40 protein-coding genes, 1 tRNA gene and 1 pseudogene (1 of these 42 only partly in view) are annotated in these 41056 nt (G+C 64.4%); 16 read left to right on the top strand and 26 right to left on the bottom strand.

From position 1 onward, the window contains the following. Both dinB and JQ597_RS10965 read right to left on the bottom strand, forming a co-directional pair. Positions 1-257, bottom strand: the beginning of a protein-coding gene (gene dinB, locus JQ597_RS10960) for a DNA polymerase IV (protein ID WP_212264181.1). Its footprint begins 991 nt before the window's first position; 257 of the gene's 1248 nt are visible here — the first part of the coding sequence; it begins with the start codon at positions 255-257; its stop codon lies off the left edge, out of view. Between the two features lie 109 nt (positions 258-366). Then, positions 367-1566, bottom strand: coding sequence for an adenylate/guanylate cyclase domain-containing protein (locus JQ597_RS10965; RefSeq protein WP_212264182.1), 1200 nt, complete (start codon positions 1564-1566; stop codon positions 367-369). Positions 1567-2306: 740 nt separating this feature from the next. On the opposite strand from JQ597_RS10965, the gene JQ597_RS10975 reads away from it, so the two are divergent. From JQ597_RS10975 to JQ597_RS10990, 4 genes are all read left to right on the top strand, one after another. Then, positions 2307-3479, top strand: a complete 1173-nt coding sequence (locus tag JQ597_RS10975; protein ID WP_409363252.1) for a patatin-like phospholipase family protein — start codon at positions 2307-2309, stop codon at positions 3477-3479. Positions 3480-3528: 49 nt separating this feature from the next. Then, positions 3529-4146: a PepSY domain-containing protein gene (locus JQ597_RS10980; protein ID WP_212264184.1), complete on the top strand. Its 618-nt coding sequence runs from the start codon at positions 3529-3531 to the stop codon at positions 4144-4146. Positions 4147-4389: 243 nt separating this feature from the next. After that, complete coding sequence (locus JQ597_RS10985; protein ID WP_212264185.1) at positions 4390-4629, top strand: hypothetical protein; 240 nt, start codon at positions 4390-4392, stop codon at positions 4627-4629. 34 nt (positions 4630-4663) lie between these two features. Continuing rightward, positions 4664-5023, top strand: coding sequence for a DoxX family protein (locus tag JQ597_RS10990; RefSeq protein WP_212264186.1), 360 nt, complete (start codon positions 4664-4666; stop codon positions 5021-5023). Positions 5024-5148: 125 nt separating this feature from the next. Here the strand turns inward: JQ597_RS10990 and JQ597_RS10995 are convergent, their stop codons facing one another. The 22 genes and pseudogenes from JQ597_RS10995 to JQ597_RS11100 all read right to left on the bottom strand — a co-directional run bounded on the left by JQ597_RS10995 (position 5149) and on the right by JQ597_RS11100 (position 29907). After that, positions 5149-6756: an isochorismatase family protein gene (locus JQ597_RS10995; protein WP_212264187.1), complete on the bottom strand. Its 1608-nt coding sequence runs from the start codon at positions 6754-6756 to the stop codon at positions 5149-5151. A gap of 22 nt (positions 6757-6778) precedes the next feature. Then, positions 6779-7627 carry an MBL fold metallo-hydrolase gene (locus tag JQ597_RS11000; RefSeq protein ID WP_211995578.1) on the bottom strand — a complete coding sequence of 283 codons (849 nt, stop codon included), beginning with the start codon at positions 7625-7627 and terminating at the stop codon, positions 6779-6781. A 40-nt stretch (positions 7628-7667) separates the two neighbouring features. Next, a complete protein-coding gene (locus tag JQ597_RS11005) occupies positions 7668-8567 on the bottom strand; it encodes an amidohydrolase family protein (RefSeq protein WP_212264188.1) in 900 nt (299 codons plus the stop codon). Further along, complete coding sequence (locus tag JQ597_RS11010; RefSeq protein ID WP_212264189.1) at positions 8564-9682, bottom strand: vWA domain-containing protein; 1119 nt, start codon at positions 9680-9682, stop codon at positions 8564-8566. Before JQ597_RS11010 ends, JQ597_RS11005 begins: the two co-directional genes overlap by 4 nt. Beyond that, on the bottom strand, positions 9679-10560 hold the full coding sequence (locus JQ597_RS11015; RefSeq protein ID WP_212264190.1) for an AAA family ATPase: 882 nt from the start codon (positions 10558-10560) through the stop codon (positions 9679-9681). Before JQ597_RS11015 ends, JQ597_RS11010 begins: the two co-directional genes overlap by 4 nt. An 11-nt stretch (positions 10561-10571) precedes the next feature. Further along, positions 10572-11597: a xanthine dehydrogenase family protein molybdopterin-binding subunit gene (locus tag JQ597_RS11020; RefSeq protein WP_249147690.1), complete on the bottom strand. Its 1026-nt coding sequence runs from the start codon at positions 11595-11597 to the stop codon at positions 10572-10574. 1 nt (position 11598) lies between these two features. After that, positions 11599-13278, bottom strand: a complete 1680-nt coding sequence (locus JQ597_RS11025) for a xanthine dehydrogenase family protein molybdopterin-binding subunit (protein ID WP_249147692.1) — start codon at positions 13276-13278, stop codon at positions 11599-11601. A gap of 10 nt (positions 13279-13288) precedes the next feature. Continuing rightward, complete coding sequence (locus JQ597_RS11030) at positions 13289-13771, bottom strand: (2Fe-2S)-binding protein (RefSeq protein WP_192740553.1); 483 nt, start codon at positions 13769-13771, stop codon at positions 13289-13291. A gap of 11 nt (positions 13772-13782) precedes the next feature. Beyond that, positions 13783-14607, bottom strand: coding sequence for an FAD binding domain-containing protein (locus JQ597_RS11035; RefSeq protein WP_212264191.1), 825 nt, complete (start codon positions 14605-14607; stop codon positions 13783-13785). Between the two features lie 8 nt (positions 14608-14615). Then, positions 14616-15059 carry an SRPBCC family protein gene (locus tag JQ597_RS11040; protein ID WP_212264192.1) on the bottom strand — a complete coding sequence of 148 codons (444 nt, stop codon included), beginning with the start codon at positions 15057-15059 and terminating at the stop codon, positions 14616-14618. 3 nt (positions 15060-15062) lie between these two features. Continuing rightward, positions 15063-15500: an SRPBCC family protein gene (locus JQ597_RS11045; protein ID WP_212264193.1), complete on the bottom strand. Its 438-nt coding sequence runs from the start codon at positions 15498-15500 to the stop codon at positions 15063-15065. A gap of 4 nt (positions 15501-15504) precedes the next feature. Continuing rightward, positions 15505-18372, bottom strand: a complete 2868-nt coding sequence (locus tag JQ597_RS11050; RefSeq protein WP_212264194.1) for a flotillin family protein — start codon at positions 18370-18372, stop codon at positions 15505-15507. 39 nt (positions 18373-18411) lie between these two features. Beyond that, positions 18412-19245, bottom strand: a complete 834-nt coding sequence (locus JQ597_RS11055) for a phosphoenolpyruvate hydrolase family protein (protein ID WP_212264195.1) — start codon at positions 19243-19245, stop codon at positions 18412-18414. Positions 19246-19256: 11 nt separating this feature from the next. Then, positions 19257-21518, bottom strand: coding sequence for an ABC transporter permease (locus tag JQ597_RS11060; protein WP_212264196.1), 2262 nt, complete (start codon positions 21516-21518; stop codon positions 19257-19259). Continuing rightward, on the bottom strand, positions 21505-22287 hold the full coding sequence (locus JQ597_RS11065) for an ABC transporter ATP-binding protein (RefSeq protein WP_212264229.1): 783 nt from the start codon (positions 22285-22287) through the stop codon (positions 21505-21507). The genes JQ597_RS11060 and JQ597_RS11065 overlap by 14 nt, the downstream gene beginning before the upstream one ends. Before the next feature lie 23 nt (positions 22288-22310). Continuing rightward, a complete protein-coding gene (locus JQ597_RS11070; protein ID WP_212264197.1) occupies positions 22311-23372 on the bottom strand; it encodes a branched-chain amino acid ABC transporter permease in 1062 nt (353 codons plus the stop codon). A 3-nt stretch (positions 23373-23375) separates the two neighbouring features. Then, on the bottom strand, positions 23376-24392 hold the full coding sequence (locus JQ597_RS11075; RefSeq protein ID WP_212264198.1) for a branched-chain amino acid ABC transporter permease: 1017 nt from the start codon (positions 24390-24392) through the stop codon (positions 23376-23378). A gap of 140 nt (positions 24393-24532) precedes the next feature. Continuing rightward, positions 24533-25366 (bottom strand): helix-turn-helix domain-containing protein, encoded by an 834-nt coding sequence (locus JQ597_RS11080; RefSeq protein WP_212264199.1) that lies wholly within the window; start codon positions 25364-25366, stop codon positions 24533-24535. 136 nt (positions 25367-25502) lie between these two features. Then, entirely contained in the window at positions 25503-26558 is a 1056-nt protein-coding gene (locus JQ597_RS11085) for a dehydroquinate synthase/iron-containing alcohol dehydrogenase family protein (RefSeq protein WP_212264200.1), read from the bottom strand. A 115-nt stretch (positions 26559-26673) separates the two neighbouring features. Next, positions 26674-27939, bottom strand: a complete 1266-nt coding sequence (locus JQ597_RS11090; RefSeq protein ID WP_212264230.1) for an ABC transporter substrate-binding protein — start codon at positions 27937-27939, stop codon at positions 26674-26676. Positions 27940-28611: 672 nt separating this feature from the next. Beyond that, positions 28612-29163: pseudogene (locus JQ597_RS11095) on the bottom strand (FAD-binding protein); the annotation flags it as partial. A gap of 667 nt (positions 29164-29830) precedes the next feature. Next, positions 29831-29907, bottom strand: a tRNA-Pro gene (locus tag JQ597_RS11100). A gap of 68 nt (positions 29908-29975) precedes the next feature. Here JQ597_RS11100 and JQ597_RS11105 point away from each other — a divergent pair. Genes JQ597_RS11105 through JQ597_RS11120 form a run of 4 tightly spaced genes read left to right on the top strand, consistent with a single transcriptional unit; the run spans position 29976 to position 33475 of the window. Further along, positions 29976-30968 carry an L-threonylcarbamoyladenylate synthase gene (locus tag JQ597_RS11105; RefSeq protein WP_212264201.1) on the top strand — a complete coding sequence of 331 codons (993 nt, stop codon included), beginning with the start codon at positions 29976-29978 and terminating at the stop codon, positions 30966-30968. Between the two features lie 24 nt (positions 30969-30992). After that, positions 30993-32420, top strand: a complete 1428-nt coding sequence (locus tag JQ597_RS11110) for an FAD-binding oxidoreductase (RefSeq protein WP_212264202.1) — start codon at positions 30993-30995, stop codon at positions 32418-32420. Between the two features lie 8 nt (positions 32421-32428). Then, positions 32429-32878 carry a GNAT family acetyltransferase gene (locus JQ597_RS11115; RefSeq protein ID WP_212264203.1) on the top strand — a complete coding sequence of 150 codons (450 nt, stop codon included), beginning with the start codon at positions 32429-32431 and terminating at the stop codon, positions 32876-32878. A 15-nt stretch (positions 32879-32893) separates the two neighbouring features. After that, a complete protein-coding gene (locus JQ597_RS11120; protein WP_212264204.1) occupies positions 32894-33475 on the top strand; it encodes an NUDIX hydrolase in 582 nt (193 codons plus the stop codon). 51 nt (positions 33476-33526) lie between these two features. Here the strand turns inward: JQ597_RS11120 and JQ597_RS11125 are convergent, their stop codons facing one another. After that, complete coding sequence (locus tag JQ597_RS11125; RefSeq protein ID WP_212264205.1) at positions 33527-34285, bottom strand: SOS response-associated peptidase; 759 nt, start codon at positions 34283-34285, stop codon at positions 33527-33529. Positions 34286-34347: 62 nt separating this feature from the next. Between JQ597_RS11125 and JQ597_RS11130 the strand changes: the two genes are divergently transcribed. The 5 genes from JQ597_RS11130 (at position 34348) to JQ597_RS11150 (ending at position 36958) form a co-directional block, all read left to right on the top strand. Beyond that, entirely contained in the window at positions 34348-34860 is a 513-nt protein-coding gene (locus tag JQ597_RS11130; protein ID WP_212264206.1) for a hypothetical protein, read from the top strand. Positions 34861-34950: 90 nt separating this feature from the next. Continuing rightward, the gene (locus tag JQ597_RS11135; RefSeq protein WP_212264207.1) at positions 34951-35370 is read left to right on the top strand and encodes an NUDIX hydrolase; all 420 of its coding nucleotides are present in this window, start codon (positions 34951-34953) and stop codon (positions 35368-35370) included. A gap of 146 nt (positions 35371-35516) precedes the next feature. Next, positions 35517-35894, top strand: a complete 378-nt coding sequence (locus JQ597_RS11140; RefSeq protein WP_212264208.1) for a TIGR02301 family protein — start codon at positions 35517-35519, stop codon at positions 35892-35894. Beyond that, on the top strand, positions 35884-36600 hold the full coding sequence (locus tag JQ597_RS11145) for an HAD family hydrolase (protein WP_212264209.1): 717 nt from the start codon (positions 35884-35886) through the stop codon (positions 36598-36600). The genes JQ597_RS11140 and JQ597_RS11145 overlap by 11 nt, the downstream gene beginning before the upstream one ends. 91 nt (positions 36601-36691) lie before the next feature. After that, a complete protein-coding gene (locus JQ597_RS11150; RefSeq protein WP_192735255.1) occupies positions 36692-36958 on the top strand; it encodes a hypothetical protein in 267 nt (88 codons plus the stop codon). 127 nt (positions 36959-37085) lie between these two features. Here the strand turns inward: JQ597_RS11150 and JQ597_RS11155 are convergent, their stop codons facing one another. Next, on the bottom strand, positions 37086-38420 hold the full coding sequence (locus JQ597_RS11155) for a dihydroorotase (RefSeq protein WP_212264210.1): 1335 nt from the start codon (positions 38418-38420) through the stop codon (positions 37086-37088). A 173-nt stretch (positions 38421-38593) separates the two neighbouring features. Here JQ597_RS11155 and ygfZ point away from each other — a divergent pair, with 173 nt between their 5' ends. Genes ygfZ through JQ597_RS11170 form a run of 3 tightly spaced genes read left to right on the top strand, consistent with a single transcriptional unit; the run spans position 38594 to position 40732 of the window. Further along, positions 38594-39475 carry a CAF17-like 4Fe-4S cluster assembly/insertion protein YgfZ gene (ygfZ, locus tag JQ597_RS11160; RefSeq protein ID WP_212264211.1) on the top strand — a complete coding sequence of 294 codons (882 nt, stop codon included), beginning with the start codon at positions 38594-38596 and terminating at the stop codon, positions 39473-39475. 10 nt (positions 39476-39485) lie between these two features. Then, positions 39486-40112 carry a DNA-3-methyladenine glycosylase I gene (locus tag JQ597_RS11165; protein WP_212264212.1) on the top strand — a complete coding sequence of 209 codons (627 nt, stop codon included), beginning with the start codon at positions 39486-39488 and terminating at the stop codon, positions 40110-40112. After that, the gene (locus JQ597_RS11170; RefSeq protein WP_212264213.1) at positions 40109-40732 is read left to right on the top strand and encodes a YfbR-like 5'-deoxynucleotidase; all 624 of its coding nucleotides are present in this window, start codon (positions 40109-40111) and stop codon (positions 40730-40732) included. Before JQ597_RS11165 ends, JQ597_RS11170 begins: the two co-directional genes overlap by 4 nt. Positions 40733-41056 lie beyond the last annotated feature (324 nt).

A 41056-nucleotide genomic window follows, 5' to 3' on the forward strand; every position in this document is an offset into this window, starting at 1 on the left:
TTGATGGTGGCATCGCCCAGCCGTTGGTATTCCCTGAAATGCCCGCTGACAAAAATGAGGTGCGGACAGAGTTCGCACGCTTGCCGTCCCGGCATGCCGCCGCGGACCCCGAAGGCCTTGGCTTCGTAAGACGCGGCAAGCACAACCCCACCACCGACGGCAATCGGTTTGCCGCGCAGCGATGGATCAAGCAGCTGCTCTACCGAGGCATAGAACGCATCCAGGTCCGCATGGAGGATGGTGGCTGTCGTTGCCATCCGACCGTTCGCCCATGACGTTTCGACGAGGTTCTCGCAGAGAGAACATAATGAGAACAAGAACGCCTTGTCTCAAGCGATCGGAGACGCGCGGGACCAGGATCGGCATTCAGCCGTGATACGCAAACAGCTCGATCGGGTCATTGAAGCCGCGCACCGGATGTTCACCGACGCGTTCGAGATCGAAATCGCCTTCAACAGAGTCGGCGAACGCGCGAGACAGCAGCACCGTTTTCCCTAACTGTTTGGTGAGGGCTTCAAGACGCGACGCCATGTTGACGGCCGGACCGATGACCGTGAAGTCGAGCCGGCTGCGCGACCCGATATTGCCGTACATGACGTCGCCGACGTGGACACCGATGCCGTAGTTCAGCGGCGCACGGCCGGTTTCGCTGTTCTTTTCGTTCAGCGCCGTCATGGCCTGACGGGCCTCAGTCACGGCATGCAGCAGGTTTGCGCAGGCCGAGGGCTGGCTGAGCGGAAAAATGGCGAGCAGACCGTCGCCGATGAATTTCAGTATTTCGCCGCCATGCCGCGCGATCGGCTCCGACATCGCGTCGAAATAGCCGTTCAGGAGATCAATGACGTCATCGCGCGGCCAGTTGTCGGAGATCCGGGTGAAATCACGCAAGTCGCAGATCATGATGGCGGCGCGAACGGTCGTCCCGGTTCCGCGCCTGGTGGCGCCGGCCAGAATGAGTTCGCCGGCGTGCGAGCCGACATAGGTTTCCAGCAGCGTTCGCGCGAGCCGGTTCTTGACCCGGATTTCGCTGACCAGCGCCAGCACCGGCAACAGTTTCAACAGGGCGGCGATATGCGCGGCGTCGAAACCACCTGGCCGGTCGGTTGCAAAGGTCACGATGTGCCGCTTGCCGAGCGTATGGTACAGCGGCCACGCCACATAATCGGTCAGGCCTTTCGCCCGCATCTCGTCATAGACGGCGTGCTTGCGGCCGAGCGCAGGATCGCGCTCGAGATTCTCGCGCACCTCGGTGACACCGTCATGGATTTCGTTGGCGGGACTGCCGATATATTCGGATCGCTCCTGGACATCGTAGTCAACGCGCGCAATCTCGGCCTCGCGCATCCCGTCTTCCCACATGATCCGGGCGCCAAGCCATTGCGGATGGTGGATCAGGATATGAAGCGTCGCCCGTTTGACGGGAATGCCGGCATGCTGGAGCCGGACACAAAGCTCCCCGAAAATATTGTCGATGAAGCGCTGATCGCGCGTGCCGTTTGTCAGCCAGTGCACGACGTCGCCGTCAGAATGCGCTGTAACGGGATAGATATTCGGCGGCGCGTCCATATTGGCTCCCGAGTTGTAACCTGGATCGACGGTACGGGATATGTCGTGTCCCCATCCGACAGCGTCAATGCAGTCCGCCGCAATCCGGATGCACGTTTTCGGGAGATCGATAGTTGCCGCGTGTTCAGCGCGGGAGGACGCGGCGGCAACACTCCGAGCATAGCCTTCCAGTTCGGGTAGGACGCCTTGGGACTGTGCCGGATCATCTCGTGGAAGACGCGCTCCTTGGTCTCGAAATAGAAATGGATCGTCCCCCTGGTCGCGGATGCGCGGGCGGCGACGTCCTCGCCTCGTAGCCGTTCCTGACGAATTCCTCGAAGGCCACATCGAGGATCGCGGCAGGTCGTTGCGCTGTCCGGCGGGCCGTTCCTTCGTCTTCATCTCAACGCCCATCCACATAGAGTATTTAAATACCTTCAATACACTGTTGACTTTCGAGCCAGCCAACTTTAGTAAGTGATTACTCACTTGATTGGTTCGGATGTGTCTTATGGCGTCAAAGTGGCCCTGTTGCCGGCGGTGCGTCCGGATGCGTGCGAGGGAATCCGGTCCAGGCCGGAGCAGCGAGAGCCGCGGCTGTTCAGCAATCGCGGGCGCCTGACGGAGCGAATGGTCGCCGCATCCCGCCGTGCCGAATGGCGAAGCGACACCCGATACGCGGCGGGTTGCCCCTGAGCGCTCACTTCCAATCCGGAAATGTCATGAACTGCATCGGTCTTCGGACATTCGTAGCCTTGGCCATGGTTTCAGCGCTCAGCCTTCTCACCGCCGGATGTTCGTCGCTGCCGAGGACGCCGCATAGCGTTGCGGATGCATCCTCCGCGCGCGTGCTCGATCTGACGGATTTGCGCCGCTACGCCGACGAGCCCGCCGCCACGTTCCGGCAATATCCCGCACAGGCCATGCTGCGCGGACCCCGCACCTACCTTGCGTTATCCGGTGGCGGGGCCGACGGCGCCTATGGCGCCGGTGTGCTTATCGGCTGGACCGAGACCGGCAGGCGTCCTTCGTTCTCGATCGTGTCGGGTGTCAGCACCGGCGCGCTCATCGCGCCATTCGCGTTTCTCGGTCCCAGCCATGACGCGACCTTGCGCGAGCTCTACACCAGCGGCATCGCCGAGAGCCTGCTCGACGCCCCGAACCCGTTCAATGCCATCTTCGGGGCGGGCCTGTTCGGCAACGCCCGGCTGCGCGAACTGGTGGCCAAATATATCGATGCCGACTTCGTCGCGGCGGTCGCAGCCGAACACGCCAAGGGGCGGCGGCTGCTCGTCGTCACGACCAATCTCGATTCGCAGCGCACCGCGATCTGGGACATGGGACGCATCGCCGCGCTCCACACGCCCGCAGCATTGAATCTGTTCCGGGACGTCGTCGCCGCATCGGCGAGCCTGCCCGTGGTGTTTCCGCCGATGCTGGTGAGCGCCGAAGCGAACGGCAAGCGTTTCGAGGAGATGCACGTCGATGGCGGCGTGACCGCGCCTGTGCTGACGTTGCCGGAGGCCTACCTGCTGCACGATGCCAAGCCGGGCAAGCTGGACAATCTGCAGCTCTACATCCTGATCAACAACAAGGTGGACCGCGAATTCAAGCTGGTTCGGAATGCCACCGTCGAAATCGCGGCGCGGTCGTCATCGACGATGACGAAAATCCAGACCCGCTCGATTCTGTACAGCACCTATATCTTCGCCCGCCGCAACAAGTTCGGATTCAACCTGACTTACATCGAGGGCGATCAGCCGGCTTCGCCGACCTCCGGCTTCGACACCGCCTATATGCGCTCGCTGTTCCAGTACGGTTACGACAGGGCGCGCGGCAACCGTCTCTGGTCGGTATCCCCTCCGCCGGACGAACTGGAACCTGCGCCGATGTCCGGCGTCTCATCCACGCGGCATCTCGCCAGCGGCGATTGATGTCAGCCCCGACTTTCAATCCGGCACGTGCAAACAACGAAGGCAGCCGATGTCAAACAAGCAACGATTTGCGGTCATCCTTTTCTCCCTCCTCGCGCTTGCTCCGCCGTTTGCGATACCCCCGTTGTCGGCCACGCAGGCCGCTCAGGAGGAAGGCGCAGAGGGCGAGCGCATTCACCAGGAGGCGGTGAGCCGCGAGCTCGAGGCATTCCGTGCAGCACAGCTATCACTGCGCCAGGCGATGGGAATCGCTGAAAAGCGGCACGCCGGTTCGAGAACCGCGGATATCAGCTTCGATGGCGCGTCGGGCTCCCCGGTCTATCGCGTGAAGACCGTCCAGGATAACCGTCTCTGGGAACATGCGATCGATGCGAAAACCGGCGACACGATCGGCGCAGAAACGGTGTCACACCTAAAGGACCTCAATCCGGACGACCGGAACAACGTCATGGCGCTGCGGACCGTCCGGCAAGAGCTGTCGGACGCCGTCATCATCGCGGAACAAGTAGCGTCGGGACGAGCCATTGGCGGAAGCCTGATGGACGACAATGGCAAACTCAATTTCGTCATCGTCGTGGTGAGCGGCGGCAGCGATCTGAAGCAGGTCGTTCTCGAACCTCCGCAAGCAAGAGGCCGGGCATCGAACCCCCGCCACGGATCGCGATGATTCCAGCTCAAAGGTCGCGCAAGCCATTGATTTAATGGTCGGAGTGGCAGGATTCGAACCTGGTGTCTGCCTCGGGAGGGGTTGGACGAACAAACCGCCCACGCTTCGCGCCAGCCCAGATCATCGAAGTTTGCATTCGCTCAAATGGAGTATTCATAGTGGAAGCGCCCTCTCCCTTCCTCCCTCGCACCGTCGCTATTGCGACCTTCGTATTCTTCGCACCGGTCGAAAGCTATCTGCGGTATGGCGGGCCAGGAAGGTCTCGCGAGCGCGCATCACACGACGAATGTGTACCTTCAGCAAGGCCCGAAGGACGAGATATCAGCCGAGTCGAAAGTCCTTGGCCTGTTATCGAACGGCGCGGTGGTGCGCGTGACCTACACTGAGCGGCTTCGCCGGACGGCTGGCGCGTGGCAAGCCGCGTGCATTCGCTTCAACCAGCGTCGCGCCGAAAAGCGCGGCACGTCCATCGTCAATCTGTAACTGACTTGAATTGTGCGCAAGAAAGACACCTTCCATGCGTGGACATCTGTGGGGAAACGTTGTCGTCTGGCTGCTTGCAGCGTTCTTCTTGGTCGGGGCTTTCGGCAATACTTTCGTCAGCACGGAGATTGCCGCTGACTATGCCCGCTGGGGCTATCCGGAGAACTTTCATTATCTGACCGCGTTCCTCGAATGCACGACAACCGTCATGCTGATCCTCAAACCTCTCCGCCTTTACGGATCGCTGCTTGGCGGCGCCGTCATGCTGGCCGCTGCGGGGACCGTTGTATCCCATGGGGAATATGCGCATGCAGTTCCCCCTTTGGTCGTCCTGGGTGTTTGCGCGTTCGTTGCTGTTCTGACGGTCAGATCAAAGCGGTCACTGCAGCAATGACCGCAAATCCATAGAACGTGAGGACATGACGAAGTTGGATCACGCCGCCGGACCGATATTGGAGGCATGTCGCAACGAAACGAACAGACACGACAAGCAGCCCGACAACACCCTTTCGACCATGATCAGGACAATGCAGCAATCAGATCGTCGGCGCGGGTCACCATCGCCACGTTCTGGATCGCGTAGTTCACCGCGGCGATGTGCCATTCGGCGTTCATGGTCGAGCAGCAATCCTCAGGCACAACCATGTAGAATCCCTTGTCCGCGCCAGTGCGGGCGGTATGTTCGATCGACATGTTGGTCCAAGCGCCGGTGACAATGACGAAATCGCGTCCAGCCGATTTCAGCATGGCCTCTAGTCTTGTCCCTTCCCAAGCGCTCATCCGCATCTTCTCCACCACCTGGTCGCCGGCGTGCGGCTCCAGCCCCGGCACCGGCGCAGCACCCCAGGTGCCGCGCACCAGTGCTTTCGCGTCGATCAACCCCTCGAACAGCGGTGCATTCGCCGTCACGCCGGGCGCGCCCGGCTCCACCACGAACCAAACGTGAATCACCATGACGCCGCGCGCACGCGCGGCCTCCGCGAGCCGCTTCGCGTTGGCGATGGCGTTCTGTTCGCGGCAATGCGCCGGTGAGCCGGACGACTCAAAAGCGCCGCCGTCCATCACGACGTCGTTCTGCATATCCTGAATGATCAGCGCGCAGCGCGTCGGATCGACCGCGTAACCCGGCTCGGCGAGCTGGGCTGCGGACCGATTGACCGTGGCCACCGTGGCTACCGGAGCCGGTGCCGGCCGGGCTGCGGCCGGCGCGTTCTGGCCGGCGCGCATATAGGGCTCGTTGCGCGGTCCGACCTTCACCGGCACCGCATAGACCGAATGCGTCGCGGTGATGTAGAGCGTGCGCCAATCCGGCCCGCCCCAGGTCAGGTTGCTGACCAGTTCGGGAACGCGCAGCTTGCCGATCAATCTGCCGTCCGGCGCATAGACCCAGATCCCGCCCGGCGCCGAAACCCAGACATTGCCGAGCGCGTCGCATTTCATCCCATCCGGCACGCCAGGCTCGGTGGCCGAGACGATGTTGGAGGCGAACACCCGCCCGTTACCAAGACCTCCGCCGGCATCGACGTCGAACACGCGGATCAGATGCTTGACGGTATCGTTGACGTAGAGCCGCTGCTCACCCGGCGAAAAGCACAGCCCGTTCGGCTGATCGAACAGATAGCGGTCGACCAGCAATTCCGGAGGGCCGCCGCGCGGCGGCACGCGATAGACGCCCTGGAAGCCGAGCTGACGCGGCCGTTCGACGCCGTAGACCGGCATGCGGCCGTACCACGGGTCGGAAAAGTAGATCGCACCGTCGGACTTGACGCAGACGTCGTTCGGCGAATTCAGCTCCAGCCCGTCGAAATGCGACGCCAATATCTCGCGCCGGCCGTCGGGGCGTTCGCGCACCAGCGTGGAGGTGGCGTGCTCGCAGACGATCAGGTTCAGCCCGGCATCATAGGTCATGCCGTTGCACTTGTTGGATGGACGCATCGCTTCGCGAACGCCCTGCCCGTCGAGACGGCGGCGCACGTCGCCCGGCATGTCGGAGAACAGCAAATCATGCGCCTTCGGGTGCCAGACCGGACCTTCCGTGAACTGGAATCCGGTGCCGGCCTGCCGTACCGGCGCCCACAGGTCGATCAGTTCGGCAAAGGATGGCCGCAGCGCGATATGCGTGGTCATCGCCGGTCTCCGAAACCGCCGCTCACGCTGCAAACCAATTGCGTGACGGCAGCGATTGCACGGTCGGTCCCGGCACCGCCATGTCGAGCCGTGCCACGACCTGGCCGTGCTCGATCTTCGCGGGCTTGTCATGCACGGGGAGCAGGAAGCGTGACCCGGACAACAGCCGCTTGATCGCGGCCTTCTCCTCGCGCTTGGTGTTGCCGTGGTTGCCTGTCGTGCGGGGCTCGTTGTGGTGCAGTTCGTGGAAGGGATTCACGATCTGGTCGTTGAAATCATAGATCACGTCGCCGCATATGGTGGCGCGGCCCTCGGCGGTCTCGACATGGATGTTCATCGAGCCTTCGGTGTGAGCGCCCGCCGCATCGACGGTGACACCGGGGCAGACCTCGATCGGGCCGGACAGTTCGAGATCTTCCAGCCGCAGCGCGTGGCGGGTGTGCAGCCGGTCGATCAGGTGCTTGATGTCAGGCGCCGGATATTGCGGATGCATCAGGCCCGACACCGAATATTCCAGTTCGCGCCGGTTCAGCAGCACCGTCGTGTTCATCGGGAACAGCTCGTCCTTACCGGCATGGTCGATGTGGAGATGGGTGTGCATGACGTAACGCACATCACCCATCCGCACGCCATGCCTGGCGAGCTGGTTCTCGATCATGTTCTCATGGTGCTGCAGCCCGCGCATGCCCAGGCTTTCCATGATCTGATTGTGGCGATAGCCGGTATCGACCACCATCGGCCACGGACCTCCGAGGATCAGGAAGCCGTAAGTGTATACCCGCCTGGTGCGCCCGCAATCGCGCCCCAGCACGAGAAAGCTGGATTCCAGTTCAATGTCGCCGTAGTCCAGGATCTTGATTTCGAGCGCCATGTGATTGTTTCCCCTCGTTGAATCCCGTTGTTTTCTGAAATCAAGCCAGCCGGTAAATGCCGGCGGCGGTATCGTGAAAGATCGCCTGACGGTCGGCGACGGACAGCACCTGCGTCGCCACGCGATAGGCCTCGAACAACGCCTCGTAGCGGGTCCAGAGTTTTTCGATCGGAAAGTTGGAGCCGAACATGCAGCGTCCGGCACCGAACAGCCGCACGGTTTCACCGACCACGAAACCGATATGCGCCGGATCATTGCGATGCAGGAAGGTGCCGAGGCCGGACAGCTTCGCCACGACGTTTGGCCGTTGCGCCAGCAGCGCCATGCCGGTGCGCCAGGCCTCAAGGCCGGCCGGCGACAAATCCTCCAGCATGCCGGCGTGCTGCAAGACGAAGCTGACGCCGGGACAGGCATCGGCAAGCTCGGCCGCACCGGCCATTTGCGGCGCGAAGACCTGCAGATCGAAGGCCCAGCCATATTCGCTCAATCGCGCGATGTTGCGCCGGAGCGTGGGATCGCGCGCCAGATCCGGGCCCGATGCGAAACGGTATTGCGGATTTTCGTGCCAGTGCAGCTGCATCCTGACGCCGCACACCAGCGGGAATGCCGCCAACTGCTCCAGCTGAGGCCGCACATCCTCGGCGGTGAAATCCGCATAGGCGACGATGGCGTGCGGCCAGCCGGTTTCCCGCGCGGCGTCGGTGACGTAGCGGACCTCATCGAGGAAACGCGCCTTCGCCCAGTTCGCCTGCACGTAGACCGACCGCGTGACGCCGGCGGAGGCAACATCCGCCAGATATTCCGCGATGGTGTAGTCGCGGCGGATCGGCTCGTAGGGGCCAAAGATTCGCGGCAGCATCGGACCGAGCAGCCAGGGCAGATCCTGCTGCCGCCAGATGTGATGATGCGCATCGACGCAGCCAGACGCAGGCTTACTCATCGGGCGGCCCTCCGTCGCGAGAGATCGAGAACGTGCCGGCAGAGCCGCTCCGTGGTCGCGCCATTGGCGACGCTGTCGAGCATCGGCAGAACCGCGCGCAGTGCAGCGGTCTCCGGGCGATAATCGGCCGCGGCGGCAAGCGGCGTCAGCCAGTCGATCCGCCAGGCGCGCGCGGCGAGATGGCCGACCGCGCAGATCATCTGCGCCGGATCGCCGCGCTCAAGCCCGTCCGACAGCACCAGCACCAGCGCGCCGCGGGCATAGCTGGCGAAACGCGGCACCGCGAGGAAGGCAGCCAGCGCGTCGCCGATCCGCGTGCCGCCGTCCCAGTCGGCCACGAGGTCCGCCGCGGCGGCAAGCGCCTGCTCGCGGTTCTTCAGCCGCAGCGCACGGGTCAGCCGCGTCAGCCGCGTACCGAACGTGAACACCTCGACACGGGGCGCGGCGTTGACCAGCGCATGGGCAAAACGCAGATGCGCGTCGGAGCGCGCCTTCATCGAGCCCGACACGTCGATCAGCAGCAGGATGGCGCGTGGCCGCAATTGGCGTTCGCGGCGGCGCAGCCGGATCACCTCGCCGTCGGTGCGGATGGAGTCCCGCAGCGAGCGCTGCAGGTCGAAGCCCCCGCCGCGCTTGGTGGAACGCATCCGATAGCCACGGCGGCGCGGCAGCCGGTCCGGCAGGTGCCGGCTGAAACGCGCCAGCTGCTGGCTTTCATCGTCCGGCCGCAGTGCGCGCCGCGACAGCGCCTCGCTGGCGGTCGCCGCCTGCCCGGTTTCGTTGATGTCGTCCGACAGCGGCGCGTCATATCCGGCGCCATCGTCCTGAACCTCCATCTCCTCGTCGCTTTCGGCGACCTGATCCGACAGCACGCCGGCAAGGCCGAGAAAATGCATATCGAACAGCAGGTCGAAATCGGGCTGCCGCTCGAACGGCGGCGCCAGCGTGGCAACGCCGGCGCGGCGGATGTCCTCGATATCGCGCGGGCCGAGCAGTTCGATCGCGCGCAGAAAAGCCAAACCCTGTTCCGGCGCGACCGAAAAGCCGTTGCGGCGCAGCAGCGCGATGAAATCGAGCAGCGGCCGCGCCGCGCGCGGTAGAGCTGATACCGTCATGCCGCGATCTCCGCGATAATGGCGTCGAGCCGCGGCGCGATGAAGGCGAGATCCTCCTCGTCCTTCAGCGCCACGCCGATCGCGCGGCGGAACGCGGCCGGCCACGGCGCGCCGGTTTTCGCCAACAGGGTCGCCGCCTCCGCCCAGTCGATCGCTTCGGCGACGCCGGGCGGCTTGGTCAGCGGCTCCTGCCGCAGCCGCCCGACCGCCGTCACGATCGCGCGTGCCGTGGCCTCGGCGACGGAGGACGCGCGCATCATGATGATCCGCGCCTCGCGCTCCGGATCCGGATAGGCGATGTAGTGATAGACGCAGCGGCGCCGCAATGCCTCGTGCAGATCTCGGGTGCGGTTCGAAGTCAGGATCACCACGGGGCGTTCATGCGCGCGCAGCGTGCCGCGCTCCGGAATCGAGATCGAGAAATCCGACAGGAATTCGAGCAGGAACGCCTCGAATTCCGGATCGGAGCGGTCGATTTCGTCGATCAGCAGCACGGTCGATTCCGGCCGGCGCAGCGCCGCCAGCATCGGCCGCTCGATCAGGAAATCGTCACGATAGATGTCGATCGGCTCATCGCCGGCCTGACGGATCGCGAGCATCTGGCGCGGGTAGTTCCACTCATACAGCGCGGCGGCGGCGTCGATGCCCTCATAGCATTGCAGCCGGATCAGCTGCCGCCCCATGATCCCGGCGATCGCTTTGGCGGCCTCGGTCTTGCCGACACCGGGCGCACCTTCCAGCAGCAGCGGCTTGCCTAGCGCGAGCGCGAGATAGCCGGCCGTGGCGAAGCCGTCATCGGCGAGGTAATAGGCCGCGCGCAGGGCCTCGGCCAGTTTCTCCGGCCGATCGATCCCTCCGACACTTCCGCGCACCGCCATCCCGATGTCCCCTATGCGCGCCGGGCTTGCGGCCGCGCGCCGCCCTGCGCTTTCAGCGCACGCAGGATTTTTTCCGGCGTGATCGGCAGCGTATCGATCCGCACACCGATGGCGTTGAAGATCGCGTTGGCGACCGCCGGCAGCACCGGATTGGCGCACATCTCGCCGGGACCCTTGGCACCGAACGGACCGTCCGGCGCCGGGCGCTCCAGCACCGTGATGTCGTGCGGCGCGATGTCGCCGGGGCCGGGCATCAGATATTCGTTGTAGTCACGGCCGCCATGTTCGGGGTTTGGATAATACGGCTCCGGCGTCTCGTAGAGCGCGTGGCTCATGCCCATCCAGGCGCCGCCGACCAGTTGCTGCTCGACCATTTTCGGATTGAGCGCGCGGCCGAGTTCATAGGCGCTGGTCAGTTTGTTGACCTTGACGTCACCGGTTTCGTCGCAGACTTCCAGATCGACAACCAGGCAGGCATGGGCATAGGCGGTGACCGGCGACATCTCGCCGGTCTCCGGATTGACCGTCGAGAGCGGGATCAGAAAGATGCCGCGGCCAGAGATCGTCTTGCCCTGCTTGAACTGCGCCGCCTGCGACGCGGCCTTGACGGTGATCGATTTCGACGCCGCACCGCGGACATGGATGTTGCCCTTGCCGTCAGTGACGAGGTCGTCGGCATTGACCTCGAGCTCCTCGGCGGCGGCCTCCAGCAGCACGCCCCGCGCCTCCTTTGCCGCGACGATCACCGCATTGCCGACACGATGCGTTCCGCGCGAGGCGAACGAGCCCATGTCGTGCGGACCGGTATCGCTGTCGGCGGTGTCGACATAGACATCCTCAATCGGCACGCCCAGCGTTTCCGCCGCGATCTGCCGGCTGACCTGCTTCATACCCTGCCCGAGATCGATCGCCGACAGCGCCACGGTGAATTTGCCGTCCGGATTGGCATGGACCAGCGCCTGACTGGGATCGCCGCCGAGATTCATGCCGATCGGGTAATTGATGGAGGCCATTCCGCGCCCCTGATGCCGTGCCATCTCAACGCCTCCGTGTGAACACTGACGAGAACCGCGCCGCGCCGTGCTGGGGCGTCGCCGGCGCGTTGGGAACCGGCGGGGCCGGAGCCGGCAGCGGCGCGGCGGCGGCCGGCTGCGACGGATAATTCGGCAGTGCTGCTGCCGGCTGATGCGCCGGTGGCGGCTGATAGACGGTCACGGCAGGAGGAGGCTGATAGGCCGGAAGCGGCGCCGCGCCTGGCGTCAGCTGCGGCGGCGCCTGCCGCGTCTCCGGCCGGCCGATCCGGCCGCTCTCATCGGTCACCGTCGGCGGTATAGCCGCGCGCGCGCCGCCGCCACCACTCAGCGACGAGGCGCGCCGCGCCGTCTCGCTCAGCGGCCAGTTCACCTTCTCCGCCACGACCTGCACGCATTCGATCAGCGCGGTGTTGTGGGCGACGCGGCGATGCGCCTTCATGTCGCCGTCGCGATAGGCGTTGAGGATGCGGAACTCCATCGGGTCGATGCCGACCAGATGCGCCAGCTTGTCCATCTGCACCTCGATCGAGAAGTCCACCCCGGTGACACCGAAACCGCGCATCGCGGTGGCCGGCACGCGGTTGGTGAAGACGCAATAGGCGTCGCCGCGCACATTCGGGATCGTGTAGGGCCCCGGCATGTGCGCGACGCATTTGACCACGCCATAGCTGGTCAGCCGCGTGTAGGCGCCGGCATCGAAATAGGAGGTGATCTGCCGCGCGACGATACGGCCGTCGCGCATTACGCCGTCCTTGATGACGTGCCGCTCGGCCCCGCGCGGCGAGGCGAACTGCATCTCCTCCTCGCGCCCCAGCACATAGCGGACCGGCCGCCCGGTGAGGATCGCGCCGAGCACCGCCAGCGGCTCGGTCAGCGAATCGACCTTGCCGCCAAAGCCGCCGCCGACGGTGCCGCCGATGAAATGCAGCCGGTTGGATTCCAGCGCAAGGATCTTGGCGGTGGTGCCGAGCGAGAAGAACAGGCCCTGCGCGCAGGAATGCACGACGTAACGGTTGTTGGTTTCGGGCGCGGCGATGGTGCCGTTGGTCTCGGTCGAGGCGTGCTCGATCGGCGACATCTGATAGCGCTCCTCAAGCACGTGATCGGCGGTGCGGAACGCCGCCTCGACATCGCCGAAGCGCAGTTTCTGATGGTCGTATTTGTCGTGATACTCGAAATAGTTTCCCGGATAGGTCTCGTTGACGACGACCGCGCCCGGCTTCAGCGCCTCCTGCACGTCGAACACCGTGGGCAGCGGATCGTAACTGACCCGAACCAGCTTGACCGCGGCCAGGGCTTCCGCCTCGCTGTCGGCAATGATGGCGACGATCGGCTCGCCCTTGTAGCGCACCTTGTCGACCGCCAGCGTCGGCTCGTCGTCCTTGCCGAAATCGATCAGGCTGAGCAGCGTATTCTTGTTGAGCGGAACGTCCTGCCCCCGGATCACGCGTTTGACGCCAGGCGCGCGCTCCGCGGCTGTCACGTCGATGCTCCGGATCCGGGCGTGATGGTGCGGGGAGCGCACGACCTTCAGATGCAGCAGGCCGTCAAAGCCGTGATCGTCGAAGAAGCGGGTGCGGCCGGTGACATGCCCCAGCATGTCCTGGCGCTGCTCGCCCTTGCCGATCACGTTGAGATTGTCGTCACGCTCGTCGGCGAACAGATCCTTGCGAAACTCCAGCATCGGGATCTCCTCAGGCGCGGCGGACGCCGCGCTGCTGCGCGGCGGCCAGGATGGCGTTGATGATCGGCTCGTAGCCGGTGCAGCGGCAGACATTGCCGGCGATCGCCTCGACAACTTCGACCCGCGTCGGGTTCGGATTGCGGTCGAGCAGCGCCTTCGCCGCCATCAGCATGCCCGGCGTGCAGAAACCGCATTGCGCGGCGAAATGCTCCATGAAAGCCGCCTGCAGCGGATGCAGGGTCGGCCCGTCGGCAAGCCCGCTCGCGGTTTCGATCGATCGCCCCTCGCAGGTGACACTGAGCGTGAGGCAGCCCAGTCGCGGCTCGCCATCGACCAGCACGGTGCAGACGCCGCAGGTGCCCTGGCCGCAACCGAACTTCGGGGCGAAATCGCCAAGCCCGCGCCTTATCGTGCCGAGCAGCGTTTCCGCCGGCTCGACGAACACCGCGCGATCAGAGCCGTTGAGGCGAAACTGTACAGGCATCCGGGCCATTCTGCGTTCCTTCAGGATGTCTCGCCGGCAAGCAGCCGGCCGAGATGCACAGGCAATACTTCGCGGCGATACCATTCCGACGCGATCGCATCGGTCGCGGGCTGCGTGCCCTCGAGCGCCGCGGTCTTCGCCGCGGCAATGGTGGCCGCATCCAGGGTGCGGCCTTCCAGCACGCGCTCGACCGCCTTGGCGCGCAGCGGCGTCGGCCCCATCGCGCCATAGGCGACCCGCGCGCCGCTGATCCGTCCGGCGTTCTGCGGCAGATGCGCCGCGATCGACAGCACCGAAACACCCTTCGGCCGCACGCGCGCGACTTTGACGAAACGAAACGCATCGGCGCCGGCCGGGCGGCTGAATCCGACCGAGGCCACCAGTCCCACCCCTCCCCGCGCCCGGTTCGCCAGCATCTCCTCGAGCGGCATTACCCGCGCGCCGCCGAAACCGGCATGCAGCGTGACCACGGCTTCGAGCGCCAGCAGCGCGGTGGTGAAATCGCCATAGGGCGTCGCGGCGAACAGATTGCCGCCGATGGTCGCCGTGGTCCGCACCGCGGGACCGCCAATGCCGCGCGCCGCCGCATGCAGGTAGGACAGGTCGCGGCTGGCCAGCACCATCGCCATGGTGACGCCGGCGCCGAGTTCGACGCGTGCACCGCCGGTGTTCATCGCCAGCAGCGCCGGATCGACCGCGCGCAGCAACGTGCCCTCCGTCATCACACCTTCGTTGATGTCGCGCACCAGCAGCGTGCCGCCGCCGAGCAACTGGGCGCCGCGGTCGCTGGCGAGGATACTCGCGGCTTCCTGTAACCCCTGCACGATGCGTACGTTGACGGGCATGGCGTTTCCTAACTAGCGAGTTCGGGCAGCTGGCGGACCGCCGCGATGCCGTTTGAATAGACTTCGTTGCCGACGAGCTCGGCGAGCTCCGCCTCGCGCCCGGCCGGCGTGGTGAACCGGCCCTCCCAATGCCAGAAACTGCGATTGCCGTCGGTGACCGGCAGCAGCCGGACATGGGCGACGTAGTTGAACAACGGAATCGGCGTCTCCAGCAGGCAATAGCTGAAGGCCATTTCCAGATCCGACAGCGCCAGCAACTGCTCGCGCAATTCGGCGCCGTCCTGCATCGTGAAGCGGCGGACGCAGCCGATCTTGTCGGACGGATAGCCGCGCTCGATCGTGCTCTTGGCAACGATCGGATGCCAGGATTCATGACCGTTGAAGTCGCGCAGCACCGCCCACAGCCGCTCGACCGGCGCGTCGATTATGGTGCTGCGAACCACCCGAGGCATGGCTCAGGCTCCAAAGGCGCGGTTGAGCGCGTCGAAACCGGTCTGGAACACATTGCCGCCGACGCCGCTGACAAGTTCCGCCTCCAGTTCCGGCGCGCAGTCGAAATCGGCGCTCCATTCGATGAAGGTGCGGTCCTGGTCGGTGACCGGCGTCAGCCGCAGCGAGGCGACGTAGTTGGTCAGCGGCATCGGCGAATCCAGGATCGAATAGGTGCAGAGCATGTCGAAGTCCGACAGGCCGAGCAGCTTCTCGCGCAGCCGGTCGCCGTTGCGCAGCGCGAACGCACGGACGCAGCCGACCTTATCGGCCGGCTCGCCGTTCTCGATCCGGCTCTCGGCGATACCGGGATGCCAGTTCGGCAGGCCGTTGAAGTCGCGCACGCGCGCCCAGACCTTGGCCGCCGGCGCATTGATGACACTGGATACGTAGACGCGGGCCATCCGATTACTCCTTGCCCTTGCCTTTGTCGCCGCGGCCCGACGGCTTGCGTTCGCCGGGATCCGTGTCCGCTGGCCCGTCCTTCGCCTTCGGCGGCTGGGCCTCCTTGCCGACGCGCTGCATGTCACTGGCCTCGCGCATCAGCCCGCCCATCTTGGCGAGGTTGCCGCCCTCGATCCCGATTTCCTTCAGCACCTGATCGATCAGCGGCGCCTGCACCCGGTAGCGCAGCGCCGACTCGATCACCTCATCGGTCGGCGTGCGCGCGGTGCCGCCGCCATTGCCGGCCATGCCGCCGAGTCCATCGACATGCAGGATGCGGATGCCTTCGATCTTCTCCATCGGCTTGACACTTTCGCGGACGATACCCTCGATCCGATCGAGCAGACGGCGCCGGAACAGGCCGTAGCGGGCCTCGTCGGTGAGCGCGTTCTCGGCCTCGTAGAGCAGCTTCTGCGCTTCCGCATCGACCGCAGCGCGGATCGCATGGGCCTCGGCCTCGATGCGCTTCTCGTCGGCGTTCTTCCTCGCCAGCATGACTTCAACCGTGGCACGGCGCTTGGCGTTCTCGCTTTCGCGCACCGTCTTGACGATCTCCTCGGCTTCCACCGCCTTGGCCTTCGCCATCTCCGCTTTCACCTGGGCTGCGGATTCCAGCAGCGACTTCTCGAAGATCGCAATCGCCTTGTCCATCACCGCGCTCTCGACCTCACGCTCGCGACCGACCTCGAGCTTGCGCAGGTCGAGGTCGCGGCCGACACGAGCCTCGTCGAGGCCGCGCTCGGAGGCGATGCGCGCACGTTCGATGTCCTCGCGCGCGGCGATCTCGGATTCCTGCAGTGCCTGGTTGCGCGCGATATCGAGCTGTTCGAGCGCTTTGCGGCGCTCCAGCCGCGCCACCTCCAGTTCGCGCTCGCGCGTAATGTCGACCTTCTCGACCTCCTGGCGCGCATTGATCTCGGCTGCGCGCACCGCACGGTCGGAATCAACCCGCTCGATCCTCCGCGCAGAGGTCGCGATAACGCGTTCCTCCTCGGCGATCTCGATGGTCTTCTTCTGATCGATCTGCAGCACCTCGCGGCTCTTCGACGCCGCGATCCGCCCCTTGTCGATCGCAAGCTCAGCCTCGATGCGGCTGACCTCGACCGCGTCGCGCTTCTTGATCTCGGCGGTCTCGATCGCCTTGGCGCGGTTGATGTCGAGGTTGCGGATTTCCAGATCAGAGGCGATGCGGGCGGTCTCGGTCGCCTCGCGGGCGGCGATTTCGGCACCTTCGAGTGTCTGGGTCCGCGCGATCTCCTGCGATCGAGTTTCCTGTTCGGCGAGGATGCGATGCGCCGCGATTTCCTTTTCGTTGGCGATCCGCGCCGCTTCCACTGCATGCAGGGCGGCGATCTCGGCCTCATCGATCGCCTGGTTGCGGGTAATGGTCAGCGCCCGGACCCGTTCCTCCTGGACGATGCGGGCGGACTCCACCAATTCCTTCGAAGCGATGGTCTCCTGCTGGACGGTGCGGTCGCGGACGATCTCGCGCGCCAGCCGCTTTTCCTCCGCGGCCAGGCGACTGGCGATGATGGCACTGTTGCGGGCGATTTCGGCGGTTTCGGTGGCGAGCCGCGCGGCGATGTCGGCCTCTTCGATCGAACGCCGCTTCGCGATGTCGAGGCCCGAAATCCTCTGTTCGTTGGCGATCCGGTCGGTGCTGACGGACGCTTCCTGCGCGATCCGGGCGCGCTCGGTGGATTCGCGGGCGGCGATTTCGGCAGCCTGCAGCGCCCGCACCTGCTCGATTTCGCGCTCGCGGATCTCGCGGTCGGCGGCGATGCGGGTTTCCTTAATCAACTGATCATTGGCAATCCGTGCCTTCTCCACCGTCTCGCGCGCGGCGATCTCGGCCTGATCGACGGTCTGACTGCGCTCGATCTCGCGCTGGCGGACGTCGCGCTCGGAGGCAATCCGCGCCTCGCTGATGGCGCGCTCATTGCCAATCCGCGACTTCTCGATTTCCTCGCGCGCGTTGATCTGGGCCTGCTCGGCTTCGGTGTCGCGCATCGCACGCTCGCGGGCGATTTCCGCGCGCTGCACGGCGCGGCGCACCTCGACGTCGCGCTGCTGCTCCAGCCGCGCCAGCTCGCTCTCGCGTTCGATCTCTAGCGACTGCTTCTCCGCTTCGAGATTGCGCGAGCGGATCTTGATCATCGAATCCTGCTCGATGTCGTTGCGTGCCTTGCGCCGGCCTTCGATCTGCTCGATCAGATGGGTCAAGCCCTCGGCGTCGAAGCGGTTCGAGGCGTTGAAATATTGCAGGTCGGTCTGGTCGAGATTGGTCAGAGCCACCGATTCCAGTTCGAGTCCGTTTTTGGCGAGCGCCTCGGCGGCTGCCTCCTTGACCTTGGCGAGATAGACCCCGCGCTGCTCATGCATGTCCTCCATCGTCATCTCGGAGGCGACCGAGCGGATCGCCGAGACGAACTTGCCGGACAACAGCTCGTGCAGCGTCTCCGGCTGCATGGTGCGCCGGCCAAGCGTCGAGGCCGCGAGCGACACTGCCTCGGGGGTGGCGCGGACGCGGACGTAGAAGTCGGCGTCGATGTCGACCCGCATCCGGTCGCGGGTGATGATGGCGCCGTCCTGGCCGCGATGCACCCGCATCTGCAGCACGTTCATGTTGACCGGTGTGATGTCATGGATGAACGGCAGCACGAAGGCGCCGGCATCGATCACCACTTTCTCGCCGGCAAGACCGGTACGGACGAACGCCGCCTCCTTCGACGAGCGGCGGTAGAGCCAGTTCACCAGATAGACGACGATCGCGATCACGATGATCGCGACGATCAGCCAGAGAATGAGCGCTCCGATCAGCTGGCCTGACATATCTGTTCTCCCTCTACAAAGTGCTGTCGCATGGTCCGTTCAGCTGCGGCTGATGGCCTTGAATTTCCGGGTCTGCTCGCGGATCGCGACTTCGACCGGCAGCCGCTCCATCGAGGAGGCGCCGTAGAAGCCATGGCAATGCCGCGAGTTCTTGATCACGAATTCGGCGTCCGAAGGTTCTGCGACCGGGCCGCCATGCACGAGGATGATCGCATCGGGCTTCACCGCGAGCGCCGCCGCCGCCCAGGTGTCCAGCATGGCCGGAACATCCTCGAGCTTCAGTGCGGTTTGTGCCCCGATCGCGCCGCCGGCGGTCAAGCCGAAATGGCAGACAATGATGTCAGCCCCCGCGCCCGCCATCGCTGCGGCATCGTCGGCCGAGAACACATAGGGCGTCGTCAACAGGCCCTTGGCGCCGGCCAACGCGATCATCTCGACTTCGAGCGCGTAGGACATGCCGGTTTCCTCCAACCCGATGCGAAAGCTGCCGTCGATCAGTCCGACCGTCGGAAAGTTCTGCACGCCGGAGAACCCGGCGGCTTTCACCTCGTCGAGAAAGCGCTCCATGCTGCGGAACGGATCGGTGGCGCAGACGCCGGCCAGCACCGGAGTTTTCTTCACGACCGGCAGCACCTCCGCGGCCATCTCCATCACGATCGCATTGGCGTCGCCATACGGCATCAGGCCGGACAGCGAACCGCGCCCGGCCATCCGGAAACGGCCGGAATTGTAGATCACGATCAGGTCGATACCGCCGGCTTCCTCGCATTTGGCTGACAGGCCTGTGCCGGCGCCGCCGCCAACGATGGGCTCGCCGCGCGCGATCATCTCGTGAAACCTGGAGAGAAGAGCCTGCCGATCGATCGCTGCCATGCTGTGATCCCCTACCGGCCCGCGGCGCGTGCGCGCGGCCGTGCGCCTTGCAGCGCGCGAAAATGCTGCACCAGCGCGGCCGCAAACGCCGGGCTGTTGATGTGATGCGGAACGCGAATGAGCTGGCGCGACGCCGTCTGCCGCACGCTCGCCTCCAGCGCGCCGAACAGCGCCTCGCGCGCCGCAGTGTCGAAGAACGGCTTGCCCGCCTCGTCGAGCGCCGAAACCCCGCCCTCCGGCAGCAGAAAGCGCACCGGGCCTTCCATCAGATTGAGCCGTTCACCGATCCAGCGGCCCATCGCGGCATTCTCCGCAGGCAGTGTCCGCATCAGCGTGACCTGCGGATTGTGCTGATGAAGCAACCGCGTCCGGTAGCGCTCGGGGACGCTGTCGGGCGCGCCGAAATTGACCATGTCGAGCGCGCCGACCGAACCGACATAGGGAATCCGGGTGCGGATGATGGCGCCGAACCGATCCTCGGTCGCCGGAAACACGCCGCCGAACAACAGGTCGGCGATTTCGGTGGTCGAGACGTCGATCACCGCCGGCACCAGGCCGCCATCGACCAGCTTCTCCATCGACTGGCCGCCGATGCCGGTGGCGTGGAACACCAGGCATTCGTAGTCGTCGCCGATCAGTTTCGTGACCTGCTGCACGCAAGGCGTCGTGACGCCGAACATCGTGAGGCCGACCAGCGGCCGCTCACCGCCGGCATGGCGGCGCGGCGGCGGCGCCTTGCTCGCCTCCAGCCGCGCCTTCGCCATCCCGGCCATCGCCTGTGCGCCGTTCGCCAGCACCTGTCGCGAAATCGCATTCAGTCCCTGAACGTCGGTGACGGAATACATCATCATGATATCGGAGGGACCGACATAGGCCCTCGTGTTGCCGGAGGCGACGGTCGAGATCATCAGCTTCGGCACGCCGACCGGCAGCGCCCGCATCGCCGGCGTCGCCAACGCCGTGGCGCCGGAGCCGCCGGCAGAAATCAGGCCGAGCAGCCTGACGCCGTCGCGGCCGGACTTGCCCTTCACCCAGGTCTCGAAAGCCTCCGCCATCGCCGCCACGGCGGCGCCACGGTCGGCATTGAACACCCCGGCGGAACCGCGCGGGTGATGCAGCGCGATCTCCAGCGGCGGCACATCCGCGCCGGAGATCCGGCCCGTGGTCGACAGATCGACCAGCTTCACCGGCAGGCCCGCCGCTTTGATGATGTCGGCGATGAAGCGAAGCTCCTCGCCCTTGGTGTCGAGCGTGCCGGCCACGGCGACGAATGGCTCGTTGAGACCACCTATGCTGCGCCCGACCTTGCGGTCGGATGCGGCGACCGCGGCCGCGACGGGCATGCGCGTCAGGGTGTGCGCCGATCCTTCGATCCGCGCCGCCGCAACATCGGGGCTCCAGCGGGTGGGCAGCACCGGGTTCGACAGGTAGACCCGGATGGGCGCATCGTTGCGAGCTGGCGCCGCTGCGGTCCGGCGGCCGCCGGGTTCACTCACGGAAGCAGGCGGCGGTTCGATCTCCTCGTGGCCATGGCGACCGACGCCGAGCAGGCGCTGCTGCAGATCGCGATCGGCCGCCAGCCGCGCCGCCTCGATAACGCGGTTGACCCGGCCGTTGACCATGATCGCGACCATGTCCGAGATCTCGGTTGCCACCCCGATGTTCTGCTCGATGACGAGGATGGCGACGTCGCCTTCCTCGCTCAGCCGCACCAGCATATCCTCGACCTGAGCGACGATGACAGGCGCGAGGCCTTCGGTCGGCTCGTCCATGATCAAGAGCCGTGGATTGAGCAGCAACGCCCGCGAAATCGCCAGCATCTGCTGCTCGCCGCCGGAGAGCTGCGAGCCTGCATTGTTCTTGCGTTCGGCAAGCCGCGGAAAGGTGTCGTAGACCCGCTCCGGCGTCCAGCCGCCGCGCGGACCGCGTTGCGCCAGCCGCAGATGCTCGTCGACGCTCAGCGATCGCCACAGCCGCCGGCCCTGCGGCACATAGCCGATGCCGAGCCGGGCGATGTCGGTGGTGGAGCGGCCGACCAGTTCCTCGCCGAACGCACTGATCGAACCGCTCGACACCGGAACCAGGCCCATGATCGCCTTGCACAGCGAGGTCTTGCCCATGCCGTTGCGGCCGACCAGGCTGAGCACACCTTCCTGCAGGGTCAAATCAACGCCCTGCAGCGCGTGCGACTGGCCGTAAAACAGGTTCAGCTCGCGAACCTGCAGCGCCGGCAGCGTGCCGCGTAGCGGCGGACCACGGTCAGTGCTGGGCATGACCGCCTCCGAGATATAGCTCCTGAACTTCCGGATCGGATTCGATCTCGTCGGACCGGCCTTCCTTGAAGATCCGGCCGTTGTGCATCATCGTCACGCTTTCTGCGACACGCAACGCGACATCCATGTCGTGTTCGATAATGATGAAGCCGATGTGCGCCGGCAGCGATGTCAAAATCGTCACCAGATCGGCGCGCTCGGTCGGCGACAGCCCCGCCGCAGGCTCGTCGAACAGCACGAAGCGCGGCGCGCCGGACAGCGCCAGCGCTATTTCAAGCTGGCGCTGCTGGCCATAGGCCAGTTCGCCGACCAAGCGGTCCTTGTCGTCGGTCAGGTGCACGGCCTCGACCAGTATTTCCGCTGCTTGCACGAGTGCATCGTCGGGGCGGGGCCGGACCAGCGAGAAACGGTTTCGCGAAACACCGCAGCAGGCCAGATAGACATTGTCCATCACGCTCAGCCCGGTGAAGAGCGAGGATATCTGGTAGGTGCGGCGCAAGCCCCGTCGGATTCGCTCATGGGGCGGGAAGACCGTCACATCCTCGCCAAAAAACCGGACCAGGCCCGCTGTGGGCAGAAAATCCCCGGTGATGCAGTTGAACAGCGTGGTCTTGCCCGCGCCATTCGAGCCGAGAACGGCCCGCCTTTCGCCCGGTTTCACCGAAAGCGTCACGTCCGAGATTGCGGCCAGCGCGCCGAACATCTTGGTGATGCCGCGCAGTTCCAGCGCATTGCCGGAGCTGGCATTGCCAGCCCCGGGCACATTCATCCGGGAAGACACGACCGGCGCGTTCATGCCCCGCCTCCCATCGTTGCGGCCTTGCGCGCCGCAAGCCCCGCGCGCCAGCGATCCCACAGGCCCAGCACACCATCCGGCGAGAACAGCACGATCGCCAGGAAGCCGATCCCGATGATCAGCTTGAAGCGATCCGCCGAGAATCCGAAAAAACCGAGAATGTCGGTCGAGAACACTTGCAGCAACACGTAGATGAAAGCGCCGATAAACGGTCCGAGCGGACGGCGCATTCCGCCGACTACCGCGACCACGAGCACATCGATCGCGGAGGAAATTCCGATCGTGCCCGGCGCGATCTGCGCATTCTGCCAGACCAGAAGAATACCGCCCGTGGAGGCGAAAACGCTCGCCAGGGCGTAGGCCGCCACGCGATGGGCGGTCACGTTGAAACCCAGTGCCGCCATGCGGCGCGGGTTGTCGCGCACGCCCTGAAGGGCGAGCCCGAAGGGTGAGCGCGCGAGATAGACGACTGCGCCGTAGCAAAGAGCGGCGCAAGCAAGGGTGAGGTAGTAGAAAGCCAGGGGATCGCGCCAGTTCACGCCGAAAAGCTTCGGCGGCAACACGAGGTTGAACCCGGAATAGCCGTTGAAGACCGAGTAGTTCTGTCGTGTGAAATAGAAGAAGGCCGCCGCGATCGCGAGCGTGATCATGATCGTGTAGATGCCATCCGTGCGAACGGCGAGCGCGCCGGATATCGTCGCGAAAAGAGCTGCGATCAGGAAGGCGGCCGGAAGCACGATCCACCAGGAGAGGCCGAGACTGACATTGGCCGCGCCGGACGGCCCAAGGATTGCGACCATGTAGCCGGCCATTCCGGCAATCGACATTTGCAGCAGGCTCACCATTCCGCCATAGCCGGCGAGGAACATCAGGCTGAGCCCGATCATGCCCAGAATGAAAGTCCAGCCCATTATCTGGAACAGCCAGAAATTGTTGGCCACGATCGGCAGCAACAGCAGGATCAACCCGAAGATCCACCAAGGGGCGGGAATGCGCTCGGACCACATTCGCTGGTCGACGGGGCTGGCGAAGCGAGGGGCTTGATCGGCAACCGACATGTCCTACCGCCTCGTTCCCAGAAGGCCCTGCGGCCGAAACGCCAGCACCGCCGCCATGATGAGGAAGGTGAGAACGATCGAATAGGTCGGCGCGTAGACAAACCCCATCTGCTCGGCCACCCCGATGATCAGCGCGCCCAAAGCCGCGCCGACGATCGACCCCATGCCTCCGACGATCACCACCACGAGGCTCGCCAGCAGGAAACGCGTATCCTCGCCGGGCGACAGCGACTGGAACGTGGCACCGATGATCCCCGCGATACCGGCAAGCCCGGCGCCGAAGCCGAACACCGCCAGAAACACCAGATGGATGCGCACGCCGGAAGCGGCCAGCATCTCACGGTCATCCACGCCCGCACGGATCAGCATGCCAAGCGCGGTGCGGTTCAAAACGAGCCACATCGCAATGCCGATCACGATTGCCGCGACCAGGATCCAGACGCGCACGGACGGGTAGCGCAGCCAGGTAATCGCGCCGGTCGCGTCGTTGACGTTGCTCACGAGGGGCAATTCCATCGGCCCCTGCAGGAATTGCGGAGCGAGGATCGAATATGATTGCCCGCCCCACCACCAGAGCATGAGGTCGGCAAACACGATCGAAAGCCCGATGCTGACCAGGGTCTGGCGGAGCTCTTCGCCTTCCATTTTCGAGAAGATGAAGAACTGCATCAAGAGCCCGATCAGCCCCACGACGATGAACACAATCGGAAATGCCAGCAGCCATGAACCCGAGGCGGTCGCGACCTCGTAGCCAACGTATCCGCCGATCAGGAACAACGACCCATGCGCGAGATTGACGACGCGCATCAGGCCGAAAATCAGCGTGAAGCCGGCTGCCACGAGGAAGTAGAGCGCGCCAAGCGTGATGCCGCCCAAAAGGGCATTCAGGAAGATTTGCTTGCGGCCCCAAACCGCCACCAGTTCGGGTGGCCAGGGGGCCAGCACAAGGCACAGGAACGCTGCGGCCAAGAGGAAAAAAATCAGGCTCCAGAGCGGGTAGCGCTTGATGAAATTGTCCATCTCAGAACGGCCCAACAGCTTCCCGTGGCGAACTTCGCCACCGTTGGAATGAAGGCTAGATGGAAGTTGCCGGCCTGTCCTTTCCCGAACGTCTTTTCTCTAGCCCGAACGTCTCTTCTTTGGAGTGCAGCACCTCTTTTTCAGTGTGTGAGCGCGACGCTGCGCCGGTAGGCGCTCGGCGGCACGACGCCATTGGCGATGAAGAACCGCGAGAAGCTCGCCGGGGTCGCAAAGCCGAGATCAAGCCCGATTTCAGAAACCGTTTCCGTGCCTCTGGCCAATCGGTCGATCGCGCGCTCCATGCGCAGGGCGTTGAGGAAGATCGTAGGGGGCAGACCCATCTGCTCGCGAAACAGCTTGAAGAAATGCGGGCGCGAGAGGCCGGCGTTCCGCGAAATCTCTGCAAGGTCGACGGGCTCGCCGAGCCTCTCGCTCAGGAGGCTGATCGCGCGCCGCAGGCGGAAATCCCGCAGTCCCGAACAATGGGCAGCCGGCCTGTCAGCCGCGCTCGTCCACTGCCAGGTTTGATCGAAGGCCGCCTGGGTGAGGGCACTGAGCCGGTCTTCGAAAGAGCCATCGCAGCCGCCATGGTCGGCGAGAAGCCGTGCGGTTTCCAGGACAAGCCGGGTGATGTGGTCGCTCATTTCGACGGTCGAGCGGCCGAAGCGCAGGATTTCGAAGGCGGTGTGGCTCGCCTCAACAAACCAGCCCGGGCGAATATAGAGAACGAGCGTCAGCGTTGGTTCGCGGCGGTCAACCGGCGCGAAATAATGCGGTTGCCATGGGCTGATTGCCGTTGCGCAGAGGGGCGTGAGCGGCAAGGTCTTGCCATCGACAACCACGCTGGCGACCGGTCCGCTGACGTGAAAGATCAGATGCCCCTCGCGATGGGCATGCGGCACCATCGGCCGATCCAGCTCATAGAGGCAAGCGCGCCCGAACGCACCATGTGCGACCGCGTGAGCAATACTCATCGGTTTCCTCCCCGCCCATCTTTGTGTGCGGTTACGGAAGAATGTATAAGGAGATCGCGTTGTGACAACAGGCAAATTGCCCCGGCCGCCACCGGTCCAGGCCGTTTGCCACGCGCCGGGTGCTGCTCATTCGTGCTCACCAGGCGGCCTCGAGAATGCGGCGGCAGTCGCCGGGGGTCAGCCGTCGGGGATTGGCAAGCGCTCCAGGGTCGTTCGCTGCCAATTCCGCAAAACGGTCGAACTGAGCCGGATTGATCCCCATCTCCCGCAAGGAGGTCGGCAGGCCGATGGCGCGGGCGAAAGCTCCGATTGCGGTGCTGAAGTGCGGCTCCCGCGTTGTTCTGGCGAAGGTTTCGGCCATGGTGGCGTATCGATCGCCCACGGCTTCGGTGTTGAAGTCGGCCATGGCAGCCATCAATGGCACTTGGAGATCGCCATGCAGGACGCCGGGTCCAAGTTCAGCCTTGATCGGATGCGCAAGCGCATCGACCCCGCCAACCGCTTTTTCCAGCGCGAGCCCGGCCGTCAATGCCGCGACCATCAATTCGCGCTGCGCTTCCCGGTGACTGGGCGAAGCAAGCGCCACGGGTAGCCACCGCGTAAGCCGCTTTGTGGCCTCCAGCGCAAGCGCGTCTGCCGGCGGGTGATAGACCGGGCTGGCATAGGCTTCGATGGCGTGGACCAGCACCTCCATGGCCGCGGCGGCGAGGCGACGTGAGGATGCTCCCTCAAGTACCGTCGGATCGGCGATTACCCGGTCGGGGCGCGGGCAGGTGATCGGCTGGCCCTGCCCCAGGCGCACCCGCCGCGCTAACCCGAAATCACAAAGGCCGGCAGGAACCGCGATCAGCGTGAGGCGTTCGCCACGCCGCAATGCATGTTCCGCAGCGAGCCGCGCCTGCCCGACGGCCGCAGATCCACCCACGGCGATGAGCGTGTCTGTCCGGATGTCGCTCATGGCGCTCAGAATCCTGAGGGTTGTTTCTCCATGAGGGGTGGCACGATCGGTCCGCGCCAGGCTGATCGACGTCTGGTCGAGTGCCTCCTGCACGCGCGTGCAAACGGCCGCGCTTCCCGGCTCGTTGTCAACGAATACCAGCGCCCGGGCGAGCGCCCCCACCTCCTCCGGAAGCGCATCCTCGATCGCAGCTTCCGCGAAATGCGTGCGCGTGAGATAGTCGATGAGAGTCATCGGAGATGCTCCCGGCGTTTCCGCCGCATGGAGTCCGCAATGGCGGAATTCCCGAAGGAAGCGGCGGCCGGCTGTCAGCGCCGGCCGCCGAAGATGACGTCAGGGGCAGGCGCGCTCAGCCGCCCGCGCGTAGCTTGGCGCAGTCAACCGCATCGCGCGCCGGTAGCCCCAGGGCCTTGAACTGAGCCGTCGTCATGCCGAGCGTCTGGTTGACGTTTTCGGTCTTGGCCACCATCTTGCTGGTCAAGTTGCCGTCCGGTCCATCGACCACTTCGTTGACGAAGACCGTTCCGGTCGCCTGCCGGTTTTCGTTCAGCGTGATCTTGCCGATCGGGCTGTCGAGCTGAAGCTTGTTGAGCGCTTCCTTGAACTTTGCCTGCCCGTTCGACAAATCGCCCCCGGCCGCTTCGAGCCCTTTGATGGCGGCCTGCGTGGCGACGTAGTAGCCCAGACCGAATAGCGAAGGCGATGGCAGGCGCTGGGCGGCGGGGAAGGTGTCCTGATAGAGCTTCACGTACGAGGTCCATGCCGGGTCGGTATTGTCGGCGGCGAAGGGGCCGGAGGTCGGCGTGCCCTTCAGCACGTCTTTCGCTTTACCTTTCGCCGTCAGAACCGTCTGGTCAGCCATGATGGTGCCGCCGATCAGGCGGGTCTTTTCACCGGCCTGCTGATATTGGTTGAGGAAGTTGATCGCATCCGTGCCGCCAAGGCCCAGATAGATCGCATCCACATTGTCCGGCAGCTGCGCGATGATCCCGCCGAAATCCGATTGGCCGAGCGGCTGCCAGAACCGCTGGACGATGTCGCCGCCCGACTTGCAGAAATCCACCGCAAAACCCATGAAGTTCGTGTAGCCGAACGAGTAATCGGCTGCGATCGTTGCCACCTTCTTCCAGCCCTTCGTCTTCACGACGTAGCCGCCGAGGCCGTAGCCCCATTGCGAGCCGTCGAGGTTGAAGCGGTAGAAGTTCGCCGCCGGATCGACCCATGTCGTCTCGAGCGCGCCGGAAATGCCGTTGATAACCACCTTGTCGGGGATGGTCTTGGCGAAGTCGCGCATGGCGATGCCTTCCGAGCCGGAAAGCGGGCCGATGATGAAGTCGACCTTGTCCTGCTCAATAAGCTTGCGAGCCATACGGATCGTTGTGTCGGGTTTGGTATCCGTCGGAGCGACGACGGTTTCAATCTTCTTGCCGGCAATGGTGTTGTTCACCTGCTTGAGAGCCAGTTCGACATTTCGGACGCCATCCTGGCCACCGGTCGCGAAGGCGCCTTCCAGCGCCACCAGAATGCCGATCTTGATGGTGCCGCTCTGGGCGAGAGCTGCGCCGGGCAACATAAGGGCGGCCACCGCGACGGCGCCAAGCAAAGACTTGCGCATTGTTGTTCCTCCCTGTGACGCGGAAGAGAGAATCCGGCGACCACGCCGAACCTCCCCCATGTGCGTCTCGTAACGCGCCCCTCGCGGGCGCCTTCGGGAAGGCTGCCGTTCAAAGCCCAAGCCGCCAATATCCAAGCGTCTCATTTTCGCCGCCGCTGTTATGTGCGGGGAGCGCGGCATAAGCCGCCCTCTCACCGACGCTCGCCGTGAGTTGCACCGAGCAGGCCGAACCTGCGCCGCCTGGGTTGAAGCTCAAATGCCAGCCCCAAAGCATGCTCAAAAACGTTGGCGCGCGATTGCGTTGGCGCCGTTGTTCGTCGTCTGGCTAGGCATCGGCCGCACGTCGCGCATGACGTTCGTTACCTTTTCGCTCTTCCCGATCGTCGTCGCAACGCTCACCGGCCTGACTTCAGTCGATCGCTACCTGTTGAGGCTATGCAAGCCAGTGGGGCAGATAGGGTCCCGCCTTTATTCGAAGGTAGCCATCTCGTGGCCGTCCCGGACTCTTTTGCGTGTTCAGGTGCGGACCTGATCCGATGACAACCCCCCAACCATTCCTGCAGTGTCGAACGAGATCCTTTCGTACCGAATATCGCCAAATCCGCAGGTCGACATTGCTGACGTCGGCTGTCACTGGATTTTCTTTGATCTCTCGGTGCACACACCGCCTTCGCGCCGGGTCTTGTATTCGAGCTGGTTCGGCGGAATCCCGTCCTCTCGCCTCGTCGGTGCCAGCATGCGCGCCTGCTCGCGGGCAACGTCACCTAGGTCGTAGTCGGGAAGATCGATATTCGCGGCGAAGCCCGCCGCGTGCTCCCCTGCCACCGCGCCGTTGGTGAAGGCGCCGAGCATGTAATTGTGCGGCACACTTGCCATGTCACCCGCGGCATACAAGCCCGGCACCGTGGTGCGCGCAAACTCATCGACGTAGACACCGGATGCGCTGTGGCCGGAGCAGAATCCGATCTCGGAAATATGCATCTCGATCATGCGCTCGCGGTAGTTCGTGCCTCGATTTTCGTGGAACCGGCCGCGCGACGGACGCTCGACATTGTGCAGCACGGCCTCGATCTTGCCGACGGTGTCGCTATGCAAATGGTTGAGCTTCAGGAACACCGGCCCCTTGCCGGATTGCAGTTCGTTGTAAAACTCCTGCATCATCTGGCCCGACCAATAGTCGCATTCGATGAAGCGATTGCCCTCGCTGTTGGCGGTAAAGGCGCCCTGGAACGGTCAACCAAGAAGCGGCGCCCTCCGGCAAAGATCGCTAGCCGACTGCGCCCTCATTTGGTCCGCTGGCGCAAGATCGACCAGATGCGATCGGGCGAACTGCGCAAGGCCGGCATTCTGGAGAACGGCGACCAAATCCGATTCGTCGCCAACCGCATTAGCGATGGGCAGCCTCTTGCCGGCAAGATCAGGTCAGCCTGGGAAGGCATTCTGCAGGACGCGGGGCTTGGCGAGGGATGTCGTCCGGCATTCGCTACGCCACACAGCAGCGCGCGGCTGATGCGGGCCGGCGTCGATATGTGGGAGGCTGCTGGCTGCCTTGGGTAGCGCGGCTAGAGGCGAACTACGGTCATCACCATCCCGAATTCCAGGAAGAAGCCGCTGAGGCGTTTGGCGGCTGGCGCTAGTCCCGCGCGGGGAACTTGGGATCGATTTCGTTCGCTGCAGCGTCGAGTTCAGATTGCGCGGCCCTCACCAAGCCGCGGACTTCTCAGGATGCCTCGGCGAAATCTGCACAAACCGATCGTTGGCTGTGACAAGCGCGTGCACGGCCTTACCCCAACGCTCGTATGCAGAATCGAATTCCACAGGCACGGCACTGCTCCGATCGAGCCATTTCGTTGCACGCTTAAATCATCGAAAGTATAAGTATTTGAAAGAATGGTCGGAGTGGCAGGATTCGAACCTGCGACCCCTGCGTCCCGAACGCAGTGCTCTACCGGGCTGAGCCACACTCCGACTAAGAACGCGGCTTATAGCTGCCGGTTTCGGTCACCGCAAGGCACCGATTTGAGGAATTAATCCCTGTGAATACAAGCCTGAAAACATCGGTTTTGCCCGCCAATGAGGCCGCGGTGGCCTCTGCCGCGCATTGTTTGCGCGAAGGCGGGCTGGTCGCATTCCCGACCGAGACCGTTTATGGCCTGGGCGCCGATGCCACCAATGCGGCTGCAATAGCCCGGCTTTACCAGGCCAAGGGCCGGCCGGCCTTCAATCCGCTGATCGCCCATGTCGGCGATCTCGCCGCGGCGCGCGAAATCGGCCGTTTTGACGCGGCCGCCTTGCGGCTGGCCGAAGCGTTCTGGCCGGGGCCGCTGACGCTGGTGCTGCCGAAAACCGAACATTGCGCGGTCGCCGACCTCGCCACCGCAGGGCTCGAGACCGTCGCGATTCGGATACCGGCGCACCCTGTGGCGCGCGACATCCTGCGCATCCTCGGCCGGCCGGTGGTGGCGCCATCGGCCAATCTGTCCGGACACGTCTCGCCGACGACGGCCGCCCATGTGCAAAGCGATCTGGAGGGGCGGATCGACCTGATCGTCGATGGCGGCGCGGTCGCCGTCGGCGTCGAATCGACCATTGTCGGGATTTTCGACGAACCGATGCTGCTGCGGCCGGGCGGCCTGCCCCGCGCCGACATCGAGCGCGTGCTGGGCCGTGCGCTCAAGCAGCCGCCTGCGGACGCCGAGAGCGACAGCGGACAGCCGCTGGCGCCGGGCATGCTGGCGTCCCATTATGCTCCGAGAACACGTGTGCGGCTCGGTGCAATTCAGATCGAGCCCGGCGAAGCGCTGCTGGCGTTCGGCAGCGATGCAGTTTCGGGAATTGACGCCGCCGCCGCGGTGATGAATCTGTCCGTACGCGGCGATCTCAGCGAGGCTGCCGCCAATCTGTTCGGCTATCTTCGCGCGCTCGACAGCAAGGCTGCGCAAACCATCGCCGTGATGCCCATTCCCAACGATGGACTGGGCGAAGCCATCAACGACCGGCTGCGCCGCGCCGCAGTTGGGCGAGAGTGAATCGGACGGGAGTGAAACCAGACCATGAATATCGTTCAGCCCGCCGCGCCACCGCTTCCGCCCGAACTGATCGCGAAATTCCGCGCGATCGTCGGCGACAAATATGCGGTGACGGATGCTGCCGATATCGCGCCCTATGTCACCGAGGAGCGCGATCTGTTTCACGGAAAATCTCCGCTGGTGTTGCGGCCGGGATCAACCGCGGAAGTGTCCGAAATCTGCAAGCTCGCCACCGCGCATAAAATCGCGCTGGTGCCGCAGGGCGGCAATACCGGGCTGGTCGGCGGCCAGACGCCGCATAATGGCGAAGTCGTCGTCTCGCTGCGTCGGCTCGATAAAATCCGCGAGGTCGATGCCGCCTCCAACACCATGACCTGCGAGGCCGGGGTGGTGCTGCAGGTCGCGCAGCAGCGCGCCCGCGACGTCGACCGGCTGTTTCCGCTGTCGCTCGGCGCCGAAGGAAGCTGCACCATCGGCGGCAATCTCTCGACCAATGCCGGCGGCACGGCCGCGCTCGCCTACGGCGTGGCGCGCGAGATGGCGCTCGGCCTGGAAGTGGTCTTGGCCGACGGGCGGATCCTGAACTCGCTGTCGAAGCTGAAAAAGGACAATACCGGCTACGATCTGCGCAATCTCTTCATTGGCGCCGAAGGCACACTCGGTATCATCACGGCGGCGACGCTAAAACTGTTCCCAAACCCGCGTGCGATCGAGACCGCCTATGTCGGCCTGCAATCGCCGGCGCAGGCGCTGAAGCTGCTGTCGATCTCACAGAACGAGGCGGCCGGCAGCCTGACCAGCTTCGAATTGCTGGCCGACATCGCGGTGAATTTCAGCATCCGTCACGGCATCGACATCCGCGATCCCCTTGACAGCAAGCACCCCTGGTACGTGCTGATGGAATTGTCGTCCTCACGCGATGACGCCCGCGACGCACTGGAATCGATCCTGGCCAAGGGCATGGAGGAAGGCATCGTCGATGACGCCGTGATCGCGGCGAACCTCAGCCAGCGCTCGGCGTTCTGGAAGCTGCGCGACGAGATGTCGGCGGCGCAGAAGCCGGAAGGCGGCTCGATCAAGCATGACATCTCCGTGCCGGTCGCCGCCGTGCCTGATTTCATCGAAGACGCCAATGCCGCGGTGGTGAAGTTGATCCCGGGCTCGCGGCCGGTACCGTTCGGCCATCTCGGCGACGGCAATATCCATTACAATGTCAGCCAGCCGGTCGGCGGCAACACCGCGGACTTCCTGGCGCGCTGGCACGAGGTCAACGAAGTCGTGTTCGCGATCGTGCTGCGGATGGGCGGATCGATCTCCGCCGAGCACGGCATCGGCGTGCTCAAGCGCGACGAACTGCCGGACGTGAAAGACAAGGTCGCGATCGAACTGATGCGCAGCATCAAGGCGATGCTCGATCCCGCAGGGATCATGAACCCCGGCAAGGTGCTGTGAACGCATCAATGCCAAAGCCGCTTCCTGCCCTCGCCATCGCGCCGATCGCGGATGCCGACATCCCCGCCGTCGTCGCGCTGTGGCAGGCGTGCGGGTTGACGCGGCCGTGGAACGATCCGGCGTCCGACATCGCGCTGGCGCGGCGCGGGCCGAATTCGACCGTGCTGATTGGCCGCGACGGCGGCGCCATCGTGGCGACCGCCATGGCCGGCCATGACGGCCATCGCGGCTGGGTCTATTACGTCGCGACTGATCCGGAACGCCGCGGCCGCGGCTATGGCCGCGTCATCATGAACGCGGCCGAGGATTGGCTGCGCGCGGCCGGCATGGCCAAGGTGCAATTGATGGTCCGGCGCGAAAACGCCCGCGCCGGCGCATTCTACCAGTCGATCGGCTACGCCGAGGCGCAGACGGTTGTCTTCGCCAAATGGCTCGACGGCCGCGAACCTACGCCTTGATGCAGAAAGATTACCATGACCATCTCCGACCGCATCCGCATCAAAGACGAGCGTGTCCTCTCCCATGCCCGGTACCTGTTGAAGAGCATCACGCTCGACTACCGCCGCGGCAACGGCGAATGGCAGACGCAAACCCGCGAAGTCTATGACCGCGGCAATGCCGCAGCCTTGCTGCCGTATAACCTTGCCTTGCGCACCGTGGTGCTGGTGCGGCAGTTCCGCTTGCCGGCCTACGTCAACGGCCATGACGATCTCCTGATCGAAGCCGCCGCCGGCATGCTCGACGATGCATCGCCGGAGGAACGAATCCGCGCCGAGGCCGAAGAGGAAACCGGCTATCGCCTCCACGACGTCAAGAAGGTATTCGAGGCCTTCATGAGCCCGGGCGCGGTGACGGAGAAACTGCACTTCTTTGTCGCCGAGTATGAAGCCTCGATGCGGATTGGCAGCGGCGGCGGCCTCGCCGACGAAGGCGAGGACATCGAGGTGCTGGAATTGCCGATCGATTCCGCACTCGCGATGATCGCCGACGGGCGCATCGCGGATGCCAAGACGATCATGCTGTTGCAATATGCGGCGCTGAATATTTTCAGGTAGGTGTGTACAAGAATTCACGTCGTCCCGGCCTTGAGCCGGGACGACGCGGAGTCAAAACAGCGATCCCTGCCCTTCGTCCTCCGGCGCCGACGCCGCCTTGCGCGCGGCTTTCTTCGGCTTCGGCTCCTCGGCCGCACGTTCCTCGTCCGTGATCGGCAGCAGCAATTGCGCGTCGTCATTGACGACGCGATTGACCCGCGTCGAAATCTCGTGCCAGGCGAATTCGCCTTCCGCGGGGCCGGTCAACAACGCCATGACGTCGTCGGCATCAAAGGCCCGGGCATCCAGCCAGCGCTCGAATTCATCGGGCGCGATCGTCACGGGCACGCGATGATGCAGCGCCGCAAGATCGCGGCTGGCCGGCGCGGTGACGATCGCAACGCTGTCGACCCCCTCGCCGTTCGGTCCCATCCAGGTCTCGGCGAGGGCGGCAAAGCCGACCGGCTTGCCGTCGCGGCGGTGGATGAAGAACGGCCGTTTCCGGCCGCTGGAATCCTGCCATTCGTAATAACCGTCGGCCGGGATCAGGCAGCGCCGCCGCTTGATCGCGTTCTTGAAGGCCGGCTTTTCCCGCACCGTCTCGGAGCGGGCGTTGATCAAGAGCGAGAATTTACGGGGGTCCTTGACCCAGGCCGGCACCAGGCCCCAGCGCATCAGCCGGAAATGCCGGCCGCCATTCTCCAGCATCACCACCGGGATCGGCTGCGTCGGAGCAATATTGTACCGCGGCGGGAAGTTGGGCTGCTCGGCATAGCCGAAAATCTGCCTAAGTGCCGCCGGCGGCGAAGTAATTACGAAACGTCCGCACATAATCTAACCCGAATGGGTGTCCGTTTAATTCCTTTTAACCCCAATTGTTAACACTGGAACAGATGAGCTCAACGGCCGCCACACAAGCGCGATCCGATCGCCCGACACAGCTACCGACGAGCCCCATCGATGAGGCCCGCGCCGCGGTTCTGCGCGCCGCCAACATCAACCCCCGCACCGGGCTTGCCACCGACTATCTGAATCATTTCAACGAAGCCATCATGCTGCTCGAGATGGTTCCGGACATGCCGGAATGCGCCGAGGATTTTCTGACCTGGAGTCCGCTGTCCTACGCCGAGCATTTCTGGGCTTCCAATTTCAAGGCCCGCGATCTCGCGATCGAGGCCTACGAATTGGCTGACCCCAAGATTCGCACCGAGTTCGACAACGTCGCCAACACCATGACCTCGATCCTGACCGCGGTAGGCTCGGCGATGCGCGAAGCCCGCCAGGACAAGACCCGCGCCACGCTCGCCGAGCAGGCCACCGGCTGGGTCAAGCCGCTGGTGGCGCTGGCCGGTGGCATCATCAACGGCGCCACCGAGGCCGACGTCGAAACCATCATGTCGAACTAGGACCTGACCTGACGGCAGTGCATTAGACCTCCGCGCATCGATCGGGCATGATCCGCCCCGAAACCGTCCACCACTTTCCCGGATCACACCTTGGACTCCCCCGCGTCACCCACCCGTCCCCAGCTCGCCGTCAGCGGCGCGATCTTTCGCGACGGCAAGGTTCTGCTGGTCCGCCGCTCACGCTCGCCGGGCAAAGGCTTTTATTCGTTCCCCGGCGGCCGGGTCGAATTCGGCGAATCGCTGCATACGGCGCTGCATCGCGAGGTCGACGAGGAAACGGGCCTGCGAATCGAGATTCTGGCGCTGGCCGGCTGGCGCGAAGTGCTGCCGGGAACCGGCGGCGGCGGGCATTATCTGATCATGTCGTTCGCGGCGCGCTGGACCGCCCGGGAGCCGGTCCTGAACGATGAGCACGACGATTTCGGATGGTTTGATCCCGATGCGCTCGGCGATCTCATGCTCACCGGCGGCCTCCTGGAGGTCTTAGCAGCCGCACGGAAGCTGGTTTAGGCGCGAGTCCTTTGTTTTGACGCGTTTTCTTGACGCGAACCAGTGTCCACCCCCGGATCAAGTCCGAGGGCATGCTTCGCTTGAAAACGCTATGTCTTGCCACCGGCGCATTGAGGGGGCATATCGGGCGGGTTCTGGACCCCCAAATGCGCAAGCACTTTTTTGCCGTCCTCATCCTCATCTCGGCCTGCCATCTAGCGCCCGCGCGGGCCCAGGATGGCGCCGCGCCGTTCGACCGCGATTTGCAGCGGCTGGCCGAAATCCTCGGCACGCTGCACTATTTGCGCGGCATCTGCGGCAACAATGAAGGTGCGAAATGGCGCAACGAAATGCAGGCGCTGGTCGACGCCGAAACGCCCTCAGGCGAACGCCGCGCGCGCATGATCGCCGCCTTCAACCGCGGCTATAACGGCTTCCAGCAGACCTACCGCACCTGCACGCCCGCCGCCTCGATCGCGATCCGACGCTACATCGAAGAAGGCTCGAAAATCTCGCGCGACCTGACTGCCCGCTATGCGAACTGACCCGCCCCTCGCCGCAATCTATTTCGATCTCGACGGCACGCTGACCGATCCAAAACCCGGCATCACCCGTTCGATCCAGTATGCGCTGCAAAAGCTCGACCATCACAGCATCCCGACCGAGGACGAACTGACCTGGTGCATCGGCCCGCCGCTGCGCGCCAGTTTTGTCAGACTGCTGGGCGCGGAAGATTCCGCCGACCGCGCCGTGTCGCTGTACCGCGAACGGTTTTCCGACGTCGGGCTGTACGAGAACGGCGTGTATGACGGGATCAGCGAAGTGCTGACGAAGCTCCGCCAGTCCGGCCACCGGTTGTTCGTCGCCACCAGCAAGCCTCATGTGTTCGCGACACGCATCGTCGAGCATTTCGGGCTGCGCCATCATTTCGAGCATGTGTTCGGCTCCGAACTCGACGGCACCCGCGTCGACAAGTCCGATCTCCTGGAATACGCGCTGAAGATCGCAGCCGTCGATCCGTCCAAGACGCTGATGATCGGCGACCGCAGCCACGACATCGTCGGCGCCAAGAACAACGGCATGCGGGCAATCGGCGTGCTCTACGGCTATGGTAGCCAGGACGAATTGATCGGGGCCGGCGCACTGCATGTCTGCGCCACACCGCAGGCCATACTCGACTGCATTTTCCGGGATTTTTCCGCGGAACCCGCGACTCCATCAAATGCCGGGACGCCCGTTAACCTTTCTTAAAGATGTGGCCTAGCAGGCCCCGCGGCGCATGCTACAGCTTGGCGATCAGACGCGCTCCGCTGGGGAACGCGCGCAACGTCTGTCGAGTTTCATGAGCCATCCTGCGTCTTATTCGCTTCACCGCGATCCGCTGCCCGACCACGAACAGAAGCAGGCTGCGCTCAGCTACCTCCATGAGGCCTGGGCCGAGGCGCGCCACGATGGCGTCGACGGCGACTGCCTGGCGCAGGCGAGCCTGTTCACCGCGCTGGCCGAACTGGTCTCGACCTATGGCGAGGACGCGGTGGCGAAATTCGTGGAAGGCCTTCCCGCGCGCGTACGCAATGGCGAGTTTTCGCTGTCGCTGGCGCGGCAGTAATTCTCGTACTCCGTCATTCCGGGATGGTGCGTTAGCACCAGACCTCAGGTGCGCAATTGCGCACCGGGGAATCTCGAGATTCCGGGTTCGATGCTTCGCATCGCCCCGGAATGACAGAAGAGAAGCCCTACGCCCTCAGCGTCTCCAGGAACCGCACCGGCTCGCCGGTCGAGGGCGTCGTCAGTTCGCCCTGCCACATCACGCGCTTGCCGCGCACGAAGGTGCCGACCGGCCAGCCGGTGACGCGCATGCCGTCATAGGGCGTCCAGCCCGCCTTCGAAGCCACCCATTTGTTGGTGATGGTCTCAGAGCGCTTGAGATCGACGATCGTGAAGTCGGCATCATAGCCGGCGGCGATGCGGCCCTTGGTCGCGATGTTGTAGAGCCGCGCGGGGCCGGCACTGCTGAGATCGACGAAACGCTGCAGCGACAAGCGCCCGGCGTTGACGTGGTCGAGCATGACAGGCACCAGCGTCTGCACACCCGTCATGCCAGAGGGCGAGGCCGGATAGGTTTTTGCCTTCTCCTCCAGCGTATGCGGCGCGTGGTCGGAGCCGAGCACGTCGATGATGCCCTGCTCGATGCCGTACCAGATGCGGTCGCGGTGATCGGCCGAGCGCACCGGCGGATTCATCTGGGCGTGGGTGCCGAGCCGCTCGTAGCATTCGGGCGCCACCAGCGTCAGGTGATGCGGCGTCGCCTCGCAGGACGCAACGTCCTTGTGGTCGCGCAGATAGTCGATCTCCTGCTTGGTCGAGATATGCAGCACGTGAATCCGCTTGCCACTCTCGCGGGCAATATTCACCAGCCGCTGCGTCGCCATCAACGCCGCGGTCTCGTCGCGCCACACCGGGTGCGAACGCGGATCGCCTTCGATGCGCAGCGACTTGCGCTCGTTGAGGCGGTATTCGTCCTCGGCATGGAAGGCGGCGCGGCGCTTGATGACCGCAAAAATCCGCCGCAGGCTTTCGTCGTCCTCGACCAGCAGCGCGCCGGTGGAAGAGCCGATGAACACCTTGACGCCGGCGCAACCCGGCGCGCGTTCCAGTTCCGGCAGATCGGCGACGTTGTCGCGGGTGCCGCCGATGAAAAACGCAAAGTCGCAATGCATGCGATGATGGGCGCGCCTGATCTTGTCGCTGAAGGTCGCCTCGGTGACGGTCAGGGGATCGGTGTTCGGCATTTCGAACACGGCGGTGACCCCGCCCATCACGGCGCTGCGCGATCCTGTTTCCAGGTCTTCCTTCTGGGTCAGGCCCGGCTCGCGGAAATGCACCTGGGTGTCGATCACGCCGGGCAGGACGTGCAGGCCCTTGCAGTCGATCGTCTCGGCGGCGGACGCCTGCCCGAGCCCGTCGATCGCGGCGATCCGGCCATTGGAAATGCCGATGTCGCGGATGGCCTCGCCGTCCTGATTGACCACGGTGCCGGATTTTAGAATGGTATCAAATCGCTGATTCATCGGTCCTCGACGCCCGTTTTAGGCTGCCTCTCGGGCTTGTTGACGGCACCTTAGCGCCTTAACTTCCCATGTGATATCCGGCACCTGTGTTTCCCCAGGAACTTGAACGAGAACTTGCAAGAGAACTTCCAGCGAAGTTCAAGAAGAACCTCCAAAATAGGCCTTTTCAGCGCATGAAAGCAGCGTTTCTTACCGATCGGGGCGTGGTCAAGGTTTCGGGCGAGGACGCCCGCAATTTCCTCAATGGCCTCGTTACGACCGACGTTACGCTGCTGCGGCCGGGCTTTGGCCGGTTCGGCGCACTGCTGACCCCGCAGGGCAAGATAACAGCGGATTTCCTGATCACGGAGGCTTCCAGCGGCCATGGCGGCGGCTTCCTGATCGACCTGCCGCGCCCATTGGCAAAAGGCCTCGCCGACAAGCTCGGCTTCTACAAGCTGCGTGCCAAGGTCGCGGTGGAAAACCTCTCCGACAGCCTCGGCGTGCTCGCGGTGTGGGACGGCGAGCCCTCGATGAAGCCTGATCTTGCTTTCGCCGACCCGCGCAACGAAACGCTCGGTTGGCGCATCCTGGTTCCCGAAGAGCTCAAGCAGAAAGTCGCCGATTTGATCGGCGCAGAACTCGTCGATGAAGCCGCCTATGAGGTCCGCCGCGTCGCCGCGGGCGTGCCGCGCGGCGGGCTCGATTTCATGTACAGCGACGCGTTTCCGCACGAGACCAATATGGACCGCATGCACGGCATCGATTTCGACAAGGGCTGTTACGTCGGGCAGGAGGTGGTGTCGCGGATGCAGCATCGCGGCACCGCGCGCACCCGCGCGGTTCGGGTCACGCTGGAAGATTTCTCGCCCGAGGCCGGCATCCCCGTTGTCGCCGGCGACAAGCCGGTCGGCACCATGGGATCGACCGCCGGCGGCCACGGCATCGCGCTGGTGCGGACCGATCGCGTCGCCGACGCGCTCGACGCCGGCCTGACGCTGTCGGCCGGCGGGCTTGCGATCCGCCTCACCGATCCGAACGACGTGCGCACGCCGCCGAAGCAGACCGTCGCATGAGCAAAGTCCAATGAGCCGCTCTGCACGCCTGCATACCGACGGCAAGACCCGCTGCCCGTGGCCGGGCGAAGATCCGTTCTACATGGCCTATCACGACACCGAATGGGGCGTGCCTGAATATGACGACCGCGCGCTGTATGAAAAGCTGATCCTCGACGGCTTTCAGGCCGGATTGTCCTGGATCACGATCCTGCGCAAGCGCGAAAATTTCCGAAAGGCCTTCGACGATTTCGTGCCTGAGAAGATCGCGCGCTACAATGAGAAGAAGGTTCACGCGCTGATGAACGATGCCGGCATCGTCCGCAACCGCGCCAAGATCGAAGGCGCCGTGAACAGCGCCAAGGGCTACCTCAAGATCATGGAAGAAGGCGCGGGCTTCTCGAAGTTCCTGTGGGACTTCGTCGACGGCAAGCCGAAGGTGAATCAGTTCAAGACCACCGCCAGCGTGCCGGCTTCGACGCCGCTGTCGATCAAAATATCCAAGGAGCTCGGCGCGCGCGGATTCAAGTTCGTCGGCCCGACCATCGTCTACGCCTTCATGCAGGCCACCGGCATGGTCAACGACCATCTGGTCACGTGCTTCTGCCACGAGACCTGCAGCGGTCAACATCGCAAGCCCCGCCTCAAGGTCAAATGACGCCAAGAAGAACATCTGGCAAATCTTCCGATGTCTCGACCCGGGCCTGGCAGCGGATGCTGTCGGGACGGCGGCTCGATCTGCTCGACCCCTCGCCGCTCGACATCGAGGTCGCCGATATCGCCCATGGCCTCGCCCGCGTCGCGCGCTGGAACGGCCAAACCAGCGGCGCGCATATCTTTTCGGTGGCGCAGCACACGCTGCTGGTGGAGGCGGTGCTGCGCGAGCAGATGCCGCGTGTCGATCTCAAATTCCGGCTCGCCGCATTGCTGCACGATGCGCCGGAATACGTGATCGGCGACATGATCTCGCCGTTCAAGGCGGTGATCGGCGGCGATTACAAGGTGGTGGAGAAACGCCTGCTGGCGGCGATCCATATCCGCTTCGGCCTGCCGCCGGTACTGGCGGATGCCATCACGCAGGCGATCAAGGCCGCCGACCGCGGCGCGGCCTATCTCGAAGCCACCCATCTGGCAGGCTTTGCCGAGACCGAGGCGAAACGCCTGTTCGGCAAGGATCCCGGCCTGCCCGAACCAACCGTGCGCGAATATCTGACGCCATGGACCGCAGCCAAGGCCGAGAAGCAGTTTCTGGCGCGGTTTGGCGCGGTCGCGTCGTAGGGGCTGCGTTCCGAGATCTATCAACCCGTCGTCCCGGCCTTGAGCCGGGACCCATACTCCGCGGCAGTTATTGTTTGCAGAAGGTCTCCAACGCCAGCGCTCTAACCGATGGGCCGCGGCGTATGGGTCCCGGCTCAAGGCTGGGACGACAGCGTGTTTGTTGTTGCACCGTGGCCTAAACGCACCTTCGCATTCTCGCGGCATCATCTGCCCGAGCTTTGCCAGAAATTCCTTGGCCCTCATGAACAGAGGGCGCAGGGAAGACCGGGTGCGCGCTGCACCCGCGGTCTCGCGTGCGGTTTGCACAAAACAAAATGCACACGA

Origin of the sequence: Bradyrhizobium sp. AUGA SZCCT0177 (assembly GCF_018130125.1) — a bacterium.
Taxonomy (GTDB): domain Bacteria; phylum Pseudomonadota; class Alphaproteobacteria; order Rhizobiales; family Xanthobacteraceae; genus Bradyrhizobium.

Excerpts from the sequence above, each read along its gene's own strand:
- JQ597_RS10980 (WP_212264184.1), top strand. The coding sequence starts at position 3,529 with ATGTCAAACAAGCAACGATTTGCGGTCATCCTTTTCTCCCTCCTCGCG.
- JQ597_RS11120 (WP_212264204.1), top strand. The coding sequence starts at position 32,894 with ATGACCATCTCCGACCGCATCCGCATCAAAGACGAGCGTGTCCTCTCC.
- JQ597_RS11005 (WP_212264188.1), bottom strand. The coding sequence starts at position 8,567 with ATGAGTAAGCCTGCGTCTGGCTGCGTCGATGCGCATCATCACATCTGG.
- JQ597_RS10990 (WP_212264186.1), top strand. The coding sequence starts at position 4,664 with ATGCGTGGACATCTGTGGGGAAACGTTGTCGTCTGGCTGCTTGCAGCG.
- JQ597_RS11070 (WP_212264197.1), bottom strand. The coding sequence starts at position 23,372 with ATGTCGGTTGCCGATCAAGCCCCTCGCTTCGCCAGCCCCGTCGACCAG.
- JQ597_RS11065 (WP_212264229.1), bottom strand. The coding sequence starts at position 22,287 with ATGAATGTGCCCGGGGCTGGCAATGCCAGCTCCGGCAATGCGCTGGAA.
- JQ597_RS11170 (WP_212264213.1), top strand. The coding sequence starts at position 40,109 with ATGACGCCAAGAAGAACATCTGGCAAATCTTCCGATGTCTCGACCCGG.
- JQ597_RS11000 (WP_211995578.1), bottom strand. The coding sequence starts at position 7,627 with ATGGCGCTCGAAATCAAGATCCTGGACTACGGCGACATTGAACTGGAA.
- JQ597_RS11035 (WP_212264191.1), bottom strand. The coding sequence starts at position 14,607 with ATGCCCGTCAACGTACGCATCGTGCAGGGGTTACAGGAAGCCGCGAGT.
- JQ597_RS11165 (WP_212264212.1), top strand. The coding sequence starts at position 39,486 with ATGAGCCGCTCTGCACGCCTGCATACCGACGGCAAGACCCGCTGCCCG.
- JQ597_RS11155 (WP_212264210.1), bottom strand. The coding sequence starts at position 38,420 with ATGAATCAGCGATTTGATACCATTCTAAAATCCGGCACCGTGGTCAAT.
- JQ597_RS11085 (WP_212264200.1), bottom strand. The coding sequence starts at position 26,558 with ATGACTCTCATCGACTATCTCACGCGCACGCATTTCGCGGAAGCTGCG.
- JQ597_RS11040 (WP_212264192.1), bottom strand. The coding sequence starts at position 15,059 with ATGCCTCGGGTGGTTCGCAGCACCATAATCGACGCGCCGGTCGAGCGG.
- JQ597_RS11110 (WP_212264202.1), top strand. The coding sequence starts at position 30,993 with ATGAATATCGTTCAGCCCGCCGCGCCACCGCTTCCGCCCGAACTGATC.
- JQ597_RS11055 (WP_212264195.1), bottom strand. The coding sequence starts at position 19,245 with ATGGCAGCGATCGATCGGCAGGCTCTTCTCTCCAGGTTTCACGAGATG.
- JQ597_RS11125 (WP_212264205.1), bottom strand. The coding sequence starts at position 34,285 with ATGTGCGGACGTTTCGTAATTACTTCGCCGCCGGCGGCACTTAGGCAG.
- JQ597_RS11060 (WP_212264196.1), bottom strand. The coding sequence starts at position 21,518 with ATGCCCAGCACTGACCGTGGTCCGCCGCTACGCGGCACGCTGCCGGCG.
- JQ597_RS11045 (WP_212264193.1), bottom strand. The coding sequence starts at position 15,500 with ATGGCCCGCGTCTACGTATCCAGTGTCATCAATGCGCCGGCGGCCAAG.
- JQ597_RS11145 (WP_212264209.1), top strand. The coding sequence starts at position 35,884 with ATGCGAACTGACCCGCCCCTCGCCGCAATCTATTTCGATCTCGACGGC.
- JQ597_RS11140 (WP_212264208.1), top strand. The coding sequence starts at position 35,517 with ATGCGCAAGCACTTTTTTGCCGTCCTCATCCTCATCTCGGCCTGCCAT.
- JQ597_RS11115 (WP_212264203.1), top strand. The coding sequence starts at position 32,429 with ATGCCAAAGCCGCTTCCTGCCCTCGCCATCGCGCCGATCGCGGATGCC.
- JQ597_RS11020 (WP_249147690.1), bottom strand. The coding sequence starts at position 11,597 with ATGGCACGGCATCAGGGGCGCGGAATGGCCTCCATCAATTACCCGATC.
- JQ597_RS11050 (WP_212264194.1), bottom strand. The coding sequence starts at position 18,372 with ATGTCAGGCCAGCTGATCGGAGCGCTCATTCTCTGGCTGATCGTCGCG.
- JQ597_RS11090 (WP_212264230.1), bottom strand. The coding sequence starts at position 27,939 with ATGCGCAAGTCTTTGCTTGGCGCCGTCGCGGTGGCCGCCCTTATGTTG.
- JQ597_RS11130 (WP_212264206.1), top strand. The coding sequence starts at position 34,348 with ATGAGCTCAACGGCCGCCACACAAGCGCGATCCGATCGCCCGACACAG.
- JQ597_RS11030 (WP_192740553.1), bottom strand. The coding sequence starts at position 13,771 with ATGGCCCGGATGCCTGTACAGTTTCGCCTCAACGGCTCTGATCGCGCG.
- JQ597_RS10965 (WP_212264182.1), bottom strand. The coding sequence starts at position 1,566 with ATGGACGCGCCGCCGAATATCTATCCCGTTACAGCGCATTCTGACGGC.
- JQ597_RS10975 (WP_409363252.1), top strand. The coding sequence starts at position 2,307 with ATGGTTTCAGCGCTCAGCCTTCTCACCGCCGGATGTTCGTCGCTGCCG.
- JQ597_RS10995 (WP_212264187.1), bottom strand. The coding sequence starts at position 6,756 with ATGACCACGCATATCGCGCTGCGGCCATCCTTTGCCGAACTGATCGAC.
- JQ597_RS10985 (WP_212264185.1), top strand. The coding sequence starts at position 4,390 with ATGGCGGGCCAGGAAGGTCTCGCGAGCGCGCATCACACGACGAATGTG.
- JQ597_RS11150 (WP_192735255.1), top strand. The coding sequence starts at position 36,692 with ATGAGCCATCCTGCGTCTTATTCGCTTCACCGCGATCCGCTGCCCGAC.
- ygfZ (WP_212264211.1), top strand. The coding sequence starts at position 38,594 with ATGAAAGCAGCGTTTCTTACCGATCGGGGCGTGGTCAAGGTTTCGGGC.
- JQ597_RS11010 (WP_212264189.1), bottom strand. The coding sequence starts at position 9,682 with ATGACGGTATCAGCTCTACCGCGCGCGGCGCGGCCGCTGCTCGATTTC.
- JQ597_RS11025 (WP_249147692.1), bottom strand. The coding sequence starts at position 13,278 with ATGCTGGAGTTTCGCAAGGATCTGTTCGCCGACGAGCGTGACGACAAT.
- JQ597_RS11015 (WP_212264190.1), bottom strand. The coding sequence starts at position 10,560 with ATGGCGGTGCGCGGAAGTGTCGGAGGGATCGATCGGCCGGAGAAACTG.
- JQ597_RS11080 (WP_212264199.1), bottom strand. The coding sequence starts at position 25,366 with ATGAGTATTGCTCACGCGGTCGCACATGGTGCGTTCGGGCGCGCTTGC.
- JQ597_RS11075 (WP_212264198.1), bottom strand. The coding sequence starts at position 24,392 with ATGGACAATTTCATCAAGCGCTACCCGCTCTGGAGCCTGATTTTTTTC.